The 57,251-nt window shown below is 67.4% G+C and carries 53 protein-coding genes (2 of these 53 only partly in view); 29 read left to right on the top strand and 24 right to left on the bottom strand.

All coding sequences use genetic code 11. The features are described 5' to 3' along the window. On the top strand, positions 1-454 hold the 3' end of the coding sequence (locus tag IB223_RS13020) for a hypothetical protein (protein WP_192202135.1). It extends 512 nt beyond the left edge of the window; the window shows 454 of its 966 coding nt (coding positions 513-966); its start codon lies beyond the left edge, outside the window; it ends in the stop codon at positions 452-454. 62 nt (positions 455-516) lie between these two features. Here the strand turns inward: IB223_RS13020 and IB223_RS13015 are convergent, their stop codons facing one another. The 13 genes from IB223_RS13015 to rph form a co-directional block, all read right to left on the bottom strand. Then, positions 517-948: an aldehyde-activating protein gene (locus tag IB223_RS13015; protein WP_192202134.1), complete on the bottom strand. Its 432-nt coding sequence runs from the start codon at positions 946-948 to the stop codon at positions 517-519. Between the two features lie 9 nt (positions 949-957). Next, positions 958-1,353 (bottom strand): YciI family protein, encoded by a 396-nt coding sequence (locus IB223_RS13010; RefSeq protein WP_192202133.1) that lies wholly within the window; start codon positions 1,351-1,353, stop codon positions 958-960. Beyond that, complete coding sequence (locus tag IB223_RS13005) at positions 1,350-1,730, bottom strand: hypothetical protein (RefSeq protein WP_192202132.1); 381 nt, start codon at positions 1,728-1,730, stop codon at positions 1,350-1,352. The genes IB223_RS13010 and IB223_RS13005 overlap by 4 nt, the downstream gene beginning before the upstream one ends. Further along, positions 1,727-1,960, bottom strand: a complete 234-nt coding sequence (locus tag IB223_RS13000; protein ID WP_192202131.1) for a hypothetical protein — start codon at positions 1,958-1,960, stop codon at positions 1,727-1,729. The genes IB223_RS13005 and IB223_RS13000 overlap by 4 nt, the downstream gene beginning before the upstream one ends. Positions 1,961-1,987: 27 nt before the next feature. After that, positions 1,988-2,392, bottom strand: a complete 405-nt coding sequence (locus IB223_RS12995) for an MAPEG family protein (protein ID WP_192202130.1) — start codon at positions 2,390-2,392, stop codon at positions 1,988-1,990. 12 nt (positions 2,393-2,404) lie between these two features. Next, a complete protein-coding gene (locus IB223_RS12990; RefSeq protein ID WP_225591028.1) occupies positions 2,405-2,734 on the bottom strand; it encodes a hypothetical protein in 330 nt (109 codons plus the stop codon). A gap of 94 nt (positions 2,735-2,828) precedes the next feature. Then, positions 2,829-4,184 (bottom strand): Xaa-Pro dipeptidase, encoded by a 1,356-nt coding sequence (gene pepQ / locus IB223_RS12985; RefSeq protein ID WP_192202129.1) that lies wholly within the window; start codon positions 4,182-4,184, stop codon positions 2,829-2,831. Positions 4,185-4,251: 67 nt separating this feature from the next. Beyond that, positions 4,252-4,599 carry a PilZ domain-containing protein gene (locus IB223_RS12980; RefSeq protein WP_192202128.1) on the bottom strand — a complete coding sequence of 116 codons (348 nt, stop codon included), beginning with the start codon at positions 4,597-4,599 and terminating at the stop codon, positions 4,252-4,254. Beyond that, positions 4,596-7,130, bottom strand: a complete 2,535-nt coding sequence (locus tag IB223_RS12975) for a DUF1631 domain-containing protein (RefSeq protein ID WP_192202127.1) — start codon at positions 7,128-7,130, stop codon at positions 4,596-4,598. The genes IB223_RS12980 and IB223_RS12975 overlap by 4 nt, the downstream gene beginning before the upstream one ends. 90 nt (positions 7,131-7,220) lie before the next feature. Beyond that, positions 7,221-8,375: a radical SAM family heme chaperone HemW gene (hemW, locus tag IB223_RS12970; protein ID WP_192202126.1), complete on the bottom strand. Its 1,155-nt coding sequence runs from the start codon at positions 8,373-8,375 to the stop codon at positions 7,221-7,223. A gap of 129 nt (positions 8,376-8,504) precedes the next feature. Continuing rightward, positions 8,505-9,098 carry an RdgB/HAM1 family non-canonical purine NTP pyrophosphatase gene (gene rdgB / locus IB223_RS12965; protein WP_192202125.1) on the bottom strand — a complete coding sequence of 198 codons (594 nt, stop codon included), beginning with the start codon at positions 9,096-9,098 and terminating at the stop codon, positions 8,505-8,507. Positions 9,099-9,104: 6 nt separating this feature from the next. Then, positions 9,105-9,494: a VOC family protein gene (locus IB223_RS12960; protein ID WP_192202124.1), complete on the bottom strand. Its 390-nt coding sequence runs from the start codon at positions 9,492-9,494 to the stop codon at positions 9,105-9,107. A 102-nt stretch (positions 9,495-9,596) separates the two neighbouring features. After that, positions 9,597-10,322, bottom strand: a complete 726-nt coding sequence (gene rph / locus IB223_RS12955) for a ribonuclease PH (RefSeq protein ID WP_192202123.1) — start codon at positions 10,320-10,322, stop codon at positions 9,597-9,599. A gap of 129 nt (positions 10,323-10,451) precedes the next feature. Here rph and IB223_RS12950 point away from each other — a divergent pair, with 129 nt between their 5' ends. The 5 genes from IB223_RS12950 (at position 10,452) to IB223_RS12930 (ending at position 15,276) form a co-directional block, all read left to right on the top strand. Continuing rightward, entirely contained in the window at positions 10,452-11,312 is an 861-nt protein-coding gene (locus IB223_RS12950; RefSeq protein WP_192202122.1) for a YicC/YloC family endoribonuclease, read from the top strand. Next, entirely contained in the window at positions 11,309-11,926 is a 618-nt protein-coding gene (gmk, locus tag IB223_RS12945) for a guanylate kinase (protein ID WP_192202121.1), read from the top strand. Before IB223_RS12950 ends, gmk begins: the two co-directional genes overlap by 4 nt. A gap of 206 nt (positions 11,927-12,132) precedes the next feature. Further along, positions 12,133-12,432 carry a DNA-directed RNA polymerase subunit omega gene (rpoZ, locus tag IB223_RS12940; protein ID WP_142125611.1) on the top strand — a complete coding sequence of 100 codons (300 nt, stop codon included), beginning with the start codon at positions 12,133-12,135 and terminating at the stop codon, positions 12,430-12,432. Between the two features lie 127 nt (positions 12,433-12,559). Next, entirely contained in the window at positions 12,560-14,731 is a 2,172-nt protein-coding gene (locus tag IB223_RS12935) for a bifunctional (p)ppGpp synthetase/guanosine-3',5'-bis(diphosphate) 3'-pyrophosphohydrolase (RefSeq protein WP_192202120.1), read from the top strand. Positions 14,732-14,892: 161 nt separating this feature from the next. Then, a complete protein-coding gene (locus IB223_RS12930; protein ID WP_192202119.1) occupies positions 14,893-15,276 on the top strand; it encodes a RidA family protein in 384 nt (127 codons plus the stop codon). 314 nt (positions 15,277-15,590) lie between these two features. Here IB223_RS12930 and IB223_RS12925 read toward each other — a convergent pair whose 3' ends face one another. Next, entirely contained in the window at positions 15,591-16,628 is a 1,038-nt protein-coding gene (locus IB223_RS12925) for an AraC family transcriptional regulator (RefSeq protein WP_225591027.1), read from the bottom strand. Positions 16,629-16,747: 119 nt separating this feature from the next. Here IB223_RS12925 and IB223_RS12920 point away from each other — a divergent pair, with 119 nt between their 5' ends. The 7 genes from IB223_RS12920 to IB223_RS12890 all read left to right on the top strand — a co-directional run bounded on the left by IB223_RS12920 (position 16,748) and on the right by IB223_RS12890 (position 26,816). Then, a complete protein-coding gene (locus IB223_RS12920) occupies positions 16,748-17,983 on the top strand; it encodes a parallel beta-helix domain-containing protein (RefSeq protein ID WP_192202118.1) in 1,236 nt (411 codons plus the stop codon). Between the two features lie 9 nt (positions 17,984-17,992). Further along, a complete protein-coding gene (locus IB223_RS12915) occupies positions 17,993-19,168 on the top strand; it encodes an SO2930 family diheme c-type cytochrome (RefSeq protein ID WP_192202117.1) in 1,176 nt (391 codons plus the stop codon). A gap of 36 nt (positions 19,169-19,204) precedes the next feature. After that, on the top strand, positions 19,205-21,655 hold the full coding sequence (locus tag IB223_RS12910; RefSeq protein WP_192202116.1) for a TonB-dependent receptor: 2,451 nt from the start codon (positions 19,205-19,207) through the stop codon (positions 21,653-21,655). A gap of 86 nt (positions 21,656-21,741) precedes the next feature. Beyond that, positions 21,742-23,847: an ATP-dependent DNA helicase RecG gene (gene recG, locus IB223_RS12905; protein ID WP_192202115.1), complete on the top strand. Its 2,106-nt coding sequence runs from the start codon at positions 21,742-21,744 to the stop codon at positions 23,845-23,847. A gap of 163 nt (positions 23,848-24,010) precedes the next feature. Next, the gene (locus tag IB223_RS12900) at positions 24,011-24,949 is read left to right on the top strand and encodes a nucleoside hydrolase (RefSeq protein ID WP_192202114.1); all 939 of its coding nucleotides are present in this window, start codon (positions 24,011-24,013) and stop codon (positions 24,947-24,949) included. Positions 24,950-25,023: 74 nt separating this feature from the next. After that, positions 25,024-25,266, top strand: a complete 243-nt coding sequence (locus tag IB223_RS12895) for a type B 50S ribosomal protein L31 (protein ID WP_055940095.1) — start codon at positions 25,024-25,026, stop codon at positions 25,264-25,266. A gap of 260 nt (positions 25,267-25,526) precedes the next feature. Further along, entirely contained in the window at positions 25,527-26,816 is a 1,290-nt protein-coding gene (locus IB223_RS12890; protein WP_192202113.1) for a citrate synthase, read from the top strand. A 72-nt stretch (positions 26,817-26,888) separates the two neighbouring features. Here the strand turns inward: IB223_RS12890 and IB223_RS12885 are convergent, their stop codons facing one another. The 3 genes from IB223_RS12885 to IB223_RS12875 form a co-directional block, all read right to left on the bottom strand. Continuing rightward, positions 26,889-27,923, bottom strand: coding sequence for an aldo/keto reductase (locus tag IB223_RS12885; RefSeq protein ID WP_192202112.1), 1,035 nt, complete (start codon positions 27,921-27,923; stop codon positions 26,889-26,891). Between the two features lie 109 nt (positions 27,924-28,032). Beyond that, positions 28,033-28,689 (bottom strand): hypothetical protein, encoded by a 657-nt coding sequence (locus IB223_RS12880; protein WP_192202111.1) that lies wholly within the window; start codon positions 28,687-28,689, stop codon positions 28,033-28,035. A 106-nt stretch (positions 28,690-28,795) separates the two neighbouring features. Further along, a complete protein-coding gene (locus IB223_RS12875) occupies positions 28,796-31,222 on the bottom strand; it encodes a penicillin-binding protein 1A (protein ID WP_192202110.1) in 2,427 nt (808 codons plus the stop codon). A gap of 216 nt (positions 31,223-31,438) precedes the next feature. On the opposite strand from IB223_RS12875, the gene IB223_RS12870 reads away from it, so the two are divergent. The 14 genes from IB223_RS12870 to IB223_RS12805 all read left to right on the top strand — a co-directional run bounded on the left by IB223_RS12870 (position 31,439) and on the right by IB223_RS12805 (position 47,550). Next, the gene (locus IB223_RS12870) at positions 31,439-32,497 is read left to right on the top strand and encodes a pilus assembly protein PilM (protein WP_337731585.1); all 1,059 of its coding nucleotides are present in this window, start codon (positions 31,439-31,441) and stop codon (positions 32,495-32,497) included. Further along, complete coding sequence (locus IB223_RS12865; protein WP_192202109.1) at positions 32,497-33,273, top strand: PilN domain-containing protein; 777 nt, start codon at positions 32,497-32,499, stop codon at positions 33,271-33,273. Before IB223_RS12870 ends, IB223_RS12865 begins: the two co-directional genes overlap by 1 nt. After that, complete coding sequence (gene pilO, locus IB223_RS12860) at positions 33,270-33,959, top strand: type 4a pilus biogenesis protein PilO (RefSeq protein WP_192202108.1); 690 nt, start codon at positions 33,270-33,272, stop codon at positions 33,957-33,959. The genes IB223_RS12865 and pilO overlap by 4 nt, the downstream gene beginning before the upstream one ends. Further along, positions 33,959-34,483 carry a pilus assembly protein PilP gene (locus IB223_RS12855; RefSeq protein WP_192202425.1) on the top strand — a complete coding sequence of 175 codons (525 nt, stop codon included), beginning with the start codon at positions 33,959-33,961 and terminating at the stop codon, positions 34,481-34,483. The genes pilO and IB223_RS12855 overlap by 1 nt, the downstream gene beginning before the upstream one ends. A 14-nt stretch (positions 34,484-34,497) precedes the next feature. Next, the gene (locus IB223_RS12850; RefSeq protein ID WP_192202107.1) at positions 34,498-36,432 is read left to right on the top strand and encodes a type IV pilus secretin PilQ family protein; all 1,935 of its coding nucleotides are present in this window, start codon (positions 34,498-34,500) and stop codon (positions 36,430-36,432) included. A gap of 155 nt (positions 36,433-36,587) precedes the next feature. Beyond that, the gene (locus tag IB223_RS12845) at positions 36,588-37,580 is read left to right on the top strand and encodes a MoxR family ATPase (RefSeq protein WP_225591025.1); all 993 of its coding nucleotides are present in this window, start codon (positions 36,588-36,590) and stop codon (positions 37,578-37,580) included. A 31-nt stretch (positions 37,581-37,611) separates the two neighbouring features. Next, complete coding sequence (locus tag IB223_RS12840) at positions 37,612-38,508, top strand: DUF58 domain-containing protein (RefSeq protein WP_225591024.1); 897 nt, start codon at positions 37,612-37,614, stop codon at positions 38,506-38,508. Positions 38,509-38,510: 2 nt separating this feature from the next. Beyond that, positions 38,511-38,963 carry a DUF4381 domain-containing protein gene (locus tag IB223_RS12835; protein ID WP_192202104.1) on the top strand — a complete coding sequence of 151 codons (453 nt, stop codon included), beginning with the start codon at positions 38,511-38,513 and terminating at the stop codon, positions 38,961-38,963. 14 nt (positions 38,964-38,977) lie between these two features. Continuing rightward, the gene (locus IB223_RS12830) at positions 38,978-39,982 is read left to right on the top strand and encodes a VWA domain-containing protein (protein WP_192202424.1); all 1,005 of its coding nucleotides are present in this window, start codon (positions 38,978-38,980) and stop codon (positions 39,980-39,982) included. Next, positions 39,979-41,739 carry a VWA domain-containing protein gene (locus IB223_RS12825; protein ID WP_343227196.1) on the top strand — a complete coding sequence of 587 codons (1,761 nt, stop codon included), beginning with the start codon at positions 39,979-39,981 and terminating at the stop codon, positions 41,737-41,739. Before IB223_RS12830 ends, IB223_RS12825 begins: the two co-directional genes overlap by 4 nt. Then, positions 41,736-43,412 (top strand): BatD family protein, encoded by a 1,677-nt coding sequence (locus IB223_RS12820; RefSeq protein WP_192202102.1) that lies wholly within the window; start codon positions 41,736-41,738, stop codon positions 43,410-43,412. The genes IB223_RS12825 and IB223_RS12820 overlap by 4 nt, the downstream gene beginning before the upstream one ends. Before the next feature lie 138 nt (positions 43,413-43,550). After that, positions 43,551-44,864: a dicarboxylate/amino acid:cation symporter gene (locus IB223_RS12815; protein ID WP_192202101.1), complete on the top strand. Its 1,314-nt coding sequence runs from the start codon at positions 43,551-43,553 to the stop codon at positions 44,862-44,864. Between the two features lie 99 nt (positions 44,865-44,963). Continuing rightward, positions 44,964-46,961, top strand: a complete 1,998-nt coding sequence (gene tkt, locus IB223_RS12810; RefSeq protein WP_192202100.1) for a transketolase — start codon at positions 44,964-44,966, stop codon at positions 46,959-46,961. A 115-nt stretch (positions 46,962-47,076) separates the two neighbouring features. Continuing rightward, positions 47,077-47,550, top strand: coding sequence for a transposase (locus tag IB223_RS12805; RefSeq protein ID WP_192202099.1), 474 nt, complete (start codon positions 47,077-47,079; stop codon positions 47,548-47,550). An 81-nt stretch (positions 47,551-47,631) separates the two neighbouring features. On the opposite strand, the gene IB223_RS12800 is transcribed toward IB223_RS12805, so the two are convergent. The 7 genes from IB223_RS12800 to IB223_RS12770 form a co-directional block, all read right to left on the bottom strand. Next, complete coding sequence (locus tag IB223_RS12800) at positions 47,632-49,572, bottom strand: acetyl-CoA hydrolase/transferase C-terminal domain-containing protein (protein WP_192202098.1); 1,941 nt, start codon at positions 49,570-49,572, stop codon at positions 47,632-47,634. 40 nt (positions 49,573-49,612) lie between these two features. Beyond that, positions 49,613-50,173, bottom strand: a complete 561-nt coding sequence (locus tag IB223_RS12795) for a flavin reductase family protein (RefSeq protein WP_192202097.1) — start codon at positions 50,171-50,173, stop codon at positions 49,613-49,615. Positions 50,174-50,212: 39 nt separating this feature from the next. After that, the gene (modC, locus tag IB223_RS12790; RefSeq protein ID WP_192202096.1) at positions 50,213-50,830 is read right to left on the bottom strand and encodes a molybdenum ABC transporter ATP-binding protein; all 618 of its coding nucleotides are present in this window, start codon (positions 50,828-50,830) and stop codon (positions 50,213-50,215) included. Further along, positions 50,830-51,531: a molybdate ABC transporter permease subunit gene (gene modB, locus IB223_RS12785; RefSeq protein ID WP_192202095.1), complete on the bottom strand. Its 702-nt coding sequence runs from the start codon at positions 51,529-51,531 to the stop codon at positions 50,830-50,832. The genes modC and modB overlap by 1 nt, the downstream gene beginning before the upstream one ends. Before the next feature lie 7 nt (positions 51,532-51,538). Next, positions 51,539-52,327, bottom strand: a complete 789-nt coding sequence (gene modA / locus IB223_RS12780) for a molybdate ABC transporter substrate-binding protein (protein ID WP_192202094.1) — start codon at positions 52,325-52,327, stop codon at positions 51,539-51,541. Between the two features lie 63 nt (positions 52,328-52,390). Next, positions 52,391-53,143, bottom strand: a complete 753-nt coding sequence (locus IB223_RS12775; RefSeq protein WP_225591023.1) for a S1/P1 nuclease — start codon at positions 53,141-53,143, stop codon at positions 52,391-52,393. 126 nt (positions 53,144-53,269) lie between these two features. Then, the gene (locus tag IB223_RS12770; RefSeq protein WP_192202092.1) at positions 53,270-53,890 is read right to left on the bottom strand and encodes an OmpW family outer membrane protein; all 621 of its coding nucleotides are present in this window, start codon (positions 53,888-53,890) and stop codon (positions 53,270-53,272) included. Positions 53,891-54,055: 165 nt separating this feature from the next. Here IB223_RS12770 and gap point away from each other — a divergent pair, with 165 nt between their 5' ends. Together gap and IB223_RS12760 are read left to right on the top strand one after the other, a co-directional pair. Next, positions 54,056-55,060, top strand: coding sequence for a type I glyceraldehyde-3-phosphate dehydrogenase (gap, locus tag IB223_RS12765; RefSeq protein ID WP_192202091.1), 1,005 nt, complete (start codon positions 54,056-54,058; stop codon positions 55,058-55,060). A gap of 243 nt (positions 55,061-55,303) precedes the next feature. After that, on the top strand, positions 55,304-57,251 hold the 5' portion of the coding sequence (locus IB223_RS12760; RefSeq protein WP_192202423.1) for a DUF2339 domain-containing protein. The gene runs 767 nt beyond the window's last position; only the first 1,948 of its 2,715 coding nucleotides appear in the window; its start codon is at positions 55,304-55,306; the stop codon falls past the right edge of the window.

Below are 57,251 nucleotides of genomic sequence, written 5' to 3'. Positions count from 1 at the left end.
CTGCTACAAGGCGATGGCGCCGGCGCGCGATGCCGAATCGCTGGGCCGCACCTGGTTCGACGAACTGGCGCGCACGCACGGGCCGCACCTCGACCGCATGCTGTTCACCGCGCTGGACGAACCGTCATCCGGCGGCAGTGAGGGCGAGGGCCGTCCGCACTTGCAGATTGCGACCGAGGCACAGCGAACGAAGACCATGGGCGGCGATGTGCGGATTCCCATCGGCCCGTCGCTGGGCTACTTCCTCTACCGTGGCAGTCCAGCCGGCGGCCGAGCCGACGGCGTGTGGATGATCGAGGCGCTGCCGAATCCCGCTGGCGCGCGTGGGCTGGAAGCGCAAGCGCGCGGAGTGCGGACACGGCCTTACACCCCGGCTGCGGACGGCCGACACGCGTATGCCTATCTTCCGCTGACATTCAACGATGGCGCCTACTCGCTGACGCCACAGCGTTAGACCCGTACGCACGCCTGTCGGACCGTGAGCGCGACGCTGCCGGGCGGACAGGCTTGCTGGACTCAGCTCAGCAACCGGACATCGCCGACCCATAGCTGACGCCAGCGGGCCATCTTTTCGTCCGCAGACAGGGTCTGCGGTGATGCGGGAACGGATGCGGCGAACGTGTCGCGTGCGGCCAGGCAGGCGGTGTTCACGGCCGCATATCCGCGCTCGCCGTCCTCATGCAGCACGCCCACCAGCACGCCGCACTCGCCACACAGCAGGAACTGAGCCGCCAGGGAGCCCTGTCGGTACCGGCGAAGGCGATCGGCCTGTGCGCGGATGACCAGCTGGCCGGCGGGATCGGATATCCATGCGGCGCCGTGCGCCCGGCAGAAGCTGCAGTCGCACGCGCGCGGCGAAGTCGTTTCCGGTGTCAGGGCGGTGGAGAAGGCGAGGGTGATCGCGCCGCAATGGCAGCCGCCTTCAAGCGTGGGATGTGCCGCAGTCATGGGCGTGGATCAGCCTTCGTCCGGACGCCAGGCGGGGGGCGTCTCGTTGGTCACATCCTGCGCGCGGGCACGTGCAGCTTCCAGTGGCCGGATCTCCAGCGTCAGGCCGTAGTCGAGGCAGGGATTCTCGGCTGCGATCCGTGCGGCGGCGTCCAGCGAGTCGGCGACGATGAACCAGTAGCCGCCCACGAGTTCTTTCGCCTCGGCAAACGGTCCATCGGTGATCCCGTCGCGCGATACCTGTTTGCCGCGGTTTTCCAGCCGGCTGCCGGGCTTGAGCACGCCCTCCGCCACGCCGCGCTCATACCACGCGTAGAAGCGGTCGATGGCGTCCTGCACGTCTTCTTTCGATGCGGTTTCGTCCCACTGGCCGCGTGAGATGAGGAGGTAGTCGGAGGTCGTCATGGAAGTGTCCTGGGGGAGGTCTCGCCGGCATTCCGCGCCATCGCATGGTGCCGGAACAGGAGGAACGCCAGGCGATGCTGGCAGGTCGGGCAGTACATGTCCTGTGCGATGCCCGGCTCTTCGACGTCGCGGACGATGCGGAGCGGGTAATCGGGAAGCGGACCGTCCGGCATGCCCCAGTAGTCGGGGAAGTACGAGCCGAAGTCGGCATAGCAGAAGTCGCACAGGACCAGCTCGCGGTCCCACAGTTCGCAGACGTAGTAGTCGTGCGCGCCTTGACGGCACTCGTCGAGCTCGCGAGGCGCGTGCCCGCAGTCGAAGCACGGCGCCACCCCGATGGCGTACAGCGCGTTCGAGCACAGCGGGCAATCGTTCACGGTGAGGCTTGCCGGTACAACCAGAAACCGAACGCGACCATCGCGATCCAGAACAGCAGGCCGGTCACGATGGCCGCCGTTTCGCCAGGCTCATGACGCGGACGGCTCAGGCGCAGGATCAGCGCGCCTGTGCCGCGCAGCAGCCATTCGACGACGATCTCGAACACGATGTGCGCCACGAAGCGGAACACACCACCCAACGCTTCGCCTGCGATCTCTCCCAACGGCATGGCGATCTTCCTTCCCGGATGAGCCGATTATGCGTGTTCGAATGCCGCCCGCAGCAGCAGGCCCCACAGACCGAGCACGGCCAGGAAGTTCACGGTGAACGCCAGGCCACGCAAGCGCACGTTCGCTGTCAGCACCTGCACCGCACTGTGCAGCAGGCGACCAGCAATGAAGAGCCAGGCCAGTGCGATGGCCGCATGGCTGGTGCCGAGCAGCATCAGCAGCACGCAGGCTACATGGAAGAACAGCGGCCACTCGAACTGGTTGGACAGATTGGCGCTGAGGCGCGGTTCGACCTTCGCCCACGGATTGCTGCCGTCCGCGCGACGGCCGATTCCCCAGATGGCGGGCGCCCGCGCGATGGTCAGCAGCCCGTACAGCAACGCCGCGAGCGCGACGTGCGCCGTCATCGGCAGCAGCAGGGTCGTATCCATGGCCATGGCCTCTTACACCGGCATGGTGGACACGTACGCCGCGCCGAGGGCGGCGCACAGTCCCAGCAGGATGATGAAGCCGAAGCGCAGCCGGAACGGGATGGACGGCTTGCCATACCGTTGTTCGGCTTGCCGCCGGTCCAGCCGCCAGCCGTGGTTGCACGCCGGACAAGCGAGCTGGTAGCGCCTGCCATAGACGAAGCCGAACAGCAGGTCGAACTCGCCGTACTTGTACGCGAGCTGCGGCTCGAAATCGCGCATCTCATCGCAGAGGGGGCAGTGCTGCGGTTCCGGCTCGCCCACCGACACGGTGCGCTCACCCTGGCCGATCATGAACATCATGCGTGCGGTTCCCTTGCGGCATGCCCATTCCCCATGGACAGCGCGATTCTGTGACCGCGCCGTAGCGCCGTCAAACAGCTGCCTGTCCGCAGGCTCAACCCGCCTCCGCGAACGCCGGCCGCGTCAGATTGTCTGCATCACCATCCGTGCACAGCACTTCATCCTCGATGCGGATGCCGCCGTAGGGGCGGAAGGCATCCACGCGCGCCCAGTCGATGCTGGCGGCGTGGCCGTTCTTCTTCACCTCGTCCAGCAGCAGGTCGATGAAGTACAGGCCCGGTTCGATGGTCACCACCATGCCCGGCTCCAGCACGCGGGTCATGCGCAGGTAGGGATGGCCGGCGGGGCGTTCGATGCGGCCGCCGCGGTCGCTGGCGGCGAAGCCGGCCACATCGTGCACCTGCAGGCCGATGGGATGGCCCAGGCCGTGCGGGAAGAACGCCGCGCTGACGCCGGTGGCCACGGCGGCTTCCGGCGACACGGTGATCACGCCGAAGTCCTTCAGGATGCCCATCAGGGTGAGGTGCGCATCCACGTGCAGCTGTTTGTAGTCCACGCCGCTGCGCACGCCGGCGCACATCGCCTGCTGCGCGGCGTCGACCGCATCGATCATCGCCTGGAACTCGCTGCCGGTGTCGTAGGCATGCGTGCGCGTGATGTCGCTGGCGTAGCCGTGGAAACTCGCGCCGGCATCGATCAGGAAGCTGCGCAGCGGGTCGGGCGCGACGCGTTGCAGTTCGGTGTAGTGCAGCACGGCCGCATGTTCGTTCAGGCCGATGATGTTGCCGTAGGGCAGGTCGTTGGCGTCCTGGCCCACCGCCGCGCAGTAGGCCATGTGGATGCCGAACTCGCTCTGGCCCGCGCGGAACGCCGCCTCGGCGGCGCGATGGCCGCGCACGGCCAGGCGCTGCGCCTGGCGCATCAGGGTGATCTCGTACGGCGTCTTGTAGGAGCGCTGGTACTCCAGGTACTGGATGACCGGCTCGGGATTGTTCGGCGCGTAGTGCGGGCCGGGCGCTGCGCCCAGCGCGCTCTGCGGCTCGCCAAGGATCGCGCTGCGCGCGGCGGGCGGCAGCAGGGCGAGCGCTTCGTCGGGCTTGCGGATGATGTGGATGTCGAAGTGGTCCACCCACCAGCCGCTGGGTGCGTCCGGTACCACATGCCAGTAGTCGAACGGCTGGTAGAAGATCACCTTCGGGCGTTCGCCCGGCGTGTACACCAGCCAGCTGTACGGCACGCGCGTCAGCGGCAGCCAGGCCTTGAACTGCGGATTGACCGCATACGGATAGTCGCGGTCGTCGAAGACCTGCCAGTGCTGCGTGCCACTGGGCACGACCAGGTGATCGAAACCGCCCCGTACCAGGGCTTCGTCGGCGCGACGCTTCATCGTCGCCAGGTGGTCGGCGTAGAGCGGGACGAGGTCGGTGTCGAAGGAGGCGGGGGCGTTCATGGCGGCGGCTCGTGCGAAAGAGCCGCCATTTTGCCGCATCCGGCCCGCGCAGGCCGGGGCGTGGACCCTACTCGGCCTCGGGCCCGGCATTGACCCACTGGCGCAGGCGCTCCAGCGGCTCGCGGTCGATGGTCAGGAAGCGCAGGCCGGCGAAGGCCTGCCCGGGCGTATTGGCCTGCGCGGACCACAGCAGGTGTGCGCCCACGTCGATCGGCACGTCCTGACCACGCTCATCGCGCAGGTGGAAGCGCAATTGGTACAGCGCATCGTCCACCACCGGTTCGGTGGCGACCAGCAGCATGCCCGACTCGGAGAGATTGCCGAGGCGGCCGATGACCTGTTCGGTCATCAGGTCGAACACGGGAACGGACTTGGGCACGCTGCGTCGGCGGGCACGGCGGAACTCGCGCATCATGCGGCGTCTCCTGCGGCTTCGGTCTCGCCACGGCGGCCAGTGAGGCTGCGCAGCGCGCTGAGGGTGGCGTTCCATGCACGGTCGATCAGGCGGCCGCGGTCTTCGGTGACCACCTGCGCCTGGCCCTTGGCCATCAGGTGCGCGAGCGTGTCCAGCGAATGCTCGCCCACGCGCTGGCCACGCTGGTTGACGAACAGCGCATTGCCGGTGACCGGGCTGAACCACGACAGGCGCTGCCGCTGCAGGTCGCCCTGCTGGTTGCGGGTGAACTCGAACCAGGTGCCGAACGGCAGCGTGCGCAGGTAGTCGTAGCACTCCTGTTCCTGCGGCGTGCGCGGCTGCGCCGGCTTCTTCTTGACCTCGCCCTGGCCACCCAGCCGTGCACGTGCCTTGAGGCGCGCGGTCAGCTCGGTGCGCGACGTGGTTTCATCCTCCTCGGCACTCGACAGGCGACGCGCGATCGCGGCCGCTTCGTCTTCGTGGTAGCCCACCTGCACCAGCGATTTCTCGATCTTGTCGGCCAGCGCGGGGCTCGGTTCCTGCGAGGTGGTGGTGGCGGCGACGATCTCCAGCGTGGTCTGCAGCTGGTCGGTCCACTCGGTGGACGATTCGCCGTTGCGCAGCTGCGTGAGCGTGAGCACGTCGGCCCAGGCCTGGCTGAGCAGGGCCTGCACGAACTTCTGCGGCTTGGCCTCGGCCATCGCGGATTCGATGGTCTCCGCGGCCCGCTGCTTGGCGACTTCCAGCCGGTCCTTGCCGCGTGCGGCCTCGATCTGCCGGCGCTCGGCCAGTTCGGCTTTGCGCGCGGCGGCCTGCAGGTGCTGCTGGACATCGCGGTTGGCGTCCTCGAAGACGGCTTCGTCGCCTTCGTAGGTCTCGACCACCGCCTCGACCGCGCGATGCAGTTTCTGCACCAGCTGCGGATCCACGTCCTCGTCGCCCAGCCAGGTGGCGCCGGATTCGGCCACCGTGTTGAGCAGGTCGCGCGCCGGGTGCTGTGCGCGCAGGAAGAAGTTGCGGTCGCGCAAGGCGGCCTGTACGACCGGGACCTGCAGCCGCACCAGCATGTCGGCGGCGGGTGCGTCGTGCTGCACCTCGCGCTCGATTTCGTTGTAGAGCAGGTCCAGCAGTTCGAAGGTGTCCGAATCCGCGCTGGCCAGGGTGGCGTTGGGGCCGTGCTTGGCACGCACTTCGGCCAGCATGGTCTGCTGCAGGTCGGCCACGGTGCGGCGCGGCTGGTCGGGCGCGCGCGGTGGAAGCGGTGCCGTCTGCAGGGCCTGCAACGTGCTCAACACATCGGGCGTGGGCAGCAGCCGGTGGGTCGGTGTGGCCGGTGCGGTCGCGCCGGTGGCATCGCCCGTCGGGGCGCTGCCCTGGCCGCCGCCCTGGTCACTGCCTTCTCCGGTGCCGGTGCCCCCTCCCTGGCCACCCTGTCCTTCGTGGCCACCCAGGCCGCCGAGGCCACCAGCGCTTCCGTATCCGCCGGAGCTGGCGAGGGCATGGGCATCGGCTTGCAGACCGCCGCGCCGGATGGCGAGCAGCTTCTGCAGCACTTCGAACGAACCGGCGCTGTTGTCGGCCGCCGGTGTTTCCGCTGCGGCCGGTGTCGCGGCGGCGCTCGACGGTGCCGGCGGCGATGACCCGCCGTGGCCCGGTTCGGGTGCCCTGCCGTCGGTCATGGCGCCGGCGACAGCCTGCAGCTGGTCCGGCGTCAGCGTGGCCCAGTGCGAAGCACCGGCCTGGCCCTGCCAGGCGGTCATCGGGCGTGGTTCAGCGCTGCCTTCGTCGAGCGGGTGCCGCCGGATCGCTTCCTGCACGCGGCCCCGGCGCGGCGTGTAGACCAGCCCCGGCAGGATGCCCTCGCGCGACAGGAACTGGTTCACCGTGCTGGCCCACTCGCTGTAGTTCAGCATCACCTTGTGGTCGAAGGTGCGGTAAAGCACCAACTGCGCATCCAGCGACAGCTCCAGGCACGTCGCGGCGTCCTTCAGCACGTGGCAGAGGCGGTTCGGCCCGAGCGGCAGGGTGTCCGCGTCGTAGGCGGGGGCGCGGGCGAGGACGCCGAAGCGCTGGCCCAGCATCAGGATCTGCGCGTTGCCGCGCTGCTCATGCCGCCGCGCGACTTCGCGCAGCACGATCTCCTGGTCCATCACCGCATCTTCCACCAGCGTCAGTGTCTGGTAGTCGAGGCGGGGCGCCGTCGACGCATTCGCTTCGGCGCGCGGCGCGCGGAGGCCGGCCAGTTCGCCTTCCAGGCCGAACATGTAATGCGGGACCAGTTCGGTGCGGTGCTTCTGCAGGGCGCGCAGGTCGACGAAGATCTGTGTCTGCAGGTGGTTGCTGCGGGCATGTTCCGCCTGCTTGAACAGCTGCTGCTCGAACTCCACCAGCATTGCATTCAACGCGGTGATGAAGTCCGGCGAGATATGGTCGAACAGGTTCTGCAGCACGCGGCGCACGCGCGGCGGCAACGCGGCCGATGCGATGGTGGTCGGCGCGGCGGCAGGCGAAGGCGATCGTGGCGCGGTCATCGGTGCAGTGGGCTCCCCTGTAGCCCCATCATTATCACACCCGGCGTTGCCTGCGCATCCATCCGTCGCCACGCGGAGAGGACGTGGGCTTCAGGCGTCGAGGAACAGTTCGATCACGTCGTTGGTGAACCGGCGGCCCAGGGCCGTGGGCTGCACGTGGGTGTCGGACAGGTCGAGCCAGCCATGCCGCCGGGCCTGTTCCAGCGCCGCCTCGATCGTTGCCACGGGCAGTCCGGTGGTGGCGGTGAAATCCGCCAGTGCAAAGCCTTCCTGCAGCCGCAGCGCATTGAGCATGAACTCGAACGGGCGGCGCTCCGGCGTGATGTCGTCATCGCCGCCGATGGCCTGCGGCGTGCCAGCGGTCGCCAGGTAGCTCGTGGGGTGCTTCACCTTCCAGCGGCGCAGGATCTGCGCGGTAGCGCCCACGGTGATCTTGCCGTGCGCGCCAGCGCCGATGCCCATGTAATCGCCGTAACGCCAGTAGTTCATGTTGTGCGCGCACCGGCGGCCGGGCTGCGCGTAAGCACTGACTTCGTAGTGGCCATAGCCGGCAGCGGCAAGCAGTGCCTGGCAGTGTTCCTGCATGTCCCAGGCGTGGTCGTCGTCGGGTATGCCCTGGGGCGGCCGCGAGAAGAACACCGTGTTCGGCTCCAGCGTCAGCTGGTAGTGGGAGATGTGCGCGGGTCGCAGCGCGAAGGCGCGTTGCAGGTCATGTTCGGCCATGGCCAGGGTCTGGCCGGGCAGGGCGTACATCAGGTCGAGGTTGATGTTGTCGAAGCCGGCATCCTGCGCCAGCTTCACGGCCTGCTCGGCCTCGCGGCTGTCGTGGATGCGGCCGAGCTTCTCCAGGCTGCCGTCGTCGAAGCTCTGGATGCCGAAGCTGATGCGGTTCACGCCGGCCGCGCGGTAGCTCTCGAAACGGCCATGCTCGGCGGTGCCCGGATTGGTCTCCAGCGTCACTTCCAGCCCCGGTGCGAAGCGCAACCGGCTGCTGGCCGCCTGCAGGAAGCGGTCGATGGCCTCCGGCGGGAACAGGCTGGGCGTGCCGCCGCCGAAAAAGACGCTGTGCACCGTACGCCCCCAGACCAGCGGCAGGTCGTGGTCCAGATCGCGCAGCAAGGCGTCGACATAGGCGTCGAACGGCAGCCCGCCCTTGCCCTGGTGCGAGTTGAAATCGCAGTACGGACATTTGCGTACGCACCACGGCATGTGGACGTACAGCGACAGGGGAGGCGGGATCAGCATGGGTCTATTGTAGGAGCGGGGTGCATGCCCGAGGCGCTTCTTGTCTTGCGTGGCCGCAGGGCAACACATCGTGCCCATTTCCCCCGATAGGCATGAATACCCCGATGGGGCATGAAGTGAAGGGTGCGCCTAGAGGATCGTCTGCAGCCGCTGCTTCAATCCGGCCAGCGCCTTGCCGCGATGGCTGATGCGGTTCTTCTCGTCCAGCGGCATTTCCGCTGCCGACTGGCCGAACTGGGGGTCGAAGAACACCGGGTCATAGCCATGTCCGCCGGTGCCGCGGCGCTCATGCAGGATGCGGCCCTGCCACTCGCCTTCGACGATCAGCGGTTGCGGATCGTGCGCATGGCGCAGCAGCACCAGGACGCAATAGAAGTGCGCGCCACGTTGTTCGCCAGGCGTGTCCTTCAGGGCGTCCAGCAACTTGTCGATGTTGCGGTCGGCATGGCCGTGCTCGCCGGCGTAGCGTGCCGAATACAGGCCGGGCGCACCGTTCAGCGCGTCCACGCAGATGCCGGAATCATCGGCCAGTGCGGGCAGCCCGGTCTGCAGGCTGGCATGGCGCGCCTTGATCAGGGCGTTCTCGATGAACGTGGCACCGGTTTCATCGGCATCCTCCACGCCCAGGTCGGACTGCGCGATGAGTTCGATGCCGGTGTCGGCCAGCAGGCTGCGCAGTTCTTCCAGCTTGCCGTGGTTGGACGAGGCGAGAACGAGCTTCATGTCGGATCAGTCCTTGGGTTGCAGCAGGTCCCAGCGGTTGCCGTAGGCATCGCGGAACACGGCGACGGTGGCGTAACTTTCCTCGCGCGGGGTTTCGAGGAACTCGATGCCGGCGGAGACCATGCGCGCGTGGTCGCGCCAGAAGTCGTCGGTCTGCAGGAAGAAGCCCACGCGCCCGCCGGTCTGGTCGCCGATGCGCGCGCGCTGTTCGTCGGTGCTGGCTACCGCCAGCAGCAGGCCGGTTTCGGTACTGCCCGGTGGGGCGACATGCACCCAGCGCTTGCGGCCCTGATCCGTGTCCTCGCGCAGTTCGAAGCCCAGCGCGCCACAGTAGTGCGCGATGGCGCGGTCGTAGTCGTCTACGACGACGGTGATCAGGCTGAGGGTTTGTGGCATCAGTCAACTCCGTCCAATCGGGCTGTCGTGGGAGCGACGTAAGTCGCGATGGTCCATCGGTAACGCCTCATCGCGACTGACGTCGCGCCCACAGGGAAGACGTCAGCCCGCCAGCGCCGCCCGCTGCGCGGCGAACAACTCGCCAATGCCCTTCTCGCCGAGGGCGAGCAGCGCATCCAGTTCATCGCGACGGAACGCGTGGCCTTCGGCCGTGCCCTGCAGCTCGATGAAGCCGCCGCCGTCGTTCATCACCAGGTTCATGTCGGTGTCGCAGTCGCTGTCCTCGGCATAATCCAGGTCCAGCACCGGCACGCCGCGGTAGATGCCCACCGACACCGCAGCCACCGCGCCATGGATCGGATCGCGCTTGATCTCGTTGCGCGACTTCAGCCAGTTCACCGCGTCCACCAATGCCACGTACGCGCCGGTGATGGCGGCGGTGCGGGTGCCGCCGTCGGCCTGCAGGACGTCGCAGTCCAGGGTGATGGTGCGTTCGCCCAGGGCGCCACGGTCCACGCAGGCGCGCAGGGTGCGGCCGATCAGGCGCTGGATCTCCAACGTGCGCCCGCCCTGCTTGCCGCGCGAGGCTTCGCGGTCGCTGCGGGTATGGGTGGAGCGCGGCAGCATGCCGTATTCGGCGGTCACCCAGCCTTCGCCCTTGCCGCGCAGGAAGCCCGGCACCTTGTTCTCCACGGTCGCGGTGCACAGCACGCGCGTGTGGCCGAAGCTGACCAGCACCGAGCCTTCGGCATGGCGGGTGTAGTTGCGCAGGATGCCGACGTCACGCATCTGGTCGGGGAGGCGGGCGCTGGGGCGGGAGAAGGACATGGGGGCATCCGCGATGAGGGGGGCGAAGTCTAGCAGTCCAAGCCGTTTGGTCCGGTTGGTCCCGCCGGCCCCGGTCCGCGCCACGCGTACTGCTAAGATGCGCCGCTCACTGGTCCGATGGGCACCTGCATGATCCGCAGCATGACGGCGTTCGCCACCGCCGAGCGCGCCACCGAGGGCGGCTCGCTTGCCGCCGAACTGCGCGCGGTCAACCACCGCTTCCTGGAACTGGGTGTCCGCCTGCCGGATGAACTGCGCGTGCTCGAACCGGCGCTGCGCGAACGGGTGGCCTCGCGCGTCTCGCGCGGCAAGCTGGACCTGACGTTGCGCCTGCGGGCGCCCGAAGGCGAGGGTGCGCTGCAGATCAATCCCCGCGTCATCGCACACCTCTCGGAGCTGGCGCTGGAATTGTCTTCACGCCTGCCCAACCTGCGTACCGAGCTGACCGACCTGCTGCAGTTCCCTGGCGTGCTGCAGAGCAAGGGCGTGGACATGGACGCGCTTCAGGCCGAGGCCCTGGCCTTGCTGGACGCGGTGCTGGACCAGTTCGTCGCGGCGCGCGAACGCGAGGGCGGCAAGCTGGTGGCGGCGATCCTGGAGCGCGTGGACGGCATTGCCACGCTGGCGGCCGAAGTACGGACCCTGATTCCGCAGATCCGCGCCGGCCAGCGGCAGAAGCTGGAAGTGCGGCTTGCCGATGTGGCGCAGAACATGGAGCAGGGACGGCTGGAGCAGGAACTGGTGCTGTGGCTGCAGAAGCTCGACGTGGACGAGGAGCTCGACCGCCTCGACAGCCACGTCAAGGAAATCCGCCGCGTGTTCACCCAGAAGGAGCCGCAGGGCCGGCGGCTGGACTTCCTGCTGCAGGAATTCAACCGCGAAGCGAACACCCTCGGCTCCAAGTCCGTCGACATCCGTACCACCAACATCGCGGTGGAACTGAAGGTGCTGATCGACCAGATCCGCGAGCAGGCGCAGAACATCGAATGAAGCGCGGAACCCTCTACATCGTCGCGGCGCCATCGGGTGCGGGCAAGAGCAGCATCGTCAACGCCGTGCTGGCACGGGATGCGGACATCGCGCTGTCGATCTCGTTCACCTCGCGCGGCGCGCGTCCGGGCGAGCGCCATGCGCAGCATTACCACTTCATCAGCGCCGACGAGTTCAAGGCGATGATCCGCGCCGGCGACTTCTTCGAGTACGCCGAGGTGCATGGCGACTGGAAGGGCACGGCGCGCCAGTCGGTGGAGCCGCAGCTCGACGCCGGCAAGGACGTGCTGCTGGAAATCGACTGGCAGGGCGCCCGCCAGGTGCGCGAGAAGGTGCCGGACGCGGTCAGCGTGTTCATCCTGCCGCCGTCGCGCGATGCGCTGGAGCAGCGCATGCGTGCACGGGGTCAGGACAGCGAGGAAGTCATCCAGCGCCGGCTGGCCGCCGCCCGCGAGGAGATGTCGCACTACGCGGAGTTCGACTACGTGATCGTCAATGATGTGTTCGAGACCGCCGTCGAGCAGATGCACGCGATCTTCACGGCCAGCCGCCTGCGCCGGGAGGCCCAGGATGTCCGGCACGCCGGCCTGATTGCCACCCTTCTGGCCGAATAGCGGTCCAGCTGCAGGAGGGGCTTCTGCCCCGACCTGCGGCCAACGGACCCCATCCTCTTTCGGTCGGGGCTGAGGCCCCTCCTACAAGGGATTGGTCGCTAACTGACTGATTTTCAAGGAAAGGCTTGCATTGCCTGGGCCGCCCACCTACAATCGCCGCCCCTTTCCCCATTCACTGGGCGGCCAACAGGCTGCCGGGAGCCCGCATGGCCCGCATCACCGTTGAAGATTGCCTGGAAGTCGTCGATAACCGTTTCGACCTGGTCACGATGGCTGCCAAGCGCGCCCGCCAGCTGGCGAACGGCGTGGAGCCGACCATCGACAACAGCGAACACCAGGACAAGCCCACCGTACTGGCGCTGCGTGAAATCGCCGCCCGCAGGATCGACAACGACTTGATCGACCGCGTCGAGAAGGCCGAGCGCGAGCGCGCCGAGCGCGAGGCGCTGGAATGGGCCGCCGCCGAAGTGGTCGCCGACGACGACCTGTCCAAGGGCGACGACTGAGATCGATCCCGCCTCGGGTTTCCACCGAAACCCGCGATGACCGGAAAGCCCGCGCAAGCGGGCTTTCTGCGTTTCAGGCAGGCGCGCGCGCGTTGCCGTTGCGACGTGACTGGCATAGGCTGGTGGCATGAGTTCAGGTCACATCGCCAAGGCAGTCCGCACCCCCGCTTCGCCGCACGACGAAACGGTGCCGGAGTACGTCGCGCAGTTCGAGAAGACCGCGCGCTACCTGCCGAAGGACCAGCTGCCGTTGCTGCGGCGCGCCTGGGAAGTCGGTGCCGCCGCGCATGTCGGCCAGACCCGCAAGTCGGGCGAGCCCTATATCACCCATCCGGTGGCGGTGGCCGGTGTGCTGGCCGAACTGGGCATGGATGCGGAAACGCTGATCGCGGCCATCCTGCACGACACCATCGAGGACACGCCGCTGACCGGTGCGGAGATCGCGGCCGAGTTCGGCGAGTCGGTGGCCGAACTGGTGGAAGGCGTCACCAAGCTGGACAAGCTGAAGTTCCGCGACCGGCAGGAGGCGGCGGCGGAGAGCTTCCGCAAGATGCTGCTGGCCATGTCGCGCGACCTGCGCGTGATCATGATCAAGCTGGCCGACCGCCTGCACAACATGCGGACCCTCGGCGCGCAGAGTGCCGAGGCGCGTGGCCGCATCGCGCGCGAGACCCTGGAGATCTACGCGCCCATCGCCCAGCGGCTGGGCATGAACCTGGTCAAGTCCGAACTGCAGGACCTCGGGTTCCGCGCACTGCATCCGTGGCGGCACGCCGTGATCGAGAAGCACATCCGCAGCCAGCCGGTGATGCGTCGCGAATCGATGGCGCAGATCGAGGCGCATCTGTCGCAGCGGCTGGCGAAGGAAGGCCTCGAGCATCGCCTGGTCAGCCGGGTCAAGACGCCCTGGAGCATCTACAACAAGATGCAGGGCGAAGGAAAAAGCTTCGACCAGGTGATGGACGTGTTCGGGTTCCGCGTCGTGGTCGATTCGGTGCCGTCGTGCTACCACGCGCTCGGCGCCGTGCATGCGCAGTACAAGCCGTTGGATGGTCGCTTCCGCGACTTCATCGCCATCCCCAAGGCCAACGGATACCAGTCGCTGCACACGGTGCTGTTCGGACCCTACGGCTCGCCGATCGAAGTGCAGATCCGCACCACCGAGATGGACCTGATCGCCGAACGCGGCATCGCGGCGCACTGGACCTACAAGTTCGGTACCGATACGCCCAACAGCGCGCAGAACCGCGCGCACGCGTGGATCGTCGAGCTGATCGACAACCAGCACGCGGCGGGCTCGTCGCTGGAGTTCCTGGAGAACGTCAAGGTCGACCTGTTCCCGGACGAGGTCTACCTGTTCACGCCGAAGGGCAAGATCCTGTCGCTGCCGCGCAATTCCACCGCGCTGGACTTCGCCTATGCCGTGCACACGGACGTGGGCAACCAGGCCGTGGCCTCGCGCGTGGACAAGAAACTGGTGCCGCTGCGCACCAAACTCGCCAGCGGGCAGAGCGTGGAGATCATCACCGCCAAGTCGGCCGCGCCCAAGCCGCAGTGGCTGGAGTTCGTCGTCACCAGCAAGGCACGTACCGCGATCCGGCACCAGCTCAAGCAACTGGAGCACGAGGATGCCGTGCAGCTCGGCCACCGCATGCTGGATCGCGCGCTGGAGGACCTCGACAGTTCGCTCGAGCGCCTGCCGCAGCAGCGCCTGGAAGCCTTCCTGGCCGAGCACAAGTATCCGCGCCTGGAAGCCTTCCTGGCGGACGTGGCGCTGGGCAACTGGATGCCGGCGCAGGCGGCGCAGGCACTGACCGCGTTCGCCGAGCTGCGCGCCGGCGGCCACTCCAAGCACTCGCAGGAAAAGATACTGATCACCGGCGGCGAGCGCGGCGTGGTCAGCTTCGCGCAATGCTGCCAACCCATCCCGGGCGACGAGATCATGGGTTACCACACGGCCGGCAAGGGCATCGTGGTGCACCGGCTGGATTGCCCCAATGTCACCGAGTTCCGCAAGTCGCCGGAACGCTGGGTGCCGATCGCCTGGGATGCGCGCGTCACCGGCGACTACGACGCCGCCCTGCTGATCGACGTGGAGAATCGTCCCGGCGTGCTGGCGCAGGTCGCCGCGGCAGTCGCCAAGAGTCAGTCGAACATCGAGCGCGTGGAATACCTGGAGCGCGACATCAACGTCGCCGTGCTGCGCTTCTCGATCCAGGTCCGCGACCGCAACCACCTCGCGGAAGTGATGCGGCGGCTGCGGCGCCTCAACGTCGTGCACGGCGTGCGCCGGCAGTGAGGTAGGGCGGGCCCAGGCCCGCCGTCGTGGCGCCCATGTTCGCAATGGTGGCGATCTGCTTGGGTTGCCTGTTTCCATCAATGCGAAGGTGATCGGGTCGCGCGCGATGGCGGGCCTGGGCCCGCCCTACGTAGAATCGGCTATCCACTGAGGAGTCGCCCATGACCAAGCAGATCATCCACACCGATCACGCCCCCGCTGCCATCGGTCCGTATTCGCAGGCCGTGCGCGCAGGCAATACCGTGTACTTCTCCGGGCAGATTCCGCTGGATCCGGCCACCGGCAACCTGGTGGAAGGCGACATCGGCGTGCAGGCCCGCCGTGCTTTCGACAACCTCAAGGCGGTCGCCGAAGCGGCGGGCGGCTCGCTGGACCGCATCGTGCGCCTGGGCCTGTACCTGACCGACCTGTCGCAGTTCGCGGCGGTCAATGCGGTGATGCAGGAATATTTCGCCGCGCCTTACCCCGCACGTTCGACGATTGAAGTGTCCGGCCTGCCGAAGGGTGCGGCTTTCGAAGTCGATGCGGTGATGGTGCTGGAGTGAGTGTGGGGGCCCCGTAGCGCCGGGCTTGCTTGGCGCCGGAGGCCATCCGACAGGTTTGCGCGAAAGCGAAAGCAGCGGAGCAAGCTCCGCTCTACCTCAAAGACCAACGCCGAACGACGCCGTCAAACACATGCAGTCTTCCGGGTGCCGTTCGTGGTGGGCCTGTCGAACCATGCTCTTGGCGATGGATCGACAGATCAGGACGGCCCTGCCTTGTCGTGAAACGCGTGGTTCGACAGGTTCACCACGGACGGGCCGGTTGTGCAGAGCTTTCCTGGCGGGATGAGGCCGACGGCAGCAGAGCACGCTCCGCTCTACGTGGGGCGACGTCGGGTATCGCTGGGTGTGTGCCCGGTCCAACGTTTGAACGCGCGGCGGAACTCCCGCACATCGTTGAATCCTATCTGGCTACCGACGGTGGCAATGGTGGTTTCTTCGTCGTGCAGAAGTTCCAGCGCACGCTCCGTGCGGACGCGGTCGTGCACCGCGCTGAAGCTGGTGCCTTCCTCGGCGAGCTGGCGGCGCAGCGTGCGTTCGCTGAGATGCAGCGCGGTGGCCACGTCGGTCATCTGCGGATTCTCGCGCAGGCGCGGACGCAACTGCCGCTCCACCGCCGCCGTGGTCTCGCCACGCAACGACATCGCCGTCAGCTGTGCCTGGCACAACGCGAGCGCCTGCCGTGACGTCACCGGGTTGTAGCTGGCGAACGGCAGTTCCAGCCAGCGACGATCCACCACCATGGCATGCCGCGGCTGGTTGAAGCGGACCTCGCAACCGAACAGGTCGTCGTAACGGGCAGCGTAGCGCGGTGCGGGATAGCCGAGTTCCAGCCGCAACGGACGGAAGTCCGGGCCCGCCAGTTCGCGCGCCAGCATCAGCGTGCTGGCGAACATTTCCTCGCACAGGAACGGCAGCAGGTCGGTGGCCTCTTCCGGTGCTGTGGCGATCACGGCCAACGCGCCTTCATCGCGGTCTTCCAGTTCCAGGTCCATCAGCGGCCCCAGGTTGCGCTGGTACTCGAGGCCGATCTGCACCGCATCGCCGAACGTGGGCGCGGTCTTCATCGCCAGCCCGAGCAGGCCGAAGTTGCCGCCGTTCTGCTTGCCGCCCATGGCCAGGCCGACGCCGTCGATGGGCAAGGTGGGCAGGGCGCGGCGGATGATCTCGCTGGCCTGGCGGTAAGACACGCGCGCCTGCGGATCGTGGATTTCCTGCACGTTCAAGCGCATGCCGGCGAACCAGCTCTCGGCATTCACGCCGAACTCGCCGGCCAGCAGCACCAGCCCGCACAGCATGTTGGTGGGCAGATTGGCGATCGACAGGGGATTGCCCAGTCCGGTTTTCCAGCGCATCGAAGCCCCTCCAGCTTGTCCGCTTTGCCCCCCTTAGTATGCCGCTCCCGCCCTCCGTGTCATACGTGCCCGCACACCAGACTGGCCTGCACTACGCAGGCGTATGGGAGGGGAGACTCATGCAACGCAGCATTTCCTTGGCGATAGCCGGCGCGCTGGTGCTGCTGGCGGCGGGCTGCCAGCCCGGAACATCCGCGACCGACACCGTCGCGGCCGCCGATACAGGCTTCGCCACCACCCTGCAGGAGCGCCTGCTGGATGCCAAGCGGGGTGATGTCATCGAAATCCCGGCCGGCCGCCACAGCTTCGACCGCAGCCTCAGCCTGCGCGCCGATGGCGTGACGATCCGGGGCGCCGGCATGGACAAGAGCGTGCTGAGCTTCAAGGGACAGAAGGCGGGCGCGGAGGGCCTGCTGGTGAACGGCAACGACTTCACCATCGAGAACCTCACCATCGAGGATTCCAAGGGCGATGGCCTGAAGATCAGCGAGTCCGCGAACATCACCATCCGGGGCGTGAAAGTGCAGTGGACCGGTGGGCCGAGCACCAAGAACGGTGCCTACGGCATCTACCCGGTGCTGACGAAGAACGTGCTGATCGAGGACACGGTGTCCATCGGTGCGTCCGATGCGGGGATCTACGTGGGTCAGTCCGACGGGGTGATCGTGCGCCGCAGCCGCGCCGAACAGAACGTCGCCGGTATCGAGGTCGAGAACACGATCAACGCGGACGTCTACGAAAACGTCGCCACCGGCAATACCGGCGGCATCCTGGTGTTCAACATGCCGGGCCTGTCCCAGCAGGGCGGCAACATCCGCGTGTACAACAACAAGGTCATCGCCAACAACCACGAGAACTTCGGCGCCAAGGGCACACCGGTCGCCAGCGTGCCGGCGGGCTCGGGCATCGTCATCAATTCCAACGACGACATCGAAGTCTTCGCCAACGAGATCCGCGACAACGCAACGGCCAACATCATCGTGTCCAGCGTGTATTCCACCGGGTACAAGGACAGCAGCGCCTCGCCCAACTTCGATCCTTATCCCGAGCGCATCTTCATCCATGGCAACACGCTCTCCGGCGGCGGGGATTCGCCCGACGGCTTCGACCTCAAGGCGCTGAAGGTGGCGGTCTACGGCCTGCGCGGCAGCTTTCCCGACGTGCTCTGGGATGGCTACTTCAATCAGGATCGCGTGGTGGACGGCAGGAAGACCGGTCCGCAGATCTGCCTGCGCGATGTCAGCGGCGTGGTCAATGCCGACGGGCCCGGTGGCTACAAGAGCCCCGGCAAGGACATGAAGGCGCACGATTGCGAACTTCCGCGATTGCCTGCAGTCGACCTGAAGCGCGGTTGAGGAAGACGCATGCGGCATCGGTGCACGGCGTTCCTCCTGCTGCTGGCAGCGTGCCTGGTGCTGGTCGCCTGCCAGCCTGCATCCCGTGTGCATTTTGTTGCCGAGGGACAGCCGGCGTCCCTGGCGGAGTGGGGTGTGTTGCGGGTCGAAGACGGCTGGTTGCGGCTCAATGAGGGCGTGGTGCCCTATGACCTCAACACGCCGTTGTTCAGCGACTACGCGCACAAGCTGCGCACCGTCTGGATGCCGGTGGGCATGGCGGCCACCTATCAGCCGGACCGGAGTTTCGACTTCCCGGTGGGCACCATCCTCAGCAAGACGTTCTACTACCCGTTGCCCGCTGGCAGGGCGTGGGATGGAAAATCGGTCGCGCGCACGCCACCGTCATCGTCTTCGCTCGAAGGCGAAGCGCTGGACCTGTCGAAGGTCCGCCTGGTCGAAACGCGCCTGCTGGTGCACCGTGCGGAAGGCTGGGTCGCGCTTCCCTACGTGTGGAACGATGCCCAGACCGAGGCCACACTGAAGCGCACCGGCGAGCTGGTCACGCTCGACCTGGTCGATGCACACGGTGGCCGCGAAGTCGCGAACTACCAGGTGCCCGACCAGAACCAGTGCGGCGGCTGCCACATCACCGACAACAAATCGCGCAAGCTGCTGCCGATCGGGCCGAAGGCCCGCCACCTCAACCGCGACTTCGACTACGCGGGTGGTCGCGACAACCAGTTGGCCCACCTCGCGCGGGTCGGCTATCTGGCCGGCGTACCCGCGCAGCCACCGCGGCTGGCGGATGCGTCCGATGCGCGTGCTTCGCTCGACGCACGCGCACGCGCCTATCTCGATATCAACTGCGGACATTGCCACAGCGCCACCGGTCCGGCCATCACCTCCGGCCTGTGGCTGGATGCGGGCACGCAGGACCGCCTCAAGCTGGGTTTCTGCAAGCAGCCCATCGCCGCGGGCAAGGGCACCGGCAACCGGATGCACGACATCGTGCCGGGTAGCGCGGAAGCGTCCATCTTCGATTTCCGCATGAACAGCAACGATCCCGCGATCATGATGCCCGAGCTGGGCCGGTCGGTCGTCCATCGCGAGGGTGTCGAACTGATCCGCGCGTGGATCAATGCGCAGCCGGGAAGCTGCGATGCAGCGAATGGAACAGACATTCAACCGCCGCCGGCCGTCTGAAGCCGGTATCCGCACAACGCTTCTCGGGAGGGAGTGATGAAAGTGATGCAACGGAATCTGGTCGTGGGTCTGCGTCGCGCACTGTTCGGCGGCTGTGTGGTGCTGGGCACGGGCGGCACGGCCTGGGCGCAGGCCACGCCCGAGGGTGAGCAGCAGGCGACCGACCTGGACACCATCACCGTGACCGCGCAGAGCCGTTCGCAGGAGCTCCAGGACGTGCCGATCGCACTGCAGGTCGTGGATCAGCAACTGCTCGACGACGTGGCGGCCGAGAACCTCGGTGACATCGATGCATTCGTGCCTGGCCTGGTGGTGGATGCCGTGCAGCCCACGCAACCTTCGTTCCGCCTGCGTGGCGTGGAGACCAGCGACTTCGGCATCGGGACCGATCCGGCGGTCGGGATATTCGTGGATGGCGTGTACGGCGGTCGCGGCGGCGGCGTGTTGCTGCCGTTCCTCGATGTCGAGCGCATCGAGGTATTGAAAGGCCCGCAAGGCACGCTGTTCGGCCGCAACACGGCGGCGGGTGCGATTTCGCTGGTGACGCGCCGGCCGCAGGACGAAACCGAGGCGCGCCTGCGGTTGCGGTTGGGGAACTACGGCAAGCAGTACGCCGATGCGATGTGGAACATCCCCACCAGCGAGACCTCCGCGCTGCGCGTCAACGCCTTGTTCAACCACAGCGACGGCTGGTTCCAGGACGGCGCCACCGGCAAGGACCTCGGGGGAGAGAACGTGTGGGCGGCGCGCGCAGCCTGGCAGGTCCGCATGGGCGAGAACACCACCGCCCTGGTCAGCTGGGACCACGAGAGCCTGGACCAGAACGGCCGTGTGACCACCGGGATCGTGCCGTTGCCGGCCTACCCGCAGCGCCCCCCGGTGCCCGTGGACCCGGACGACTACTTCGATCCGCGCGAGGTGCCGACCTACAGCGATGCGGAGAACGCCGAGTGGCGCACGTTCGACGGCGTCACCCTGATCGTCGACCACGCGTTCACCTGGGGCAACCTGACGTCGACCTCGTCGTGGCGGCAGTACGATTCGCTGAACCAGACCGAGGAGGACGGCACCAACCGGGCCGACCTGTACATCGATTCGGTCAATACCGAAAGCAACGAGACGTTCTACCAGGAGTTCAAGTTCGCCGGCAGCAACGCGCGCCTGGACTGGGTGGCCGGTGCCAGTTTCTTCAAGGAGGATGCCGACCAGACCAGCGAGGTCAACACGAATACCGAGGCGGTGGACAACATCGTGCGCAACCTCGGTATCGCACCGACGCCGGATGGCAGCCTGTTCGGGTTCACTTCGTTCCTGGCGCAGACCGTGGGCATCCCGGTCTCGCTGGTGGGCGACCGCTGGAACGAGCGCTTCACCAATACGTTGTCGACCACCGCGTACGCCGCCTTCGGTGACGTGATCTGGCGCGCGTCCGACAAGCTCAACCTGACCTTCGGCCTGCGCTACACGCGCGACGAGAAGGATTTCACCTGGCTCAACACGCCGCGCAATGCACCCGAGCTGGAGGGCAAGCTGGATCTGCTGGAGTCGCTAGGGTTCTTCGCTGCGCTGGAGCAGATGGGAATTCCGATCACGCGTGAACTGCTGACCTTCGACATGGCGTTCATCGATCCGCCGGCCATGGTGAACAAGGGCGTGCTGGTGCGCGACAAGCGCAGCTGGAGCGATTTCAGCCCGCGCTTCGTCGTGGACTACCACGTCAACGACAGGACGATGGTGTTCGGTTCGCTGGCCAAGGGCTACAAGGCCGGTGGCTTCAATGCACTGCAGATCGGCCCCGCGTTCGAGAACGAGGATGTATGGAACCTGGAGGCCGGCATCAAGCAGTCCTTCGGCCGCTTTTCGTACAACGCATCGCTGTTCCATTATCGCTACGACAACCGGCAGTCGATCCGGCTGATCGATCCTGACCCGAACAACCCGGTCGACATCCCGCGCTTCGTGTTCGATACCGGTGACCTCGAAGCGACCGGCATCGATTTCGACATGCGCTGGAAAGTGACGGATGCATTCACGCTGGATGCGCAGGCCGAATGGATCGATTCCAAGTACAAGGATTACGTGACGCCGGAAGGCATCGACCTGGATGGCGAGCCCACCGGTGAGCCGCGGTTCACCGCATCGATCGGCGCGGCGTATCGCGTGGACCTGGCCGGACACGGCGATCTGCGCTTCTCCGCACGCCATGCCTACCGCGGACGCAGCCGCTGCAATGCCGGCTCCGACCTGCAGGGCGACTGTGGCGTCAATGCGCTGCTCGATATCGGCGAAGCGCGTGACCGCACGGACATGCGTGTCGGCTGGACAGCGCCAAGCGGACATTGGAGCTGGGCGATCTATGGCAACAACGTGTTCGACAACCAGTACGTGAAGGGCCTGAACACCTACGGGCGCGGACCGCTGGGCGTGGTGGGGGCCACCATCAGCGAGCCGCGCACCTACGGAATGGAAGTCGTCGTGAAGTTCTGAGCCGCGCGGAGACGCGCTGGACGTGGGCCCCGGCATCGTGAGGTGCCGGGGTTTTTGTTTCGGGCCGTTCCCGGCATCCTTGCGCCATGCCCGCGCGTCGTGAAGCCCCCCCCATCGATCTTTCCGCAGAACCCCTGAGCCGCCTGCCGGGCGTGGGGCCGCGCGTGGCGGAGAAGCTGGCCGCACGCGGACTGTCGACAATGCAGGACCTCTGGCTGCACCTGCCGCTGCGCTACGAGGATCGCACCGCGCTGACCCCGATCAGGCAACTGCAGCCCGGTGTGCCCGCGCAGGTCGAAGGTCGGGTCGAGGCCGTGGAGCGCGGCTTCCGCTACCGGCCCGTACTGCGCGTGGCCGTGGGCGACGAATCGCATGGTGCGCTGGTGTTGCGTTTCTTCCATTTCCGCGCGGCGCAGGTAGCGCAGTTTGCCGTGGGTGCGCGCATCCGCTGCTACGGCACGCCCAAGCCGGGCCAGAACGGGCTGGAGATCGTGCATCCCAGTTACCGTGTGCTGGGCGATGACGACGAGATGGCGTTGGGGGACGCCCTCGACCCGGTCTACCCGGCGGTCGAGGGCATGGGGCCGGCCACGCTGCGCAAGCTGATCGGGCAGGCGCTGGAGCGGCTGCCGGCCGGCGATGCGCTGGAACTCCTGCCTGCACCGCTGCTGGCAGGCCTGGGCCTGCCCTCGCTGCGCGACGCGTTGTTGACGATGCATCGTCCGCCGCGCAACGCCGATGTCGCAGCGCTCGCACTGGGCACGCATCCTGCTCAGCGCCGGCTGGCCATCGAGGAGTTGCTGGCCCATCACCTGAGTCTGCGTCGCCAGCGTCTGGCATTGCAGCAGCGCCACGCGCCCGCGCTGACGGGGAAGGGCGCGCTGGCGAAAGCGCTGGTCAAGGCGTTGCCGTTCAAGCTGACGGGCGCGCAGCAGCGCGTGTTCGCGCAGATCCGCGAGGATGTCCGCAAGCCATCGCCGATGTTGCGGCTGGTGCAGGGCGACGTGGGCAGCGGCAAGACCGTGGTGGCCGCGCTGGCGGGCATGCTCGCGGTGGAAGCGGGCAAGCAGGTGGCGCTGGCGGCGCCCACCGAGTTGCTGGCGGAGCAGCACCTGGCCAACCTGCGTGCCTGGCTGGAGCCGCTCGGCGTGCGCGTTGCGTGGCTGGCCGGCAAGGTCACCGGCAAGGCGCGTGCGAACGTGCTGGCGCAGGTGGCGTCCGGTGAAGCGCAGGTGGTGGTGGGCACGCATGCGCTGATGCAGGAGGCGGTGACCTTCCACGACCTGGGCCTGGCCATCGTGGATGAGCAGCATCGTTTCGGCGTGCACCAGCGCTTGGCGCTGCGCGACAAGGGGGCGGGCGAGCACCATGTGCCGCACCAGTTGGTGATGACGGCCACGCCGATCCCCCGCACGCTGGCGATGGCGGCGTACGCGGATCTGGATGTATCGGCCATCGACGAACTGCCGCCGGGGCGCACGCCGGTGCAGACCGTTGCGCTGAGCGCGGAGCGGCGGCCGGAACTGGTGGAACGCATCCGCACCGCCTGCGCCGAAGGACGGCAGGCCTACTGGGTGTGCACGCTGATCGACGACAGCGACGAGGTCGTCGCGCAGGCGGCACAGACCACGTTCGAAACACTGTCGGCCTCGCTGCCTGCGGCGCGTATCGCGCTGGTGCACGGGCGCATGAAGGCAGCGGACAAGCAGGACACGATGCGGCGCTTCAAGCAGGGCGAAGTGGACCTGCTGGTCGCGACGACGGTGATCGAAGTCGGCGTCGATGTGCCTAACGCGTCACTGATGATCATCGAGAACGCGGAGCGCCTGGGCCTGGCCCAGCTGCACCAGTTGCGCGGTCGCGTCGGTCGCGGCGCGGCGGCATCCACCTGCGTGCTGATGTACCAGCCGCCCCTGTCGATGATGGCCAAGCACCGGCTCGCGACGATGCGGCAGACAAACGACGGCTTCGTGATCGCGGAGAAGGATCTGGAACTGCGTGGCCCCGGCGAACTGCTCGGCACGCGGCAGACAGGACTGGCGGCCTTCCGCGTAGCGGATCTGGCGCGTGATGCAGCCCTGCTTCCACAGGTACATGCGCTGGCTGAGCGGCTGCTCGCCGACGACCCCGGGGCGGCGGATCGCGTGATCCAGCGCTGGGTCGGCGGCGCGGCGCGGTACGCGTCCGCGTAGGTCGTCTCTTGTAGGAGGGGCTTCAGCCCCGATGCTTTTCGATCAGGCTTCCATTGGCTGACCGAAGAACCTCGGGGCTGAAGCCCCTCCCACATGACACGCATGCTTCCATGGCACCGTCTGCGGTGCGAGACTCGGCGGCCGAGAAGACGAAGAGAAGACGATGACGGACAAGATTCCCCTGCTGATCGACACTGACCCCGGCGTCGACGATGCGTTGGCCCTGTTGATGGCATTCAACGATGCGCGCCACGACATCGTCGGCCTGACCATCGCGGCCGGCAACGTGGGCTTGCAGCACACCGTGCGCAATGCGCTGAAGCTGTGTGAAGTGGCCGGTCGCGAAGACATTCCCGTGTTCGCCGGGGCGCCTGCGCCGCTGCTGCATCCATCGCCGGATGCGGGCTACGTGCATGGGCAGGACGGCTTCGGTGATGTCGGCTTCCCGCCGGCTTCCCGCCAGGCGGAAGCCGAACACGCGGCGCTGGCGATCCTGCGCCTGTCGCACGAACACGCGGGCCGGCTGGTGCTGGTCGCGCTGGGGCCGCTGACCAACATCGCGCTGGCGCTCAAGCTGGACCCCACGCTGCCCCGGCGGGTCGCGCGCTTGGTGGTGATGGGGGGTGCGGTAACCTGCCACGGCAACATCACGCCGGCGGCCGAGTTCAATTTCTTCTTCGATCCGGAAGCGGCGCACCTGGTGCTCGAGGCGTTCGAGCACTACGACCTGGCCGACTGGGAGGCCACCATCGCCCACGGTCTCCATCATGAGCGGGTGGCGGGCTGGCTGGGGGCGGATTCCGACCGTGCCCGCTTCTACGACCGCATTTCCGAGAAGACCCGCCTGTGGTCCGCCGACCGACGTGGCGACCACTGGTATGCGGCCGATGCCCTGGCCATGGCCTTCGTGCTGGCACCGGAGGGGGCGCTCGAACTGGCCGAACGGCCGCTGGCCATCGAACTGGCGGGTGTCCATGCCCGTGGGGCGTCCATCGTGGATTGGCGCCGGGAAGGCGGACGGCCCGACAAGGCCAACATCCTGCTGCGCTACGACCAGCAGCGGTTCGAGGCGTTGATCCAGGCGGCCCTGGCGGCGGCCTGAAGCGCGGGTTGCGCCGGACCGGGAGGGCAGTCTACAATGCCGCTCTTCCATTCCCGCGACACGGTGTGCCCGCCATGAAGGCCGACATCCATCCCAATTACCGCGAAGTCGTCTTCCACGACGTGACCTCCGATTTCAAGTTCCTGACCCGCTCCACGCTGGGCAGCAAGGAAACGACGAAGTGGGAAGACGGCAACGACTATCCGCTGATCAAGGTCGAAATCTCCTCGGCTTCGCACCCGTTCTACACGGGCAAGCACAAGGTCATCGACACCAGCGGCCGCATCGACAAGTTCCAGAAGCGCTACGCGCGCTGATCGAACCGTCGTTCGCCTGATCCGCCCGCGGCCGCGCCTAGTGCGCGGCCGTTCGCGTTTGCGCGTCCCCGATGATGCGCCGCGCCGGAACGCACGGTTGCGCCAGCGGCCTCATTCTTTGGTCTGACTTTGGTGCTGTATCGAGCGACGGCTCCAAACCCGCTGTGCGATAATTCGGGTCATCCAAGGTTCACTCCCTGGACTCCCGTCCCGCGCCGCCCGGCTTCCGGCCGGCGTTACCCCACGAAGGAGCGCACACTGTGTCCGAACTTGACCAGGTCACGCTGAATGCCGGCGACAAATCCGTCGTCCTGCCAGTCCTGAAACCCACGCTTGGCAACGACTGCGTCGACATTTCCAAGCTGACCAAGGAAACGGGTCTTTTCACCTACGACTCCGGTTTCACCGCTACCGCCAGTTGCAAGTCGGCCATCACCTACATCGACGGCGACAACGGCGTGCTGCTGTACCGCGGCTACCCCATCGAGCAACTGGCGCAGCATTCCAGTTTCCTGGAAGTGTCGTACCTGCTGATGAACGGCGAACTGCCGACCAAGGAAGAGTTCGCCAGCTTCGAGCACGAAGTCACGCATCACACGATGATGCATGAGTCGCTGAAGAACTTCCTGCACGGCTTCCACTACGACGCGCACCCGATGGCCATGCTGGCCGGCACGGTCGCCTCGCTGTCGGCGTTCTACCACGATACGCTGGACCAGGAAGATCCCGAGCAGCGCCGCCTGGCCGCCATCCGCCTGCTGGCGAAGATGCCGACCCTGGCCGCCGCCGCCTACCGCTACTCGATCGGCTGGCCGATCCGCTATCCGCGCAACAACCTCGAGTACGTCGACCGTTTCCTGCACATGATGTTCGAAGTGCCGAGCGAGCCGCTGGAACTCAATCCCGTGGTCGCCAAGGCGCTTGACCTGCTGTTCATCCTGCACGCCGATCACGAGCAGAATGCATCGACCTCGACGGTACGCCTGGTGGGTTCGACCGGTGCGAATCCGTACGCCTCGGTTGCCGCCGGCATCACCGCGCTGTGGGGCCCCGCGCATGGCGGCGCCAACGAGGCCGTGTTGAAGATGCTGGAGGAAATCGGCGATGCGAAGAACGTCGCTTCCGCCGTCGCCAAGGCCAAGGACAAGGAATCGGGTTTCCGCCTGATGGGCTTCGGCCACCGTGTCTACAAGAACTTCGATCCGCGCGCCAAGATCATCCGCGAGATGACCCACAAGGTGCTCGGCGAGCTGGGTGTCGACGATCCGCTGCTGGAAGTGGCGATGAGGCTGGAAGAAGCGGCGCTGAAGGACGAGTACTTCATCCAGCGCAAGCTGTATCCCAATGTCGATTTCTACAGCGGCATCATCTACAAGGCGCTGAAGATCCCGACCGAGATGTTCACCGTCATGTTCGCCATCGGCCGCACCGCCGGTTGGGTGTCGCACTGGCTGGAACAGCAGGTCGATCCGGAAGCCAAGATCGGCCGTCCGCGCCAGATCTACACCGGCTACGCACCGCGCGACTACGTGTCGGCCGACAAGCGCTGAGTGCTCCTGCCGTGCCACGAGAAAGGCCCCGCGAGGGGCCTTTTTCTTTGTGCGTAAGGCGCGGCACTGGGGTCAGCGCACTGGTACGTCCGGCAGGTCCAGCAGCGCCTCCTTGCCGCCGCGCAGGCGCGGGGCGGTCGCGGCGACGATGTCGTGCGGGAAGCCCGGCGGGATGGCGCTGGCTTCCTCCAGGCGCGCGCGCTGCGATGGGCTCAAGGTGACCGCAGTTGCGGCCAGGTTGTCCGCCAGCTGTTCCGGCGTGCGGGGACCGACGATGGGCAACACGCCGCGCCCCAGCACCCATGCGATGGCGATCTGGCCGGGCGGAAGGCCGGTTTCCTCCGCGACGGCAAGCACCGCATCGACCGTCGCCGTCTTGCGGGCGTCGCTCTCGCCGTGGATCACCACGCCCAGGCCCTGCGCGCGTCCGGTTTCACCCTTGCGGTACTTGCCTGTCAGCAACCCGCCACCAAGCGGCGACCAGCCCACGGTGCCCAGGCCGAAAGCGCGGGCCATCGGGAGCAGTTCGCGCTCCACGGTCCGTTCGACCAGGCTGTATTCCAGCTGCACTGCAGAGATGGGCGCCCAGCCGCGCAACTCGGCCAGGGTGGCGGCGGTCGCCACCCGCCAGGCGGGGAAGTCGGAGAGTCCCGCGTAGACGATCTTGCCGGCACGCACCAGCGCATCCAGTCCGCGCGCGATTTCCTCGACGGGCGTGTGGCCATCCGGCATGTGGACCCACAGCAGGTCGATGCGGTCGGTCTTCAGGCGGCGCAGGCTGCCCTCGACCGACTGGATCATCGTCTTGCGGCTGTTGCCGGTCTCCTGCAGTCCGGCGTCGGCGCGCGCACCCAGCGAGAACTTGGTGGCCAGCACGAGCGCATCACGGTCACCGGCAATGAACTCGCCGACCATCTCCTCGGACTGGCCGAACTGGTACTGGTCCGCGGTATCGATGAAGTTGCCCCCTGCATCGCGATAGCGGGCGTAGATCTGCGCCGCGTCCTCACGGTCGCTGCCGTAACCCCATCCTTTGCCGAAGTTGCCGGTGCCCAGCGCGAGTGTTGAAACGCGCAGGCCGGTGTTGCCGAAGACGCGGTAGCGCATGCTTCCCTCTCCCGACGATGCCGCCGCTGCATGGTGCGGGCGTGCGAAGCGGGAAGTGGACGCCGACCGGGCGACGGCGTCTTGCACGGCGTTGCGCTTTGCCGCGTTCTCAGCGTTGCGGCGCGCCGGATTCGTAGCGGGCGATCTCTTCCTCCGCCAGCAACTGCCGCAACTGCGTGACGGAGGCCCGCTTCATCGGCCTTTCGTCCACCGAGGACAAGGGCGCCTGGCGCAGTGCGTCGTGCGGCAGCACGGTGAGGTCGAAGCCCAGTTCCTCTGCGCTGAACACCCACACGGGCAGGTCCGCCACGCGCTCGCGGTCGAGGCGCAAGCGGCGTTCGCGCGGTTCGGCCGGGATGCGATGCTCTTCGAGGAAGCGGGTGACCGCATCCGGGTCGTCGCTGTGGACATGCATGTGGACGGGCGTGTTCGCATCGGCCGTGCCTTCCAGCACCGGGCCCACCAGGCGTGGCGAGAATCCCGACAGGAATTCCATCGCGCGCAGCGCGGCTTCGCGCCGCTGCCTCAGGCCCACCGCATGCGCCTCGCCGACGAACAGGCGCTGGTACTCGCGCAGCGCGTCCTCGATCTCGCGGTTGCGGGGCAACGACGCATCGTCGTGGATGCCGAGCCGGTTGGCCGCCTTGAGCTTGGCCTGGTGGAAGTCGCGGATGCCGCCCTCGGCCATCAGCCGGGCAGCTTCGTGGGCAAGGCGCTGGCGGCGCTCGCGCGTGCGGGTTTCGGCGTGCTGACGGGCGTGGTGCATGGTGAGCCTCCGCGTCGAAACTGACCGCGAATGTACACCATGCGCCCGACGTGTCCATGACGGCGCCGAAGCGCCGTCATGCGGTCTTCATCGGCCCAGCGGCCTGTCAGAAGATGTCGAACGCTTCCTCGTCCGGCACGGCATCTTCGGGGCCGTACAGGTCGTAGTCCTGGATGCGATCCATGTCTTCGACCTTCACCCATTCGGTCACGCCGTTCAGCGTGGCCTGCACCATGCCGTCGGGCGGATCGTTGAGCGCGACCGGCTTGTCCTTCAGCGCCACGCGCATGTAGTCGATCCAGATCGGCAGCGCGGCCTTGCCGCCGTATTCGCGATAGCCGAGCGACTGGAAGTTGTCGCGGCCCACCCACACCACGGTGGCGTACGTGCCGCCGAAGCCGCCGAACCATGCGTCCCGATGGTCGTTGGTGGAGCCGGTCTTGCCGCCCACGTCTTCGCGCCCCAGCACCTTGGCTGCGGTGCCGGTGCCGCGCTGGACCACGTCGCGCATCATCGACACCAACTGGTACGCGGTACGCTCGTCGATGGCGCGCGGCGCGGTGACGGCATTCGGGTCGGCCGGCTTCGCTTCTTCCGTGGGCTTCTGCGTGACGGCGGCCGCGGCGGGCTTGGCGGCATCGGCAGGACCGAAGTTGAAGCCGTCCACCACCTGGCTGGACGGCGTACTGCCGCCCTGTTGGCCCTGGCCGCACCCGCGACAGGCGACGGCCGGATTCTCCTTGAACACCACGTTGCCCTCGCGGTCCTTCACTTCGTCGATGAACCACGGCGTCACCCGCGACCCACCATTGGCGAACACCGCATAACCCCGTGCCACGGAGAGCGGGGTCAGCGAGGCCGTGCCCAGCGACATCGACAGGTTCGGCGGCAGTTCGGCTTCCTCGAAGCCGAACTGGCTGATGTAGGTGCGCGCGAACGGCACACCCATGCCGTCCAGCAGGCGCACCGACACCAGGTTTCGCGACTGCACGAGCGCTTCGCGCAGCCGCATCGGGCCGCGGAAGCCACCGCCATCGTTCTGCGGCCGCCACATGTGGCCGCGACGGTCGCGGAACACGACCGGGGCGTCCAGCACGATCGAAGCGGGGTTGAACCCCTTCTCGAACGAGGCCGCGTACAGGAAGGGCTTGAAGCTGGAGCCCGGCTGGCGCCGCGCCTGGGTGGCGCGGTTGAACTTGTTGCCAGCGAAGCTGTAGCCGCCCACCAGCGCGCGCAGGGCGCCGTTGTTCGCATCCAGCGATACCAGCGCGGCCTGCGCGCGCGGGATCTGGTCGACCACATAGGTGCCTTCTTCCTTGCCGGCCTTGATGCGGGCCATGTCGCCGCGCTTGAACAGCTTGGCGGGCGTGCGACCGGTCCACTTGCTGGCGGCTGCGGGCAGGACGAGTTCCTTGCCATCCGCCATCACCACCGTCGCGCTGCCGTCATCGGCGGTGCGCGCCACCACTACCGGGATCATGCCGTTCTGCACCGGCACGCCCCGCAGGTGCGTGGCCAGCGTGGTCGCATCCGCGTCGGCGCCCACGTCGAAATGCCGTTCAACGCCGTTCCAGCCATGGCGGTGGTCGTACAGACCCAGCCCGTCCCGTACCGCGTCGTTGGCAGCGGCCTGCAGCGTGGCATCCAGCGTGGTGGTCACGTGGTAGCCCTTGGTCAGCGCCTCGGGCCCGAAGCGCGCGATCATCTCCTGGCGCACCATCTCGGTCACGTAGGGCGCGTGCACCTCGATCGGCCGCTCATGCGGTTTGGCGTGCATGGGCTCGGCCTTGGCCTGCGCGGCATCGGCGGCGGTGACGTAACCATCCTCGCGCATGCGCTCCACGACATAGGCGCTGCGCTGCTGGTTGCGGCCGGGATTGCTGATCGGATTGCCGCTGGACGGGAACTTCAACGCGCTGACCAGGGTGGCGGTCTCGGCCAGGGTCAACTGGTCGAGCGTCTTGCCGTAGTAGTACTCGGCGGCGGCGGCCACGCCATAGGAGCGGTTCCCGAAGAAGCTCTTGTTGAGGTACAGCTCAAGGATCTCGTCCTTGGTCAGCATCTTCTCGATGCGGATGGCGAGCATCATCTCCACCAGCTTGCGGGTGTAGCTGTACTCGGAGCTGAGGAACCACTGCCGGGCCACCTGCTGGGTGATGGTGCTGCCGCCGGCCACGCGGCCTTCCTTGCGGCTGACGATCTGCCAGACGGCACGGGCGATACCCGTGGGGTCGATGCCGTTGTGCTCGTAGAACTTGCTGTCCTCGGCCGCGACGAAGGCCTGCTTGACCCGGGCCGGGACCTTGTCGATCTGGACGGGATAGCGCCGGATCTCGCCGTACAGTCCCATCAGCCGGCCGTCGCTGGCGTAGATGTAGAGGGGTTCCTGCAGTTCCACGTTCCGCAGGGACTGGACGTCCGGGACCTTGGACGAAACCGTGTAGTACAGCACCCCCAGACCGGCCAGGCCGGCGAGGGCAAGTATCAGGAACGTGATGAGGGTCCAACGGAGAAGACGACGGAAACGGGACATCCAGTGCTTTCCGATTGCAGAATTCGTAGCGGCAGAGTATAGATGACCGCCGGGATCACCACGGGTGATCCCAAGGGGAACAGGGACTTGGGGAACAACCCTCGTGAAACGTGACAAGCCGCACAGCCACGTCAACGTCGGTTGCCAAGAGTAAAAACTTGGTTATTAATGTCGGCGCGTGTCGTGCGCCCAGTGCCCGTCGGAAGGGGAAAGACCGTGGGGCTAATCCCAAAAAGCCAGTCGTCGCTGATCGGCGTCGATATCAGTTCGACTGCGGTAAAGCTGCTGCAGCTCTCGCGTGTGGGCAACCGTTACCGGGTTGAGCACTACGCCGTCGAGCCGCTGCCGCCCAATGCCGTGGTCGAGAAGAACATCGTCGAGGTGGAAGCCGTCGGCGAAGCCATCCGTCGCGCGGTGAACCGCGCCGGCAGCAAGGCCAAGCACGCCGCTGCCGCAGTGGCCGGATCCGCGGTGATCACCAAGATCATCCCGATGCCCGCCGACCTGGACGAGAATGATCTGGAGGCCCAGGTCGAGCTCGAGGCCGTCAACTACATCCCGTATCCCATCGAGGAAGTGAACATCGACTTCGAGGTGCTGGGCGCCATGCCCAACAACCCGGAGATGGTGCAGGTGCTGTTGGCCGCCTCGCGTTCGGAGAACGTGGAGTTGCGGCAGTCCGCGCTGGAACTGGGGGGGCTGACCGCCAAGGTCATGGACGTGGAAGCCTTCGCGGTGGAGAACGCCTTCGCCCTGATGGCCAATGATCTGCCCGTGCCGCAGGACGGTGTGGTGGCGCTGGTCGACATCGGTGCCACGATGACCACGCTGAACGTCCTGCGCCGTGGCCGCAGCCTCTACAGCCGTGAACAGGTGTTCGGCGGCAAGCAGCTGACCGACGAAGTCATGCGCCGCTACGGACTGACCTACGAGGAAGCCGGCCTGGCGAAGCGCCAGGGCGGCCTGCCCGAAAGCTACGAAGTCGAAGTGCTGGAGCCTTTCAAGGAGGCGACGGTCCAGCAGATCAGCCGCCTGCTGCAGTTCTTCTACGCGGGCAGTGAATTCAACCGCGTCGACCAGATCGTCCTGGCAGGCGGCTGCGCCGCACTGGCCGGCTTGCCGGAGATGGTGGAAGAGCAACTGGGCGTGCCCACCGTGGTCGCCAATCCGCTGGCGCAGATGACCCTCGGCCCGCGCGTGCAGGCACATGCGCTGGCCCAGGACGCTCCTGCGCTGATGATCGCCACCGGCCTGGCTTTGAGGAGCTTCGACTGATGGCAAGAATCAACCTACTCCCGTGGCGCGCCGAGCGCCGCGTCCAGCGGCAGCGCGAGTTCTACGTGATGCTGGGTGCAGCGGCGATCGCGGGCCTGCTGCTGTCCTTCCTGCTGTGGTTCCACTACGACGGCCAGGTGTCCGGCCAGACCAAGCGCAATGACTTCCTCAAGGATGAGATCGCCAAGGTCCAGGCGCAGAACAAGGAGATCGAGCGCCTCGACGAGCAGAAGCGCCGCCTGCTGGCCCGCAAGGACGTCATCGAGAAACTGCAGGCCAACCGTTCGCAGATGGTGCACCTGTTCGACTCGCTGGTGCGGACTATTCCGGACGGCGTGATGCTGGCCAACATCAAGCAGGAAGGCGAAGTGCTCACGCTGCAGGGGCGCGCGCAATCCAACGCGCGTGTCAGTACCTACATGCGCAACCTGGAAACGTCCGGCTGGATGACCAAGCCTGAACTGTCGATCATCGAAGCCAAGCCGGAAGAGGTCAAAACGCTGACCAATACCGGTGCAGGCAGCGCGCTGCCGTACGTGTTCACGCTCCAGGTGCGGTTGGCGAATCCGACGGCGGAACAGGAAGCGGAAAGCGCCGCTGCCGGCGCTGCACCTGCCGACCCGAACGCCCCGGCCACGACCCCTGCTCCGGCAGCGCCGCTGGAGGGGCAGCCGTCGGCACCCGCGCCTGCCACACCCGCCGCGCCAGCGCCCGCCACCCCGACACCGGCCGCGCCCGCAGTCAGTTCGCCCCAGGCTTCCGGGAGCAACACATGAGCCAGAAGACGTCGCTCAAGAACCTGGACATCAACAACATCGGTGCATGGCCGCAGAACGCCAAGATCGGATTCTGCGTGGTGCTCGCCTTGTTCATCCTTGTCCTGTCCTACTTCCTCTTCGTCAAGGGGAAAGTGGAGACGCTGGATTCGCTCGAGCAGGAAGAGGTGCGCCTGCGTCAGGACTTCGAGAAGGAGCAGGCCAAGGCCGCCAACCTCGAACCCCTGAAGCAGCAGTTGGCCCAGATGGAGCAGGTGCTCCAGCAGATGCTGCGCCAATTGCCCAGCAAGACGGAAATGCCCGACCTGATCATCGACATCTCGCAGACCGCGCTGTCCAGCGGCCTGACCAACGAGCTGTTCCAGCCGGAGCCCGAAACGCTGAAGGAGTTCTACGCCGAGAAGCCGATCCAGCTGCGCATGGTGGGCAACTACCACCAGTTCGGTGCCTTCGTCAGTGGCGTTGCATCGCTGCCGCGAGTGGTGATCCTGACCATGCACGACATCTCGCTGCAACCGAAGGAAGGCAAGGGCGGCATCAATCGCGGCGCCCTGGAGCTCTCGGGCACGGTGAAGACGTATCGCTACCTGGATGAAACCGAGGTTGCGGAGCAGGAGGCCGCGGCGGCTGAAGCTGCCAAGGCGAGCGGCAAGGGCAAGGCGCCCGCAGCGGGAGGGCAGCAATGATGCGCGGCAACTGGCACTTCTTGATCCTGGCTGCGGTCGTGCTGACGTCCGGCTGCGCCCGCGGCATTACCAGCACGCCCGGGGATGCGCCGAATCTGCAGACCTGGGTGGAAGACGTGCGCGCCCGTCCCGCACCACCGCTTGAACCGCTGCCCGTGATGCAGCAGTTCGAAACCTTCGAATACGCGGCGCAGACGCTGCGGGATCCTTTCAGCAACGCCTGGAGCAATACCGATGGCGGCGGGCTGCGGCCGGATCCTGACCGGCGCAAGGAAACACTGGAGCAGTACCCGCTGGACAGCCTCGACATGGTCGGCACGCTCGGCAAGGGGGCAGGTCTGGTGGCACTGGTGATGGGGCCCGACAAGGTCACCTACCGGGTACGTCCGGGGAACTACCTGGGGCAGAGCGATGGCCGGGTCACCTCGGTCCGCGAAGATGGCTTGGAACTTGTCGAACTAGTGCCGGATGGCGCAGGCGGATGGCTGGAACGGCCGGCGTCGATTGCGCTTGAAGATCAATGATTGGGGGATACACGATGACCGCTACGAATGCCCACCGCCCGCGGCCGTCCCGGCGCCTGGCTACTTTCCGGGTCTGCTCTCTTGGGCTGGCCATCGGCCTGCTTGCGGCTGCCAATGCTGCAGGCGCCGCGTCGCCAACGCCACCGGCCACGTCCCCCGCCACCGTCGCGACGCCTGCGTCCTCAGTTTCGGTGTCGAACATCGACTTCCGTCGCGGCGAAGATGGCTCGGGTCGGCTGATCGTCAAGTTCGATGGACAGGGTGCTGCCCCGGACCTGCGCAACCAGGGTGACAGCGTCGTGGTGAATGTCGGCAACGCGACACTGCCCGCTTCACTGCAGAAGCCGCTCAACGTAGTCGATTTCGCCACACCCGTGCAGCGCGTCGAAGCGCAGAGCAAGGGCGGCGGAACGCAACTGGTGCTCAGCACCCGCGGTGATTTCGAATCGCTGGCCTACCAGTCGGGCAACGAGTACGTCGTGGAGATCGTGCCGCGCGCCGGACAGAAGGCGGTGGGCGGGGCGAATGCCACCTCCGGGACCAGTGCCTCGGCCGTGGTCGCGGCAGCGCAGAAAGTGGCCTCCGAGGCACGCCGCTACAGTGGCCGCCCGGTGACGTTCAACTTCCAGGACGTGCCCGTGCGCACGGTGCTGCAGCTGATCGCCGAAGAGTCGAATCTCAACATCGTCGCGTCCGACACCGTCCAGGGCAACGTCACGCTGCGCCTGGTCAACGTGCCGTGGGACCAGGCGCTGGACATCGTGTTGCGCGCCAAGGGCCTGGACAAGCGCCGTGATGGCGCGGTGGTCTGGGTCGCTCCGCAGCCCGAACTGGCCAAGTTCGAGCAGGACAAGGAAGACGCACGCATCGCGATCGAGAACCGCGAGGACATGGTCACCGACTACGTCCAGATCAACTATCACAGCGCCTCCGCGATCTTCAAGGCACTGACCGAAGCCAAGGGCATCGGCAACCAGAACAGCGGTGGTGGCGGTGGCGGCGGCGGTGGTAGTGGCGGCCGGGACCAGGAGAACGGCTTCCTCTCGCCGCGCGGTCGCCTCGTTGCCGACGAGCGCACCAACATGCTGATGATCAGCGACATCCCGAAGAAGGTCGCGCAGATGCGTGAACTGATCTCGATGATCGACCGGCCCGTTGACCAGGTGCTGATCGAGGGCCGCATCGTGATAGCCAGCGACACCTTTGCACGCGATCTCGGTGCCCGCTTCGGCATACAGGGCCGTCGTTTTGGCGACCGCAGCCAGGGTATCGGTGGTTCCCTGGGTGGAAACGCCGGTAATGTCAGCGACCCGAGCCGGCCCATCACCCCGGGCGGCCTGAATGTCAATTTACCGGCGGACGGATTCACTGAAGCGGCGGCTGGCGCGCTGGCTTACACCCTGCTGGGCCGCAATTTCGCCATCGATCTCGAGCTGTCGGCGATGCAGGAAGAGGGACGTGGCGAAGTCATTTCCAATCCGCGCATCGTCACCGCCAACCAGCGTGAGGGCGTCATCCGCCAGGGCCGGGAAATCGGCTATGTCACCATCACCGCTGGCCAGGGTGGCGTCGCCACGCCGAACGTGCAGTTCAAGGAAGCCTTGCTGGAATTGAAGGTACTGCCGACGATCACCAACGACAATCGCGTCTTCCTGAACCTGAACGTCAAGAAGGATGAAGTGGCGGAGCTGATCACGCTGGAAGGCTATGGCACCGTACCGACGATCGACAAGCGCGAAATCAACACGGCGGTGCTGGTCGAGGATGGCCAGACCGTCGTGATCGGTGGCGTGTACGAGTTCGCCGACCGCAGCAGCGTGGCGAAGGTGCCGTTCCTCGGCGACATCCCGTTCCTGGGCAACCTGTTCAAGAAGAAGGGACGCAGCAAGGAAAAGGCGGAGCTCCTGATCTTCATCACGCCGAAGGTGCTGTCGGTTACCAAGCGCTGACGCGTCGCGATCATCGCATCATCGAAACGGGCCGCGATTGCGGCCCGTTTCGTTTCTTCACACCTGTGGCTGAATCCGGTTCTGATCGGTTGTTCCGTGCGGGAACCGCCATGGCAAACTGCGGTCACAGGCACGCCATGCCTTCCGGAACGCCCATGGATCATCCGTCTCAGGACACCCGTACGCTGTTCGATCGATTCATCGCGTTGCGCGAGGACCTCTCCCGGACCATCGTCGGCCAATCCGCGTTGGTCGAGCGGCTGTTGATCGCGTTGCTGGCCGATGGGCACCTGCTTGTCGAGGGTGCCCCGGGACTTGCGAAGACGACGGCCATCCGCGCGTTGGCGTCGCGGCTGCAGGCGGACTTCGCGCGCGTGCAGTTCACGCCGGACCTGCTGCCCGCCGACCTTACCGGCACCGAGGTCTGGCGACCGCAGGATGGCCGGTTCGAATTCCAGCCCGGACCGGTTTTCCACCCCTTGCTGCTGGCCGATGAAATCAATCGCGCGCCGGCCAAGGTGCAGTCGGCATTGTTGGAAGCCATGGGCGAACGCCAGGTGACAGTGGGTCGGCATACCTACCCATTGCCGGCACTGTTCCTGGTGATGGCCACGCAGAATCCGATCGAGCAGGAAGGCACTTTCCCATTGCCGGAGGCGCAGCTGGACCGCTTCCTCATGCACGTGAAGATCGGTTACCCCGAGGCGGCGGCGGAGGCCGACATCCTGCGGCTGGCACGTGATCGCGCGCGCGAACAGATGCAGTCGGTCCCGGCGGCGGTCGAGCGCATGCCGCTGGAGGATGTCTTCAGTGCGAGGGCACAGGTGCTGGACCTGCACCTGGCACCCGCACTGGAACGCTATCTGATCGAACTGGTCCTCGCCTCGCGCGACGCCGCGCGCTACGACGCGACGCTGGCGCGGCGGATTGCCTGGGGCGCGAGCCCGCGGGGTTCCATCGCGCTCGAGCGCTGCGCACGTGCGCGCGCCTGGCTGGCGGGCCGCGACTACGTGACGCCCGACGACATCCGCGCCATCGCGCCGGACGTGCTGCGCCACCGGGTGTTGCCGAGTTACGAGGCGACGGCCGAGGGATGGGATGGCGATCGCCTGGTGAAGGCGTTGCTCGACGTGGTCCCGCTGCCCTGAGCGCCTGCGCGAACGTCCGCACGGCATGCCCATGAGCGAAGGCATCGCACCCACCCTTGCCGAGCTGATCGCGTTGCGGGCCAGCGCGCAGCGACGACCACCCGCGCGGCGCGGACGGCATTCCATTGCCGGGCCCGCCGCCTCGCCCCTGCGCGGGCGCGGCATGGAATACGCGGAATCCCGCGAGTACGTGGCGGGCGACGATGTCCGCCACATCGACTGGCGACTGACGGCGCGCAGCGGGCGCACGCATACCAAACTGTTCCAGGCCGAACGCGAACGCCTGACGCTGATCGTGGCCGACACGTCGCCCCTGCTGTACTTCGGCACGCGCATGCGCTTCAAGTCGGTACAGGCCGCGCGTGCCGGCGCGGTGGCGGCGTGGCAGGCCGTGCGCGACGGCGATCGCCTGGCGATCGTGCGGGGCAGCATGACCGAAGCGCCTGTTCCACCCGCATCGGGTACGCGTGGAGCGTTGCGTGTCCTCGATGCGCTGGTGCGCTGGTATACGACGCCACCGCCGGAGGATCTCGGGTTGGCGTTCGCGCTCGACCACGCAGCGCGTCTGCTGCGACCGGGCTCGCGCCTGCTGGTGCTGGCCGATCCTCACAGCCTGGCCACCATTCCGGAGACGCGGTGGCCGGCACTGGCCGCGCATCATGACGTGGTCGTGCTCTTGCTGACCGATCCGCTGGAGACGGACCCGCCAACGCAGCGCCTTCCCTTCGTCACCGGAGGCCAGCGCGTGGAGCTCGATCTTGCCAGCACCGCGCAACGCGACGCGTGGCGTGCCGAGTTCGAGCAGCCCCTCGACCGCGCGCTCGATCGTCTGCCTGCACGCGGCGTGGAAGTAAGGACGCTGTCCACCGATGCGGACAGCGACGCGTGGCTCGTCGCGCTGGGCCGCGCGCAGCCGCAGGTGGCCTGAGCATGGGCATGGCGACGCTGGTGTTGCGCGATGTGCATGTCCCGGCGTCGCCGTCGTGGTGGCCGCTGGCGCCGGGCTGGTGGTTGTTGATCGCTGTCTTCCTGCTGCTCATTGTCGGCGCGATGGCATGGCGACTGCATCGCCATCGACGTCGCCAGGCATGGCAACGCTGGTTCGATGCGACGAACGAGGAAACATCGCCTGCCGGACAGGTGGCCGCGATGTCGGAGCTGCTGCGGCGTGCCGCGCGCCGCCTGGATGCTTCGGCGGACCGGCTGGAAGGCGAGGCATGGTTGCGTTTCCTTGATGGCGGACACGGCCACGCGTTCACGCAGGGGCCCGGCCGCCTGTTGCTGGAGGGCGGTTACCGCCGCGACGTGGACGCGGCCGAGTTGGCTGCAGCGCGCACCGTCGCGCGCGTGCGCTTCCTCGAACTGATGGCGGGTTCGCGTTGAGCGGTTCACTGCCGATGCTGCAGTTCCTGCAGGATGGCTACGCCGGCTTCGCATGGCCATGGTTCTGGCTGGCGTTTCCCTTGCCCTGGGTAGTGCGCTGGCTGCTGCCCGCGCGGCGAACCCAGGACGATGCGCTCAGGGTGCCTTACGGCCGTTCGGTGCAGGCCATCGCGCAGCGCGGTGGCCGAGGCCTGCCGGGGCGGGCCGCCGCGCTGGCCTGGCTCGTGTGGTTCCTGCTGTGCGCCGCTGCGGCGCGTCCGCAGCAGTTTGGCGATGCGGTCACGCCGCCGGTGAGTGGACGCGACCTGATGCTGGCGGTCGACCTGTCCGGCAGCATGACCGAGCCGGACATGGAGCTGGGAGGCGCGGTGGTGGACCGTTTGACGGCTGCGAAGGCGGTGCTTGCCGACTTCCTCGACCGTCGCGAGGGCGATCGGGTCGGGCTGCTCGTGTTCGGACAGCGCGCGTATGCCATGACACCGCTCACCCGCGACCTGCAGACCGTGCGCGACCAGTTGCGTGACGCCGTGGCCGGGCTCGCTGGCCGCGAGACCGCCATCGGCGATGCGATTGCCCTGGCCGTGCGTCGCCTGCGCACACAGCAGGACGGCCAGCGTGTGTTGGTCCTGCTCACCGACGGCGTCAATTCCGCCGGCGTCCTGACTCCGCAGAAGGCGGCGGAGCTGGCGAAGGAAGAGGGTGTCCGCATCCACACCATCGCGTTCGGCAGCGACGGCGCGATGAGCGTGTTCGGTATCCCGCTGCCGTTGCCCGCCAGTTCGCCGGAGGACATCGATGAAGCCACCCTGCGCGAGGTGGCGAGTAGGACGGGGGGCCGCTTCTATCGCGCGCGCGATACGGGCGAGCTGGTCGGCATCTATGCCGAGCTGGACCGTCTTGAGCCGGTGGAACAGCCCGGCAAGGCCGTGCGTCCGCGCATCGAGCGCTATGCATGGCCGTTGGCCGGCGCGCTTGCAGTGGCCCTGCTGGCCTTCGTGTTGCAAGGGAGGCGCAGGTGAACATCGACTGGACCGCCCTGCATTTTCTGCGTCCGCACGCGTTGTGGGCCCTGCTTGCGCTACCCGCACTGGCGTGGGCGTGGCGAGTCCGGCGGCAACGCAGGAATGCCTGGCGCCGACATGTCGATGCCCATCTGCTGCCGCATCTGCTGGTGCGGGGCGGTGCCGGTGCGCGAACAGGCGTGCTTGCGGCCGCCATCGCCTTCGTACTCGCGGTGCTCGCGCTGGCCGGTCCCAGCTGGCGCCAGGCCGACCAGCCGCTGTGGCAGGCGCAACGCCCGCTGGTGGTGGTGCTGGATCTCTCCAGTCGCATCACCGCCACGGATCTTCCGCCGTCGCGCCTGCTGCAGGCGCGGGCGAAACTGGCCCAGGTGCTGGAGGTCCGCGCGGGCAGTCCCCTTGCACTGGTCGCCTACGCAGACGACGCGTTCACGGTGACGCCACTGACCGACGACACCGCCAACATCCGCCTGTTCCTCGATGATCTTGCGCCGGACATCATGCCGGTCGACGGGCAGCGCGCCGATCGCGGTATCGCCTGGGCAGCGCGTCTGCTGACGCAGGCCGACGTCCGGAAGGGGGACATCCTGCTGCTCAGCGACCGGGCCGATGATGCCGCGCTCCGCGCCGCCACCGATGCCCGTGCACAGGGCTTTGCCGTCTTTGCGCTGGGGGTTGGCACCGCCTCGGGCACTGCGTATCGCAGCGGCGACAGCGTGATCGGACGTGCCGCACTGGATGCCGCATCGCTGCGCGCGCTGGCGGCCGCGGGAGGCGGTCGTTACCACACACTGACCGCGGACGAGACCGATCTTGCATCACTCGGCCTGCGCTCGCCGGAACAGGTGGGCGAAGGCAGTGCCGCCGCAGGTGGTGGCAAGGCATGGCGCGATGAAGGCTACTGGTTGCTGATTCCGATCCTGATGCTCGCATTGCTGTGGTTCCGCCGTGGCGCCGCGCTGGTGCTGGTGGGGGCGCTCTGGTTCCCGCTCGCGCAACCGGCACATGCGGCTGGCATCGAGTGGTGGCAGCGCCCGGACCAGGCCGAACACGCGCGCATCGCCGAGGGCGCCGATGCGTACCGGCAGGGCGACTTCGCGGCCGCCGAGCAGGCGTTCACCGGCATCGATACCGCCGAGGGCTGGTACAACCTCGGCAATGCGCTGGCGAAGCAGCAGCGCTATGACGACGCCATCGCGGCGTACGACCGTGCATTGCGCGCGCAGCCGGGCATGGCCGACGCACTGGCGAACCGTGCGGCCGTGGACGCGGCACGCAAGCGCCCGCCGTCGCCGGGAGAGGGGCAAGGCAAGCCAGGACAGCAGGGCGACGGCAGCAATGCATCCGGAGCGTCGCAGGACCAGTCCAAGACCGATCCAGGGGCACAGAAGAATGCATCGCCATCGCCTGAGGATCAGCCTTCCGCTTCGTCGGCATCGCGCGATGCGGGCAAGCCGTCTGCTGACGCAGATCCATCGCGCACCGGCGCGCCACCATCATCCACGCCGGATGCTGCCGCGCAGGCTGCTGCCGATGCGGCACAGCGTGAGCGCATGCGTGCGGCGATGGCGCGTGAATCCGGAGCTGGGAAGAATGCAACCGAGAACACGCCTGCCGTTCCGGTCGAAACCGCGGAGCAGCGCGAACGGCGCCAAGCGGTCGATGCATGGCTGAAGCGCGTGCCGGACGAACCCGGTTCGCTGCTCAAGGCAAAGTTCCGGCTCGAACACGAACGCCGGCAGAGGGAAGGGCGATGAAGCATCGGGTATTGATCCTGTTGTGCCTGCTGGTGGCATGGCCGTTCTCGTTGATGGCCGCCACCCGCGCGTGGCTGGAACAATCCATCGTCACGCTCGGACAGGCGGTCACGCTGAATGTGGAAACCGATGCGGTGTCCGCCACGCCCGACCTGACCCCGCTGATGCGCGATTTCGAGGTGGAAGGGCAGTCGGACAGCCGCAGCGTCGGACTTGTGAACGGGCGCGTGCGCAGCAGCACCACGTTCGCGCTGACGCTGCGTCCGCGACGCGCGGGCACGTTGGCGATCCCGGCGTTGCAGGTCGGCGGCGAACGCACCGCCCCGCTGATGCTCGAAGTGACCGCGACCCCGACCGCCAGCGCAGCATCGAACGGTCTCGTGTTCGTGGAAACCGAGATCGACGATCCAAGCCCGTACGTGCAGCAGTCGGTGGGCGTCACCGTACGGCTCTACTACGCCACGCCCCTGGTTTCCGGCCAGCTCGACCTGGATCCGCCGGACGGCGCGTTGCTGCAGCGGGTCGGTGACATCGTGCAGTCCAGCCGCGAGATCGACGGGCGACGTTACAGCACCGCCGAGCGTCGCTTCCTGCTGGTGCCGGAGCGCAGCGGCCCGCTGACACTGCCCGGCCCGCGTTTCAGCGGACGGGGTGCGGGCGGCTGGATGGACGACCTGCTCGGCGGCAACAGTCGTGAGGTCAACATCACCGGCTCGCCGCGCACATTGCAGGTTCGCGCGCAGCCGGCGAACGCACCACAGCCCTGGCTGCCAGTGCGTGATCTGCGCCTGCGCTACACCGCAGTGCCCGATCAACTCCGTACGGGTGAAGCGGCCACGCTTGCCATCGAGACCACCGTCATCGGAGCCACGCAGGCACAGCTGCCCGAACTGCCCGTGCCCTCGATACCCGGCGCGCAGGTGTTCGCGGAGCCGCCGCAATACGATGAGACGTTCAATGGCGGTACGCCGCAGGTGAAGCTGACGCGTCGCTACTCCGTCGTGCCCTCGCAGCCGGGCTCGCTGTCGGTGCCCGGCGTGGCGATGGCGTGGTGGGACGTGCGTACCGGCACGGCGAAGCGCGCGACGCTGCAGGACCTGGCCATCCCGGTCGTGCAGGGGAACGGGCAGGCGGCGCATCCGCCGGCACGGGATGCCGCAGCGCCGAGGGCGCCGGCCGCCACGGACGACGGCGTCATGGCACTGTCCGGCGATCGACGCCTGCCAGCCCACCTCTGGCCGTGGCTGGCCGCCGGTTTTGCGTTGTTGTGGCTGGCCACGCTGGTGTGGGGCCTGTTGCGTCGGCCGGGTGGCGCGAACGTGGCCCGCAGCCGCGAACATGTGACGGACCCGGCCCGTCCGACGACATCCTCCGCCACCCACACGGCGGCCGACCTGAAACGCGTGCTCGATGCCGGTGATCTCGACGATATCGAAGCCGTGCTCTGCGGCATGGCGCGTCCCGTGGCCATCGACCTGGACGACCTGCAGCGTCGCCTCGCCATGCCGGCGCAGCGTGCCGCAGTGGACCTGCTGCGCCGTGCCCGCTGGGCCGGCGGCGATCCGGCACAGGCCCGCCTTGCGCTGCGCGAAGCCTTCCGTGGAGGGCCTCAGTGGCAGGCAGGCAAGGTCGGCGTGGCGGACGAACCGCTGCCGCCGCTGTATCCACGGTAGGGGAAACCAGACCGATGTTCGTCATCCCTCTGCCGTAAGCGATGCCCTTCAGGCGGCACCCACGCGCGCCGCCATGCGTGGACGGGCCACCATGCCGGGTTTGCTAAGCTCCCGACTTTGTCGCTGCAGGACCCGCCGATGACCGACGCCACGCCCGCCAACCGCGCCAAGCTCCCGTTGCACTGGAAGATGGCCATCGGCTTCGGCATCGGCCTGATCGTCGGTCTCATCGTGCACGCCTCCGGCCAGGGCGACGCGGGCTGGGTACAGGACGTCACGAAGTACGTCACCACGCCCTTCAGCAAGATCTTCCTCAACCTGATCTTCATGCTGATCGTGCCGCTGCTGTTCTCGGCGCTGGTCTGCGGGATCGCCGAGATGGGCGACATCCGGGCGCTGGGGCGGATCGGCTGGAAGACGCTCGCCTACACCATCGTGCTGTCCGCGGTCGCGGTGCTGCTGGGGCTGGTGCTGGTGAACGTGCTGAAGCCGGGCGTGGGGGTCGATCCCGCGCTGGCGCAGCAGCTGATCGCCGAGAACGCCGAGCGCACGAAGGAGATCGTTGCCAGCGTCGGCAGCCAGCCGACCGGCATGGACATGCTGCTGTCGATCGTGCCGGACAACGTGATCGGCGCGGCGTCCAGCAACGCCGCCATCCTGTCGCTGATGTTCTTCGCCGTCATGTTCGGTGTCGGCCTGGTGCTGACCCCGTCGGAGAACACCGGCGTCCTCAAGCGCGGCATCGAAGGCGTATTCGAAATCTCGATGACGCTGATCGGCCTGGTGATCCGCCTGGCGCCGTACGCGGTGGCCTGCTTCATGTTCAACCTGGCGGCGATCTTCGGTTTCGACCTGCTGGTGCGCCTGGGGGCGTATGTCGGCGTGGTGGTGCTGGCGCTCGCGCTGCACCTGGTGGTCAGCTACTCGGTCGCGTTGAAGCTGGCCGGCTACTCGCCCCTGACGTTCTTCCGCGGTGCGCAGGAAGCGATGGTGATGGCGTTCTCCACCGCCTCCAGCAACGCCACCCTGCCCACTGCGCTGCGCGTGGCGGACGAGAAGCTGGGCCTGCCGCGCACGGTGTCGCGCTTCGTGCTGACCGTGGGCGCGACCGCCAACCAGAACGGCACCGCGCTGTTCGAGGGCGTGACGGTGATCTTCCTGGCCCAGTTCTTCGGCGTGGACCTGTCGCTGGGCCAGCAGTTCATGGTGATGCTGGTGTGCATCCTCGGCGGCATCGGCACGGCCGGCGTGCCATCCGGCTCACTGCCGGTGGTGGCGCTGATCTGCGCCATGGTCGGTGTGAACCCCATCGGCATTGGCCTGATCCTGGGTGTGAACCACTTCCTCGACATGTGCCGGACCACGCTCAACGTCACCGGCGACCTGACCCTCGCGTCGCTGGTGGCCAAGGGCGAACGCGTCGACGTGAAGCTGCCGGGCCAGCCGGGCTAACACCCCGCGCAGGCCCTCGCAACCGCGACAGCGCGGGCGGGGGGTGGGACAATGGGCAGCCCGCAGCCCGCCGGGCGCCGCCCCTCTGCCCCGATCCCCATGACGACGCCCACCCGCCGCCAGCTCGCCAACGCCATCCGTTTCCTCGCCGCCGATGCGGTGCAGGCCGCCAATTCCGGCCATCCCGGCATGCCCATGGGCATGGCCGACATCGCGGAAGTGCTGTGGAACGACTACTACCGCCACAGCCCGTCGAACCCGCACTGGTTCAACCGCGACCGCTTCATCCTGTCCAACGGCCATGGCTCGATGCTGCAGTACGCGCTGCTGCACCTGGCCGGCTATGACCTGCCGCTGCAGGAGCTGAAGAACTTCCGCCAGCTGCACAGCAAGACCGCCGGCCACCCTGAGCGCCATGAGACGCCGGGCGTGGAAACCACCACCGGTCCGCTCGGCCAGGGCTTCGCCAACGCGGTCGGCTTCGCGCTGGCCGAGAAGCTGCTGGCACAGCGCTTCAATCGCGAAGGCCACGACCTCATCGACCACCGCACCTTCGTGTTCATGGGCGATGGCTGCCTGATGGAAGGCGTGTCGCACGAAGCCGCCTCGCTCGCCGGCACCTGGGGCCTGGGCAAGCTGGTCTGTTTCTGGGACGACAACAAGATCTCCATCGACGGCAACACCGATGGCTGGTTCACCGACGACACGCCGGCGCGCTTCGAGGCTTACGGCTGGCAGGTGGTGCGCAACGTCAACGGCCATGATCCGGTCGAGATCAAGACCGCCATCGACACCGCGCTGAAGGCTGCTGACAAGCCCACACTGATCTGCTGCCGCACCACGATCGGCTTCGGTTCGCCGAACAAGGCCGGCAAGGAATCCAGCCATGGCGCGCCGCTGGGCAAGGACGAACTCGAAGCCACGCGCGCTGCGCTGGAATGGCCCTACGGTCCGTTCGAGATTCCCGCCGACATCTACGCCGGCTGGAACAAGGTCGATGCCGGCAAGGCGCGGGAAGCCGACTGGAATGCGCTGTTCGACGCTTACGCTGCGCAGTATCCGGAGCAGGCCGCCGAACTGAAGCGTCGCGCCTCCGGCGAACTGCCCGCCGACTTCGTCGCGCAGGCCGACGCGTACATCGCCAAGGTGCAGGCCGAAGGTCCGGTGATCGCGTCGCGCAAGGCGTCGCAGAACACCATCGAGGCCTTCGCGCCGCTGCTGCCGGAACTGGTGGGCGGCTCGGCCGACCTAGCGCACTCCAACCTCACGCTGTGGAAGGCCAGCAAGTCGGTCTCCACCACCGATCCGAACGCGAACTACGTGTATTACGGCGTGCGCGAATTCGGCATGACCGCGATCGCGAATGGCCTGGCGCTGCATGGCGGCTTCGTTCCGTTCGACGCCACCTTCCTGGTGTTCAGCGACTACGCGCGCAACGGCGTGCGCATGAGCGCGCTGATCCCGGCGCATGCGATCCACGTGTACACGCACGACTCCATCGGCCTGGGCGAAGACGGTCCCACGCACCAGCCGGTCGAGCATCTCGCTTCGCTGCGCTACATCCCGAACAACGACGTGTGGCGCCCCTGCGACGCGGTTGAATCGGCGGTGGCGTGGAAGCAGGCCATCGTCCGCCAGGATGGCCCGAGCTGCCTGGTGTTCTCGCGCCAGAACCTGCCGCACCAGCCGCGCAGCGACGCGCAGGTGGGCGACATCGCACGCGGCGGCTACGTGCTGGCCGATGCCGACGGCACGCCGGACGTCATCCTGATCGCCACCGGCTCGGAAGTCGGCCTGGCCACGCAGGCCAAGGCGACGCTGGACGCGCAGGGACTCAAGACGCGCGTGGTGTCGATGCCGTCCACCGATGTGTTCGACCGCCAGGATGCGGCTTACCGCGAGACCGTGCTGCCGAAGGCCGTGCGCAAGCGTGTGGCGGTGGAAGCGGCCATCAGCGACTTCTGGCGCAAGTACGTGGGCCTGGATGGTGCGGTGATCGGCATGACGGGCTTCGGCGCGTCCGCCCCCGCCGACGCGCTGTACAAGCACTTCGGCATCACGGTCGAGGCGGTGGTTGAGGCGGCGAAGTCGCTCTGAGGCGGTCTATCTGCCGCTGTAGGAGGGGCTTTAGCCCCGACCGCGTCGGATTCTGCCCGCTCGCTGAAAGGGTTTCACCGATAGTTGCTGGAGCCATGGCGCATGACCCTGCGCCATGGCTTTTCCACATCCAGGCTCTGGTCACCAAGCGTTGCGACGAGGTCGCTGGCCCGAGCCTGGCCGCATCTATCTGGTGACCACTACGACTTACCGGCGCGAGCCTCATTTCAGTCGATGGGAAGTGGCCAGCAGGATGTCGGAGGTGCTCGCCTGTCGCAGCACATGGTCGCCGCACGCAGAACTGCTTTGTTGGGTGCTGATGCCAGACCATTTGCATGGATTGGTGCGGTTGACCGGCACTGCGCCGCTCGCGCAGGTAGTGGGCTTGGCAAAGGGACGGTCAGCGCATGCACCGCGTAACGTCTTGGCCGGGAAGCGGGTCTGGGCAGGCGGATTCCATGACCGCGCGCTGCGAAGGGACGACGACACCCTGGTAGCCGCTCGCTACATCATAGCCAACCCTATGAGAGCGGAACTGGTTGCGCGCGTTGGTGACTACCCCTTTTGGGATGCAGTCTGGCTGGAGTGACGGGAAGGCGGTCGGGGCTGAAGCCCCTCCTACAGAATGCAGCTCTTGTAGGAGGGGCTTCAGCCCCGACGCCTTCAGCCATCAGCGGGTCTCCCGCAAGCCCAACGCCAGCAACTTCGCTTCGATCCGCTCACCCAGGCTTCCCGGTGCCACCAGTCCCATGCGCACCATGGCTTCCTCGTCTTCGGTCCGCGCAGCCATCGCGCGCAGCACGATGCCCGCCTTCTTCCACGGCGTGGAGGTATTCGCCTTCAGCCAGCTGAGCGCCTTGACGATGCGCTGTTCCACCCCGGTGAAATCGCTGCCGAGCGGGTAGTCCGGCAACGTGCCGTCGTGGCGGAAGGCTCGCAGGCGCGCCGACAGGTGCACGGGCGTGTTGTCGATCCAGTGCGCAGCCGGGTGGAAGCCGGTGCGCAGCTTGCCCGCGCGCTGCGCCTGTTCCATCAGTCCCCGCTGAAAACGCGTGTCGGTGATGCCGCCCATGGCGACGATGCAGTCCTCGTCGTTCTTTCCGCGCAGGTCGGCGATGCCGTACTCGTTGACGTACAGGTCGCGCAGGTGGCGCGGGATGGTCGTGTGGCCGTAGTTCCAGCGGACGTTCGATCCGGCGCTGCCGGCATCCTCGCGTACCGCGCGGAACATCAGCACGCTGCGCGCGCCGTCCAGGGCGTTCGACATGTCGACGAAGTTGTATTGCCCGCCCACGCCGGACACCACCCGTCCGTCGTCGAGGCCGTCGGAGACGGCCGCGCCCAGTACCGTCGCCATCATGCAGGAATTGAAGAAGCGCGCATCGCGGCGCTGCAGGCGTGCGAGGGTTTCCTGCCCGTGCTGCAGTTCGTTGATCATGCTTATCCGGCGCATGCCAATGGCGCGGCGCTGGTCGTCCGGCAGTTCGCGCAGCCAGTCGTAGAATGCGGGCGAGCCAAGGTAGAAGGCGCCGTGCAGGTATTCGCCATCGCGCTCCAGTCGCGCATGGTCGCCCAGGTTCGCGCTGCCGTCGGCGATGCGCTGCATCAGTGCCTCGTCGTCCGCCACCTTGCGCCGGATCACGCCGGTTTCCACCAGCCGCTTGAAGCCTTCGTTGACCATCTCGCTGCAGCCATACAGGCCGATGGCGAACGGGTCGAGCCCGCCGCTGGCGAGGACGGCGGGATGCCGCTCCAGTTCCGGATCCAGGGCCGCCAGCACACGCCGGTACGTGGCGTTGTCGGTATGGCGCAGCACCAGTGCATGGCTCAGTGCGTCGGCCAGCGCACCGATGCCGATCTGCAGCGTACCGCCGTCGCGCACCAGCGTGCTGGCATACAGCCCGATGGCGTAATCCACATCCGACACCGGCTGGCGCGGCAGGCCGAACAGCATCGGATAGGGGCCCGGTGGCGTGACCACGATGTCGAAGTAGTCTTCGTCCACCGCCGCCGTTCCGCCGATCCAGGGCAGCTGCGGATCGATTTCGGCCACCAGCAAGGGGCGGGGCAGGCCGCGGGCCATGACAGCGTCCACGGTGTCCTGGGTCAGGTCGTTGTTGCACGACATCGAAAGTCGCGTGCCACCGGGCTCGCGCGCGACCTTCTGCACGATCACGTTGAGCGCGCGGTCGGCCAGGGCGCGCGCGACATGGGTGTAGTTGAGGCTGGCGTAATGGCGTTGCGCGGTGCTCGAACGCAGCAGGGCGCCGCCCTGCATGTAGAACTCTTCCACCTCGATGTTCGGCGGCAGCGCGTCGCGTTTCATCGCCTGCACGTAGTCCAGGCGCGGGAAGTCCCCGCCGAAGTGGCGCGCGGCGAACGGCGCCACGAAGTGGCCCTCCAGGCCCTTGCCGCCGGCGGGCGGGTCCAGCGACAGCGCGGTGTACAGCGACCACGGACGTGCCGGATCGCGTGCGATGCGCGCGTACAGGGCATTCAACAGGCGATGCGGCTTGCCGATGCCCAGGGGGGCGCCCATGCGCAGCGGGCCCGGCGTCCGGGACAGGATCAGGTCGACGGCTTCGTCGAGCGTAGTGAGGTGCTGTGTCATGGTGCCAGCGTAACGAGCCCCGCGTTGATCGGCCATGGCCTCATTGCTCCAGCATGTCCGGACGGAACAGGCGCCGCCGCGATACCTCGCGGCCCGACACCATGAAACGGCCGTCGCCGCGGTAGTGCAGGGTGCGGGGGATGCGCGGCGAGGCGGCGACGCGCGCATGCACCACGCGCCACACGAACAACGGGTAGTCGGCGGTGATGCGGGTCTCGTGCAATCGGCATTCGAACTGCGCGTGGCATTCGGCGATCCGCGGCGCATCCACCTCGCGCGAGGGCAGGGCGGTGAGGCCGAAGCGGTCGAACTTGTCCTGCTCGGCGCTGCTGCAGTTGCCGATGCGCACGACGGTGTCCAGCAGGTCTTCGGTCGGCAGGTTGATCACGCACTCGCGGCTGGCGCGTGCCAGCGCGTGGCTGCGGTTGGCGTCCCAGATGTAGGTGCCCACCAGGTCGTAGCCCAGCATCATGTGCCAGCCCAGCGTCATGATGGCGCGTTCGCTCTTGTGTGCCGTGCTGAGCAGCACGACGGGACCGGGTTCCAGGTAGCGACGTACCTGGTCCACCGGCAACTCCTTCCAGCGCTTCTGCCTGGTCATGGCGCCGCTCCAATATCGTGGCGGCAGGATACGCGCCGCTCAGTCGAGAACGTGTACGGAATCGGCGACGCGCCGCACTTCGTCCGGATGGTGGCTGACGTAGACGATGGGCAGGCGGATCTCGTCGCGCACGCGCTGCAGGTACGGGATCAGTTCCTCGCGCCGGGCCTGGTCCAGTGCGGACAGCGGCTCGTCGAACAGCAGCAGCGAGGGTTGCGAGAGCAGGGCGCGGCCGATCGCCACCCGCTGCGCTTCGCCGCCCGACAGGTTGCGCGTACGGCGGGCGAGCAGGGGCGCGATGCCGAGCAGTTCCACGACGGCGTCGAAACCGAACTGCGGCGCGCCCCGTCCGCCGTGACGGCCGTACTGCAGGTTCCGGCGCACATCGAGATGGGGGAACAGGCGCGCATCCTGGAAAACGTAGCCCACGCGGCGGCGATGCACGGGCACGTCGACGTGGCGCGCGCTGTCGAACAGGCAATGGCCGTCCACGTCGATGCGGCCCGCCGCCGGCGTGAGCAGCCCCGCGATGGCATTGAGCACCGAGGTCTTGCCCGCGCCTGACGGGCCGACCAGCGCGATCACGCGCGCATCTTCGTCGATGTGCACGCGACGGTGGAAGTTCCCGCGGCGCAGTTCGATGTCCAGCCGCAGCATCAGCTGTCCTCTCCCTGCCGTGTGTGGTGGCGTCGCACCAGCCATTCGGAGAACAGCAGCGCGGCCAGCGAGATCACCACGGCCACGGCCGCCAGGCGCCAGATGCCGGCTTCGCCACCCGGCACCTGCATCAGGCCGTAGATCGCCGACGACAGCGTCTGTGTTTCGCCGGGAATGTTCGACACGAAGGTGATGGTGGCGCCGAATTCCCCCAGCGCCTTGGCGAACGCCAGCACGCTGCCGGCGACCAGCCCGGGCCAGGCCAGCGGGAGGGTGATGGTGAAGAACACGCGCCACGGGCCGGCGCCGAGGGTGGAGGCGGCCTGCTCCAGCCGGCGGTCGGTGGCTTCCAGCGAGAGCCGGATCGAACGCACCATCAATGGAAATCCCATCACGGCGCACGCCAGTGCCGCACCGGTCCACCGGAACGCGAACACGATGCCGAGCTGTTCCTGCAGGAAGCGGCCGACAGTTCCCTGCGTGCCCAGCGTCACCAGCAACGCGTAGCCCATCACCACCGGCGGCAGCACCAGCGGCAGGTGCACGACGGCATCCAGGAGTGCCTTGCCGGGAAAACGCGTGCGCGCCAGCAGCCAGCCGACGAGGACGCCGAAGGGCAGGCTCGCCAGGGCCGCCACCAGCGCCACCTTCAGGCTGAGCCGGATCGCGGTGAGTTCTTCCGGGCTGAAGACGTCGAACACGTCGGCGTCAGTCCTTCATCGTGAAGCCATGCCGCGCGAAGATCGCATCGGCAGCGGGTGACGCCAGCCATTGCACGAAGGGCGTCGCCCGTGCCGTGCGCGGCCCCCGCAGCGCGGCCACGGGATACACGATGGGAGGATGCGAATCCTCCGGGAACGTCGCCAGCACGCGCACGGCCGGCTCGGCCTTCGCATCCGAGGCGTACACGATGCCGAGCGGCGTCTCGCCGCGTGCCACCAGCATCAATGCCGCGCGCACGCTTTCCGATTCGGCCAGGCGCGCCTTGACGCCGTTCCACAGCGACAGCGACTCCAGCGATGCGCGGGCGTATTTGCCTGCCGGGACCGTCGCGGTCTGTCCCACGGCGAGGCGGCCCTGGCCCAGTGCGGCCAGCAGTGTCGCCGGGCGCTTCAGGTCCACGCTTGCCTGGCGTGCTTTCGGTGCGACCAGCACCAGCTGGTTGCCCAGCAGGTCCCGCCGCGTCGCGACCTGCAGCTTGCCGCGCTGCTGCAGGTAGTCCATCCATTCCAGGTCGGCGGAGAAGAACACGTCTGCCGGTGCGCCTTGTTCGATCTGGCGCGCGAGCGCGGAACTGGCGGCGTAGGACACGCGGACCGACACCCCCGTCTGCTTCTGGTAGGCCGCTGCGGCTTCGTCCAGCGATTCCTTCAGGCTGGCGGCGGCGAACACGGTGAGCGGTGCGTCGTCCTGCGCCTGCGCGGCAGGGGCAACGAAGGTGGCCGCGAGCAGGGCCAGTGCAGCGGATGCTCGGCGGAGCGACGTGGGCAGGTTCATGCGAACGACTCCTGGGGGAACGGACTATTCGATGATCTTCGGCAGTGAGCGGTGAGCAGGAGGTCAGTGATGATCGAGGGTCTTGTTCAGCACGGCAGCCAATGCCGCGCCGCCTGCCCGAAGTTGGCGTTCGGCCACCGGCAGGTGCTGGTCGACGTAGCGCTGCTCGAGTTTCGCGCGAGGCGGATAGAAACCGGGCTGGGTCGCCACGCGGCACGATTGCTCGGCCCAGGCGGGCGAGGGCGGCGGCAGGGTGATCGTGTCGAGGGATGGCTTCGGCAGCGCGCGAAGATGGCGCAGGTAGTCGGCTTCGCTGTGGCCGGTGGATGCCAGCATGCGACTGTCCCAGAGGGTGTGCAGGTTGGTGCCGCGTCCGTTCCAGTTCACCTGCACATCGTTGCCGCCCTTGTCGTGCGCGTAGCCTGCATGCAGCGGCTGGTGCACGTCGCCGACGAAATGCACGACGAACTTCAGCGCCTGCACGCGTTCGGCGCGTGTGCGCCGGGTGTCCGCGAGGATCGCGGTCTGTGCCCTGATGGCTTCCACCACGCAGTTGCCGCCCGGGCAGTCGCGCGGCTGCTCGTAGACGCAGTCATGCTCACCGATGTTGACGAAGTGCCAGCGTGCGGTCTTGCGGCCGAGGACCGGATCGTTCTCGCGCAGGTCGTCGGCCCAGCTGGCGACGCCGGCCAGCGTCGGATCCGGTTCTCCCTGCAGCAGGGCTTCGACCTGGCGTCGCGTATCCGGCGCCAGGTCATCCCATGCCAGCAGCGCCACCAGCCGATGGCCGAGGGGACCCCACGCATGCGCAGGCATGGGAAGCAGCGCGAGAGCAAAGGAGAGGGCGAGGGAGGCGGCAAAAAAGAGAGGACGGACCATGCCGGTACTTTAACCGACACGGGCCGTCCCCATTTGACCTCGTCAGGCGATGCGGCTATCTGCTCAGAACTTCACGACATACGCCACGCCGTAGACCAGCGGGTCGATGTTGGCGGTGCCGAGCTTGGCGCCATCGACCTTGACGTCGGAGTCGATGTCGATCCAGCGCGCATCCACGCGCACGGCGCCGCGCTCACTGACCTTGATGTCCATGCCGACATGTGCGGCCAGGCCCCAGGAATCGCCCAGCTTGAGATCGGTGCCTGCGAGCGCGCCCTTGGTGTCTTCGCTGAAGAACGTGGTGTAGTTCAGGCCGGCGCCGAGGAACGGGGACACCTTGCCCTTGCCGTTGAAGTGGTACTGCAGCGAGACGGTCGGCGGCAGGTGCTTGGTGCTGCCCACCGTGCCGACGCCGTCCACGGCGATGTCGTGCTTGAACGGCAGCGCGGCGAGCACTTCCAGGCCCAGGTTGTCGCGCAGGAAATACTCGAAAGTGATGGTCGGCTTGACGTCGCTGTCGATATCCAGCGGCAGCGTGCCGCCGGCCAGCGAGCCGTTGTCGGACTTGGGGTTCACCTGGTGCGCGCCCACGCCCAGCGTCCACTCGCCCTTGGACTGGGCGAAGGCGGGAACGGCGGCGCCCAGTGCGAGGGCGATGGCAATCGGGATCAGGGTCTTCTTCATGATGGTGACGCTCGTTGGAATGTGGTGCCAGTCTCTGCCCGCGCATCCGGCGCCGCCTTGATCCTGATCAATGCCCGTGCGGCGTCGTCGCGGGGGTGGCCTGTTAGAATGGCGGCCCCCGTCAACCCCGCCGCGCCGCGCGCGTGGCCGCAGGAGTCCTGAGCAATGTCGATCAAGGTGGGTATCAATGGCTTCGGCCGCATCGGGCGCAACGTGCTGCGTTCCGCCGTGCAGAACTTCGGCAACGACATCGAGATCGTCGCCATCAACGATCTGCTGGAGCCGGACTACCTGGCGTACATGCTGCAGTACGACTCCGTGCACGGCCGCTTCGATGGCGACGTGAAGGTCGAGGGCAACACGCTGGTGATCAATGGCAAGCCGATCCGCCTGACCCAGGAACGCGACCCCGTCAACCTGAAATGGGATGAAGTGGGTGCCGAGGTCGTCATCGAATCCACCGGCCTGTTCCTCGACAAGGCCACCGCGCAGAAGCACCTGGATGCTGGCGCGAAGAAGGTCATCCTGTCGGCGCCGTCGAAGGACGACACGCCGATGTTCGTCTACGGCGTGAATGACCAGACCTACAACGGCGAGGCGATCATCTCCAACGCCTCGTGCACCACCAACTGCCTGGCGCCGATCGCCAAGGTGCTGCACGACAAGTGGGGCATCAAGCGCGGCCTGATGACCACCGTGCACGCGGCCACCGCCACGCAGAAGACCGTCGATGGCCCGAGCAACAAGGACTGGCGCGGCGGCCGCGGCATCCTGGAGAACATCATCCCGTCCAGCACCGGTGCAGCGAAGGCCGTCGGCGTGGTGATCCCGTCGTTGAACAAGAAACTGACCGGCATGTCGTTCCGCGTGCCGACCAGCGATGTGTCCGTAGTCGACCTGACCGCCGAACTCGAAAACCCGGCCACGTACGAAGAGATCAAGGCCGAGATGAAGGCGCAGAGCCAGGGCGCGCTGAAGGGCATCCTGGGCTACACCGAGGACAAGGTGGTCGCCACCGATTTCCGCGGCGATACCCGCACCTCGATCTTCGACGCCGAGGCCGGCATCGCGCTGGACCCGACCTTCGTCAAGATCGTCAGCTGGTACGACAACGAGTGGGGCTACTCGAACAAGTGCCTGGAAATGGTCCGCGTGGTCGCCGGCAAGTAAGCCGCCATGCCGGCCGGTCCGGCCGGACGTTGCGTACACGAGCGCCCCAGGGCGCTCGTGTTGTTTCCGGGTATTGCGAGGTGATACCCGGCGCGCCGTCCGTGGCCACCCGCGGATCGGAATCTTGCAAATCGGCGGGCCATGCCCGAGTCTGCGGACGCGGCTGCAGGGACGGCCGGAGGGCGCGGCATTCCGCGTCCTTGCACCGGAAACACGCACAGGCGAGGTCGGGGAATGGATGACGTGGTCGGGTTGTTGGTGCTGGTGGGGCTGGCCGTGCTGGCGATGCCGGTGCTGCTCATCGTCGCGCTGGTGGCGATCAGTGGGCTGAAGCGCCGCGTGGCGATGCTCGAGGATCAGGTGACCCAGTTGCGCAGTGCGCGCGCGACCGAACCTGCACCAGCGCGCGCCGCTGCGCCCGCACCCACGGTGCAGGCTGCGGTACCGGAGGAAGGTCCCACGCTGGCGGACCTGATGCGCGAACCCGCGCCACCCCGTCCGGTGTCCACCACCACTACGCCGCCGTCGCGCCCGGCCGGGCCGCCGCCCATTCCGCCATCGCCACGCCCCGAGGCCTATCAGCAGCCTGCGCCGTCGATGCCGCCGCGTCCGGCCGCACCGTCGCGCCCCGACTTCGCTACGAAAGCCGTGCGCGCGGTGCAACGCTGGTTCACCGTCGGCAACGTGCCGGTGAAGATCGGTGTGCTGGTGCTGTTCGCCGGCGTGGCGGCATTGTTGAAATACGGCGCCGACCAGGGCTGGTTCACCCTCCCGCCCGAGCTTCGCCTGGCCGGGATCGCGGCGGCCGCACTCGGCGGGCTGGCGTTCGCGTGGCGCAAGCGCGAGAGCAATCGCACGTTCGCGCTCAGCCTGCAGGGCGGCGCCATCGGCGTGCTGCTGCTGGTGGTGTTCGCGGCGTTCAAGATCTTCGGCCTGATGCCCGCCGGTGCCGCGTTCGCGCTGAGCATCGTGCTGGTGGCCGGCGCGGGCATGCTCGCGGTCCTGCAGGACGCGAAGTCGCTCGCCGTCTTCGCGCTGCTGGCGGGCTTCCTAGCGCCCATCTGGCTGTCGACGGGAAGTGGCAACCACGTCGCGCTGTTCTCGTACTACGCGGTGCTCAATGCAGCCATCGTGGGGATTGCCTGGTACAAGTCGTGGCGCGTGCTCAACCTGCTCGGCTTCGTCTTCACCTTCGGCATCGGCACGGCGTGGGGCCTGTTCGACTATGCGCCGGAGAAGTACGCCACCACGCAGCCGTTCCTGGCGTTGTTCTTCGTCTTCTACCTGCTCATCCCGTTGCTGTTCGCGCGACGGCAGCCGGCGAATCGGCGCGACTTCATCGACGGCTGCCTGGTGTTCGGCATGCCGCTGGTCGTGTTCTCGCTGCAGGCCGGCCTGATGCAGGGCGGCACGTTCGAGGACAGCCGGCTGCCGCTGGCGTTCTGTGCGCTGGGCCTGGGCGTGCTGTACGCGGGATTGTCGTGGCTGCTGCGTCGCCGCGAGAGCTACGACACGCTCGCGCACTCCTACGCGCTGCTGGCGGTCGGCTTCGCCACATTGGCGGTACCGCTGGCTTTGTCGGCGCAGGCCACTGCGTGCGTGTTCGCGCTCGAGGGCGCGGCGCTGGCGTGGCTGGGCCTGCGGCAGTCGCGACTGTTGCCGCAGCTGACCGGCGCGGGGCTGCAACTCGCGGCGGCGGTGGCGTTCTTCATCGCGAGCGCGGATGCGGCGTCCGGGTATGCGCCAACGGGCATGCCGATGTTCGCGAATGCCGCGTTCATGAGCGCGTTGCTGATCGCCGTTGCCGGTTTCGCCAGTGCATGGGCGTACCGCGGCCGCTTCGGTGGCGTGGCGCTGCTGTATTACCTCTGGGGCCTGGCCTGGTGGCTGGGCAACGGTGCGGTCGAGATCCTGACCCACCTCGGCCACCGCGACGAACCCGACGCGATGCTGGCCTTCGCCGCGCTGACCGGTTGGCTGGCAGCGGAAGTGCACCGCCGACGTCCCGCCACCGCACTGGCGTGGACCACGCTGGCCGCGTTGGCCTCGGCCGTGCCGCTGGCCCTGTGGCAGTCCGGTGCGCACCAGCAGCCGTTCGCCGGTCACGGTGGCTGGGCGTGGCTGGCTTACGCGGTGCTCGGTGTGCGCAGCCTGATGTGCCTGCGCGACAGCGAACATCGCCTGGCAGGCG

The organism is Pseudoxanthomonas sp. PXM03, from assembly GCF_014852005.1.
Lineage (GTDB): Bacteria > Pseudomonadota > Gammaproteobacteria > Xanthomonadales > Xanthomonadaceae > Pseudoxanthomonas_A.
The sequence above is the reverse complement of the archived record's forward strand: the minus strand, read 5'-3'. Positions and strand labels throughout refer to the sequence as shown.

Coding starts and splice junctions, on each gene's coding strand:
- IB223_RS12795 (WP_192202097.1), bottom strand. CDS start 50,173: ATGACCAGGCAGAAGCGCTGGAAGGAGTTGCCGGTGGACCAGGTACGT.
- hemW (WP_192202126.1), bottom strand. CDS start 8,375: ATGCTGATCCCGCCTCCCCTGTCGCTGTACGTCCACATGCCGTGGTGC.
- modA (WP_192202094.1), bottom strand. CDS start 52,327: ATGAACCTGCCCACGTCGCTCCGCCGAGCATCCGCTGCACTGGCCCTG.
- IB223_RS12995 (WP_192202130.1), bottom strand. CDS start 2,392: ATGGATACGACCCTGCTGCTGCCGATGACGGCGCACGTCGCGCTCGCG.
- rpoZ (WP_142125611.1), top strand. CDS start 12,133: ATGGCCCGCATCACCGTTGAAGATTGCCTGGAAGTCGTCGATAACCGT.
- pepQ (WP_192202129.1), bottom strand. CDS start 4,184: ATGAACGCCCCCGCCTCCTTCGACACCGACCTCGTCCCGCTCTACGCC.
- IB223_RS13015 (WP_192202134.1), bottom strand. CDS start 948: ATGACTGCGGCACATCCCACGCTTGAAGGCGGCTGCCATTGCGGCGCG.
- IB223_RS12920 (WP_192202118.1), top strand. CDS start 16,748: ATGCAACGCAGCATTTCCTTGGCGATAGCCGGCGCGCTGGTGCTGCTG.
- IB223_RS12820 (WP_192202102.1), top strand. CDS start 41,736: ATGAAGCATCGGGTATTGATCCTGTTGTGCCTGCTGGTGGCATGGCCG.
- IB223_RS12980 (WP_192202128.1), bottom strand. CDS start 4,599: ATGATGCGCGAGTTCCGCCGTGCCCGCCGACGCAGCGTGCCCAAGTCC.
- IB223_RS12865 (WP_192202109.1), top strand. CDS start 32,497: ATGGCAAGAATCAACCTACTCCCGTGGCGCGCCGAGCGCCGCGTCCAG.
- IB223_RS12835 (WP_192202104.1), top strand. CDS start 38,511: ATGGGCATGGCGACGCTGGTGTTGCGCGATGTGCATGTCCCGGCGTCG.
- IB223_RS12845 (WP_225591025.1), top strand. CDS start 36,588: ATGGATCATCCGTCTCAGGACACCCGTACGCTGTTCGATCGATTCATC.
- IB223_RS12935 (WP_192202120.1), top strand. CDS start 12,560: ATGAGTTCAGGTCACATCGCCAAGGCAGTCCGCACCCCCGCTTCGCCG.
- IB223_RS12815 (WP_192202101.1), top strand. CDS start 43,551: ATGACCGACGCCACGCCCGCCAACCGCGCCAAGCTCCCGTTGCACTGG.
- IB223_RS12895 (WP_055940095.1), top strand. CDS start 25,024: ATGAAGGCCGACATCCATCCCAATTACCGCGAAGTCGTCTTCCACGAC.
- IB223_RS12830 (WP_192202424.1), top strand. CDS start 38,978: ATGCTGCAGTTCCTGCAGGATGGCTACGCCGGCTTCGCATGGCCATGG.
- gmk (WP_192202121.1), top strand. CDS start 11,309: ATGAAGCGCGGAACCCTCTACATCGTCGCGGCGCCATCGGGTGCGGGC.
- IB223_RS12880 (WP_192202111.1), bottom strand. CDS start 28,689: ATGCACCACGCCCGTCAGCACGCCGAAACCCGCACGCGCGAGCGCCGC.
- IB223_RS12990 (WP_225591028.1), bottom strand. CDS start 2,734: ATGATGTTCATGATCGGCCAGGGTGAGCGCACCGTGTCGGTGGGCGAG.
- IB223_RS12855 (WP_192202425.1), top strand. CDS start 33,959: ATGCGCGGCAACTGGCACTTCTTGATCCTGGCTGCGGTCGTGCTGACG.
- IB223_RS13010 (WP_192202133.1), bottom strand. CDS start 1,353: ATGACGACCTCCGACTACCTCCTCATCTCACGCGGCCAGTGGGACGAA.
- IB223_RS12960 (WP_192202124.1), bottom strand. CDS start 9,494: ATGCCACAAACCCTCAGCCTGATCACCGTCGTCGTAGACGACTACGAC.
- IB223_RS12900 (WP_192202114.1), top strand. CDS start 24,011: ATGACGGACAAGATTCCCCTGCTGATCGACACTGACCCCGGCGTCGAC.
- IB223_RS12850 (WP_192202107.1), top strand. CDS start 34,498: ATGACCGCTACGAATGCCCACCGCCCGCGGCCGTCCCGGCGCCTGGCT.
- IB223_RS12875 (WP_192202110.1), bottom strand. CDS start 31,222: ATGTCCCGTTTCCGTCGTCTTCTCCGTTGGACCCTCATCACGTTCCTG.
- IB223_RS12885 (WP_192202112.1), bottom strand. CDS start 27,923: ATGCGCTACCGCGTCTTCGGCAACACCGGCCTGCGCGTTTCAACACTC.
- IB223_RS12975 (WP_192202127.1), bottom strand. CDS start 7,130: ATGACCGCGCCACGATCGCCTTCGCCTGCCGCCGCGCCGACCACCATC.
- pilO (WP_192202108.1), top strand. CDS start 33,270: ATGAGCCAGAAGACGTCGCTCAAGAACCTGGACATCAACAACATCGGT.
- IB223_RS12915 (WP_192202117.1), top strand. CDS start 17,993: ATGCGGCATCGGTGCACGGCGTTCCTCCTGCTGCTGGCAGCGTGCCTG.
- IB223_RS12840 (WP_225591024.1), top strand. CDS start 37,612: ATGAGCGAAGGCATCGCACCCACCCTTGCCGAGCTGATCGCGTTGCGG.
- IB223_RS12770 (WP_192202092.1), bottom strand. CDS start 53,890: ATGAAGAAGACCCTGATCCCGATTGCCATCGCCCTCGCACTGGGCGCC.
- rdgB (WP_192202125.1), bottom strand. CDS start 9,098: ATGAAGCTCGTTCTCGCCTCGTCCAACCACGGCAAGCTGGAAGAACTG.
- IB223_RS12950 (WP_192202122.1), top strand. CDS start 10,452: ATGATCCGCAGCATGACGGCGTTCGCCACCGCCGAGCGCGCCACCGAG.
- gap (WP_192202091.1), top strand. CDS start 54,056: ATGTCGATCAAGGTGGGTATCAATGGCTTCGGCCGCATCGGGCGCAAC.
- IB223_RS13000 (WP_192202131.1), bottom strand. CDS start 1,960: ATGCCGTTGGGAGAGATCGCAGGCGAAGCGTTGGGTGGTGTGTTCCGC.
- rph (WP_192202123.1), bottom strand. CDS start 10,322: ATGTCCTTCTCCCGCCCCAGCGCCCGCCTCCCCGACCAGATGCGTGAC.
- IB223_RS12930 (WP_192202119.1), top strand. CDS start 14,893: ATGACCAAGCAGATCATCCACACCGATCACGCCCCCGCTGCCATCGGT.
- tkt (WP_192202100.1), top strand. CDS start 44,964: ATGACGACGCCCACCCGCCGCCAGCTCGCCAACGCCATCCGTTTCCTC.
- IB223_RS12805 (WP_192202099.1), top strand. CDS start 47,077: ATGGCTTTTCCACATCCAGGCTCTGGTCACCAAGCGTTGCGACGAGGT.
- IB223_RS12775 (WP_225591023.1), bottom strand. CDS start 53,143: ATGCCTGCGCATGCGTGGGGTCCCCTCGGCCATCGGCTGGTGGCGCTG.
- IB223_RS12800 (WP_192202098.1), bottom strand. CDS start 49,572: ATGACACAGCACCTCACTACGCTCGACGAAGCCGTCGACCTGATCCTG.
- IB223_RS12925 (WP_225591027.1), bottom strand. CDS start 16,628: ATGCGCTGGAAAACCGGACTGGGCAATCCCCTGTCGATCGCCAATCTG.
- recG (WP_192202115.1), top strand. CDS start 21,742: ATGCCCGCGCGTCGTGAAGCCCCCCCCATCGATCTTTCCGCAGAACCC.
- IB223_RS12910 (WP_192202116.1), top strand. CDS start 19,205: ATGAAAGTGATGCAACGGAATCTGGTCGTGGGTCTGCGTCGCGCACTG.
- modC (WP_192202096.1), bottom strand. CDS start 50,830: ATGCTGCGGCTGGACATCGAACTGCGCCGCGGGAACTTCCACCGTCGC.